The 56,796-nt window shown below is 73.0% G+C and carries 47 protein-coding genes and 5 pseudogenes (2 of these 52 cut by a window edge); 26 read left to right on the forward strand and 26 right to left on the reverse strand.

The window, feature by feature from the left end:
* Positions 1-576, reverse strand: partial view of a Gfo/Idh/MocA family oxidoreductase gene (locus AB0L74_RS01635; protein ID WP_365644314.1) — the 5' portion only. Its footprint begins 492 nt before the window's first position; 576 of the gene's 1,068 nt are visible here — the first part of the coding sequence; it begins with the start codon at positions 574-576; its stop codon lies beyond the left edge, outside the window.
* 108 nt (positions 577-684) lie between these two features.
* Between AB0L74_RS01635 and AB0L74_RS01640 the strand changes: the two genes are divergently transcribed.
* The 3 genes from AB0L74_RS01640 (at position 685) to AB0L74_RS01650 (ending at position 4,436) form a co-directional block, all read left to right on the forward strand.
* Positions 685-2,091, forward strand: coding sequence for a multidrug effflux MFS transporter (locus AB0L74_RS01640; protein WP_365644317.1), 1,407 nt, complete (start codon positions 685-687; stop codon positions 2,089-2,091).
* An 11-nt stretch (positions 2,092-2,102) separates the two neighbouring features.
* Entirely contained in the window at positions 2,103-3,218 is a 1,116-nt protein-coding gene (locus tag AB0L74_RS01645; protein ID WP_365644503.1) for a serine hydrolase domain-containing protein, read from the forward strand.
* A gap of 225 nt (positions 3,219-3,443) precedes the next feature.
* On the forward strand, positions 3,444-4,436 hold the full coding sequence (locus AB0L74_RS01650) for a small ribosomal subunit Rsm22 family protein (RefSeq protein ID WP_365644320.1): 993 nt from the start codon (positions 3,444-3,446) through the stop codon (positions 4,434-4,436).
* Here AB0L74_RS01650 and AB0L74_RS01655 read toward each other — a convergent pair.
* On the reverse strand, positions 4,433-4,711 hold the full coding sequence (locus AB0L74_RS01655; RefSeq protein ID WP_365644323.1) for a DUF6243 family protein: 279 nt from the start codon (positions 4,709-4,711) through the stop codon (positions 4,433-4,435). The two genes, AB0L74_RS01650 and AB0L74_RS01655, sit on opposite strands and share 4 nt — an antisense overlap.
* A gap of 145 nt (positions 4,712-4,856) precedes the next feature.
* Here AB0L74_RS01655 and AB0L74_RS01660 point away from each other — a divergent pair, with 145 nt between their 5' ends.
* Together AB0L74_RS01660 and AB0L74_RS01665 are read left to right on the forward strand one after the other, a co-directional pair.
* Complete coding sequence (locus AB0L74_RS01660) at positions 4,857-5,519, forward strand: TetR/AcrR family transcriptional regulator (protein WP_365644326.1); 663 nt, start codon at positions 4,857-4,859, stop codon at positions 5,517-5,519.
* Between the two features lie 188 nt (positions 5,520-5,707).
* Entirely contained in the window at positions 5,708-6,439 is a 732-nt protein-coding gene (locus AB0L74_RS01665) for a bifunctional DNA primase/polymerase (protein WP_365644329.1), read from the forward strand.
* A 125-nt stretch (positions 6,440-6,564) separates the two neighbouring features.
* On the opposite strand, the gene AB0L74_RS01670 is transcribed toward AB0L74_RS01665, so the two are convergent.
* Positions 6,565-7,566: a hypothetical protein gene (locus AB0L74_RS01670; RefSeq protein ID WP_365644332.1), complete on the reverse strand. Its 1,002-nt coding sequence runs from the start codon at positions 7,564-7,566 to the stop codon at positions 6,565-6,567.
* 158 nt (positions 7,567-7,724) lie between these two features.
* On the opposite strand from AB0L74_RS01670, the pseudogene AB0L74_RS01675 reads away from it, so the two are divergent.
* A pseudogene (locus AB0L74_RS01675) lies at positions 7,725-7,991 on the forward strand (PhzF family phenazine biosynthesis protein); the annotation flags it as partial.
* A 73-nt stretch (positions 7,992-8,064) separates the two neighbouring features.
* Here AB0L74_RS01675 and map read toward each other — a convergent pair.
* Positions 8,065-8,922, reverse strand: coding sequence for a type I methionyl aminopeptidase (gene map, locus AB0L74_RS01680; protein WP_365644335.1), 858 nt, complete (start codon positions 8,920-8,922; stop codon positions 8,065-8,067).
* Positions 8,923-8,980: 58 nt separating this feature from the next.
* On the opposite strand from map, the gene AB0L74_RS01685 reads away from it, so the two are divergent.
* Positions 8,981-9,211 carry a hypothetical protein gene (locus tag AB0L74_RS01685; RefSeq protein ID WP_365644338.1) on the forward strand — a complete coding sequence of 77 codons (231 nt, stop codon included), beginning with the start codon at positions 8,981-8,983 and terminating at the stop codon, positions 9,209-9,211.
* Between the two features lie 118 nt (positions 9,212-9,329).
* On the opposite strand, the gene AB0L74_RS01690 is transcribed toward AB0L74_RS01685, so the two are convergent.
* Positions 9,330-9,932 carry a hypothetical protein gene (locus tag AB0L74_RS01690; RefSeq protein WP_365644341.1) on the reverse strand — a complete coding sequence of 201 codons (603 nt, stop codon included), beginning with the start codon at positions 9,930-9,932 and terminating at the stop codon, positions 9,330-9,332.
* Positions 9,933-10,094: 162 nt separating this feature from the next.
* On the opposite strand from AB0L74_RS01690, the gene npdG reads away from it, so the two are divergent.
* Together npdG and AB0L74_RS01700 are read left to right on the forward strand one after the other, a co-directional pair.
* Positions 10,095-10,811: an NADPH-dependent F420 reductase gene (npdG, locus tag AB0L74_RS01695; protein WP_365644343.1), complete on the forward strand. Its 717-nt coding sequence runs from the start codon at positions 10,095-10,097 to the stop codon at positions 10,809-10,811.
* Positions 10,812-10,815: 4 nt separating this feature from the next.
* A complete protein-coding gene (locus tag AB0L74_RS01700; RefSeq protein WP_365644346.1) occupies positions 10,816-11,067 on the forward strand; it encodes a hypothetical protein in 252 nt (83 codons plus the stop codon).
* A 15-nt stretch (positions 11,068-11,082) separates the two neighbouring features.
* On the opposite strand, the gene AB0L74_RS01705 is transcribed toward AB0L74_RS01700, so the two are convergent.
* Entirely contained in the window at positions 11,083-11,880 is a 798-nt protein-coding gene (locus AB0L74_RS01705; protein ID WP_365644349.1) for a site-2 protease family protein, read from the reverse strand.
* A gap of 180 nt (positions 11,881-12,060) precedes the next feature.
* Here AB0L74_RS01705 and AB0L74_RS01710 point away from each other — a divergent pair, with 180 nt between their 5' ends.
* The gene (locus tag AB0L74_RS01710) at positions 12,061-15,363 is read left to right on the forward strand and encodes a BTAD domain-containing putative transcriptional regulator (protein ID WP_365644352.1); all 3,303 of its coding nucleotides are present in this window, start codon (positions 12,061-12,063) and stop codon (positions 15,361-15,363) included.
* Positions 15,364-15,386: 23 nt separating this feature from the next.
* Here AB0L74_RS01710 and AB0L74_RS01715 read toward each other — a convergent pair whose 3' ends face one another.
* Together AB0L74_RS01715 and AB0L74_RS01720 are read right to left on the reverse strand one after the other, a co-directional pair.
* Positions 15,387-16,193 carry an ABC transporter permease gene (locus AB0L74_RS01715; RefSeq protein ID WP_365644354.1) on the reverse strand — a complete coding sequence of 269 codons (807 nt, stop codon included), beginning with the start codon at positions 16,191-16,193 and terminating at the stop codon, positions 15,387-15,389.
* Complete coding sequence (locus tag AB0L74_RS01720) at positions 16,190-17,215, reverse strand: ATP-binding cassette domain-containing protein (RefSeq protein ID WP_365644360.1); 1,026 nt, start codon at positions 17,213-17,215, stop codon at positions 16,190-16,192. The genes AB0L74_RS01715 and AB0L74_RS01720 overlap by 4 nt, the downstream gene beginning before the upstream one ends.
* A 206-nt stretch (positions 17,216-17,421) precedes the next feature.
* On the opposite strand from AB0L74_RS01720, the pseudogene AB0L74_RS01725 reads away from it, so the two are divergent.
* Positions 17,422-17,826: pseudogene (locus AB0L74_RS01725) on the forward strand (ester cyclase); the annotation flags it as partial.
* A 158-nt stretch (positions 17,827-17,984) separates the two neighbouring features.
* On the opposite strand, the gene panB reads toward AB0L74_RS01725, so the two are convergent.
* On the reverse strand, positions 17,985-18,851 hold the full coding sequence (panB, locus tag AB0L74_RS01730; RefSeq protein ID WP_365644363.1) for a 3-methyl-2-oxobutanoate hydroxymethyltransferase: 867 nt from the start codon (positions 18,849-18,851) through the stop codon (positions 17,985-17,987).
* A gap of 306 nt (positions 18,852-19,157) precedes the next feature.
* On the opposite strand from panB, the gene AB0L74_RS01735 reads away from it, so the two are divergent.
* Together AB0L74_RS01735 and AB0L74_RS01740 are read left to right on the forward strand one after the other, a co-directional pair.
* Entirely contained in the window at positions 19,158-20,210 is a 1,053-nt protein-coding gene (locus AB0L74_RS01735; RefSeq protein ID WP_365644366.1) for an endonuclease/exonuclease/phosphatase family protein, read from the forward strand.
* Between the two features lie 135 nt (positions 20,211-20,345).
* A complete protein-coding gene (locus AB0L74_RS01740; RefSeq protein WP_365644369.1) occupies positions 20,346-21,560 on the forward strand; it encodes an MFS transporter in 1,215 nt (404 codons plus the stop codon).
* Positions 21,561-21,689: 129 nt separating this feature from the next.
* Here AB0L74_RS01740 and AB0L74_RS01745 read toward each other — a convergent pair whose 3' ends face one another.
* Complete coding sequence (locus AB0L74_RS01745; protein WP_365644372.1) at positions 21,690-23,051, reverse strand: glutamine synthetase family protein; 1,362 nt, start codon at positions 23,049-23,051, stop codon at positions 21,690-21,692.
* A 369-nt stretch (positions 23,052-23,420) separates the two neighbouring features.
* Here AB0L74_RS01745 and AB0L74_RS01750 point away from each other — a divergent pair, with 369 nt between their 5' ends.
* The 3 genes from AB0L74_RS01750 to AB0L74_RS01760 are packed head-to-tail and all read left to right on the forward strand — an operon-like array spanning position 23,421 to position 26,534.
* Positions 23,421-24,095 carry a DUF3105 domain-containing protein gene (locus AB0L74_RS01750; protein WP_365644375.1) on the forward strand — a complete coding sequence of 225 codons (675 nt, stop codon included), beginning with the start codon at positions 23,421-23,423 and terminating at the stop codon, positions 24,093-24,095.
* Positions 24,092-24,721 carry a DUF305 domain-containing protein gene (locus tag AB0L74_RS01755; RefSeq protein ID WP_365644377.1) on the forward strand — a complete coding sequence of 210 codons (630 nt, stop codon included), beginning with the start codon at positions 24,092-24,094 and terminating at the stop codon, positions 24,719-24,721. Before AB0L74_RS01750 ends, AB0L74_RS01755 begins: the two co-directional genes overlap by 4 nt.
* Positions 24,722-24,779: 58 nt before the next feature.
* The gene (locus AB0L74_RS01760; protein WP_365644380.1) at positions 24,780-26,534 is read left to right on the forward strand and encodes an NAD+ synthase; all 1,755 of its coding nucleotides are present in this window, start codon (positions 24,780-24,782) and stop codon (positions 26,532-26,534) included.
* Between the two features lie 39 nt (positions 26,535-26,573).
* Here the strand turns inward: AB0L74_RS01760 and AB0L74_RS01765 are convergent, their stop codons facing one another.
* Positions 26,574-27,023, reverse strand: coding sequence for a VOC family protein (locus tag AB0L74_RS01765; protein WP_365644382.1), 450 nt, complete (start codon positions 27,021-27,023; stop codon positions 26,574-26,576).
* A 321-nt stretch (positions 27,024-27,344) separates the two neighbouring features.
* On the opposite strand from AB0L74_RS01765, the gene AB0L74_RS01770 reads away from it, so the two are divergent.
* Positions 27,345-30,341 carry a bifunctional [glutamine synthetase] adenylyltransferase/[glutamine synthetase]-adenylyl-L-tyrosine phosphorylase gene (locus tag AB0L74_RS01770; protein ID WP_365644385.1) on the forward strand — a complete coding sequence of 999 codons (2,997 nt, stop codon included), beginning with the start codon at positions 27,345-27,347 and terminating at the stop codon, positions 30,339-30,341.
* Positions 30,342-30,446: 105 nt separating this feature from the next.
* On the opposite strand, the gene AB0L74_RS01775 is transcribed toward AB0L74_RS01770, so the two are convergent.
* Positions 30,447-31,307 carry a phosphatase PAP2 family protein gene (locus AB0L74_RS01775; protein WP_365644388.1) on the reverse strand — a complete coding sequence of 287 codons (861 nt, stop codon included), beginning with the start codon at positions 31,305-31,307 and terminating at the stop codon, positions 30,447-30,449.
* Positions 31,308-31,451: 144 nt separating this feature from the next.
* On the reverse strand, positions 31,452-32,480 hold the full coding sequence (locus tag AB0L74_RS01780; protein WP_365644391.1) for a LacI family DNA-binding transcriptional regulator: 1,029 nt from the start codon (positions 32,478-32,480) through the stop codon (positions 31,452-31,454).
* A 425-nt stretch (positions 32,481-32,905) separates the two neighbouring features.
* Here AB0L74_RS01780 and AB0L74_RS01785 point away from each other — a divergent pair, with 425 nt between their 5' ends.
* The 7 genes from AB0L74_RS01785 to AB0L74_RS01815 all read left to right on the forward strand — a co-directional run bounded on the left by AB0L74_RS01785 (position 32,906) and on the right by AB0L74_RS01815 (position 45,670).
* Complete coding sequence (locus tag AB0L74_RS01785; protein ID WP_365644394.1) at positions 32,906-34,177, forward strand: extracellular solute-binding protein; 1,272 nt, start codon at positions 32,906-32,908, stop codon at positions 34,175-34,177.
* A gap of 175 nt (positions 34,178-34,352) precedes the next feature.
* The gene (locus AB0L74_RS01790; RefSeq protein WP_365644397.1) at positions 34,353-35,357 is read left to right on the forward strand and encodes a sugar ABC transporter permease; all 1,005 of its coding nucleotides are present in this window, start codon (positions 34,353-34,355) and stop codon (positions 35,355-35,357) included.
* Positions 35,358-35,370: 13 nt separating this feature from the next.
* Positions 35,371-36,285, forward strand: coding sequence for an ABC transporter permease subunit (locus AB0L74_RS01795; RefSeq protein WP_365644400.1), 915 nt, complete (start codon positions 35,371-35,373; stop codon positions 36,283-36,285).
* A 159-nt stretch (positions 36,286-36,444) separates the two neighbouring features.
* Positions 36,445-38,154: a glycoside hydrolase family 13 protein gene (locus AB0L74_RS01800; RefSeq protein WP_365644403.1), complete on the forward strand. Its 1,710-nt coding sequence runs from the start codon at positions 36,445-36,447 to the stop codon at positions 38,152-38,154.
* A 171-nt stretch (positions 38,155-38,325) separates the two neighbouring features.
* Positions 38,326-39,702, forward strand: coding sequence for an alpha-amylase family protein (locus AB0L74_RS01805; protein ID WP_365644406.1), 1,377 nt, complete (start codon positions 38,326-38,328; stop codon positions 39,700-39,702).
* A gap of 147 nt (positions 39,703-39,849) precedes the next feature.
* Complete coding sequence (pulA, locus tag AB0L74_RS01810) at positions 39,850-45,252, forward strand: pullulanase-type alpha-1,6-glucosidase (protein ID WP_365644409.1); 5,403 nt, start codon at positions 39,850-39,852, stop codon at positions 45,250-45,252.
* 55 nt (positions 45,253-45,307) lie between these two features.
* Positions 45,308-45,670 carry a 5-carboxymethyl-2-hydroxymuconate Delta-isomerase gene (locus AB0L74_RS01815; RefSeq protein ID WP_365644412.1) on the forward strand — a complete coding sequence of 121 codons (363 nt, stop codon included), beginning with the start codon at positions 45,308-45,310 and terminating at the stop codon, positions 45,668-45,670.
* Here the strand turns inward: AB0L74_RS01815 and AB0L74_RS01820 are convergent.
* From AB0L74_RS01820 to AB0L74_RS01850, 7 genes are all read right to left on the reverse strand, one after another.
* Entirely contained in the window at positions 45,667-46,392 is a 726-nt protein-coding gene (locus AB0L74_RS01820) for a TetR/AcrR family transcriptional regulator (RefSeq protein ID WP_365644414.1), read from the reverse strand. The genes AB0L74_RS01815 and AB0L74_RS01820 overlap by 4 nt on opposite strands.
* 218 nt (positions 46,393-46,610) lie before the next feature.
* Positions 46,611-48,530: a hypothetical protein gene (locus AB0L74_RS01825; RefSeq protein WP_365644417.1), complete on the reverse strand. Its 1,920-nt coding sequence runs from the start codon at positions 48,528-48,530 to the stop codon at positions 46,611-46,613.
* A 30-nt stretch (positions 48,531-48,560) separates the two neighbouring features.
* Positions 48,561-49,100 carry a tetratricopeptide repeat protein gene (locus AB0L74_RS01830; protein ID WP_365644420.1) on the reverse strand — a complete coding sequence of 180 codons (540 nt, stop codon included), beginning with the start codon at positions 49,098-49,100 and terminating at the stop codon, positions 48,561-48,563.
* Positions 49,101-49,265: 165 nt separating this feature from the next.
* Positions 49,266-50,303, reverse strand: a complete 1,038-nt coding sequence (locus AB0L74_RS01835) for an NAD-dependent epimerase/dehydratase family protein (RefSeq protein WP_365644422.1) — start codon at positions 50,301-50,303, stop codon at positions 49,266-49,268.
* A 115-nt stretch (positions 50,304-50,418) separates the two neighbouring features.
* A complete protein-coding gene (locus AB0L74_RS01840) occupies positions 50,419-51,003 on the reverse strand; it encodes a winged helix-turn-helix domain-containing protein (protein WP_365644425.1) in 585 nt (194 codons plus the stop codon).
* A 404-nt stretch (positions 51,004-51,407) separates the two neighbouring features.
* A complete protein-coding gene (gene glnII, locus AB0L74_RS01845; RefSeq protein WP_365644428.1) occupies positions 51,408-52,439 on the reverse strand; it encodes a glutamine synthetase in 1,032 nt (343 codons plus the stop codon).
* A gap of 352 nt (positions 52,440-52,791) precedes the next feature.
* Positions 52,792-53,151, reverse strand: coding sequence for an arsenate reductase family protein (locus AB0L74_RS01850; RefSeq protein WP_365644431.1), 360 nt, complete (start codon positions 53,149-53,151; stop codon positions 52,792-52,794).
* A 177-nt stretch (positions 53,152-53,328) separates the two neighbouring features.
* Here AB0L74_RS01850 and AB0L74_RS01855 point away from each other — a divergent pair, with 177 nt between their 5' ends.
* Complete coding sequence (locus AB0L74_RS01855) at positions 53,329-53,643, forward strand: hypothetical protein (RefSeq protein WP_365644434.1); 315 nt, start codon at positions 53,329-53,331, stop codon at positions 53,641-53,643.
* Between the two features lie 226 nt (positions 53,644-53,869).
* On the opposite strand, the gene AB0L74_RS01860 is transcribed toward AB0L74_RS01855, so the two are convergent.
* From AB0L74_RS01860 to AB0L74_RS01875, 4 genes and pseudogenes are all read right to left on the reverse strand, one after another.
* Positions 53,870-54,403, reverse strand: coding sequence for a hypothetical protein (locus tag AB0L74_RS01860; RefSeq protein ID WP_365644437.1), 534 nt, complete (start codon positions 54,401-54,403; stop codon positions 53,870-53,872).
* Between the two features lie 33 nt (positions 54,404-54,436).
* Positions 54,437-54,554, reverse strand: a pseudogene (locus AB0L74_RS01865) (IS5/IS1182 family transposase); the annotation flags it as partial.
* Between the two features lie 55 nt (positions 54,555-54,609).
* Positions 54,610-54,700 (reverse strand): annotated as a pseudogene (locus AB0L74_RS01870) (transposase); the annotation flags it as partial.
* 40 nt (positions 54,701-54,740) lie between these two features.
* On the reverse strand, positions 54,741-54,998 hold the full coding sequence (locus AB0L74_RS01875) for a hypothetical protein (RefSeq protein WP_365644440.1): 258 nt from the start codon (positions 54,996-54,998) through the stop codon (positions 54,741-54,743).
* Between the two features lie 267 nt (positions 54,999-55,265).
* Between AB0L74_RS01875 and AB0L74_RS01880 the strand changes: the two are divergent.
* Positions 55,266-55,680: pseudogene (locus AB0L74_RS01880) on the forward strand (IS5/IS1182 family transposase); the annotation flags it as partial.
* Between the two features lie 16 nt (positions 55,681-55,696).
* On the opposite strand, the gene AB0L74_RS01885 reads toward AB0L74_RS01880, so the two are convergent.
* Positions 55,697-55,891: a hypothetical protein gene (locus tag AB0L74_RS01885; RefSeq protein WP_365644443.1), complete on the reverse strand. Its 195-nt coding sequence runs from the start codon at positions 55,889-55,891 to the stop codon at positions 55,697-55,699.
* Between the two features lie 261 nt (positions 55,892-56,152).
* Positions 56,153-56,796, reverse strand: partial view of a type I glutamate--ammonia ligase gene (gene glnA, locus AB0L74_RS01890; RefSeq protein WP_029382274.1) — the 3' portion only. 766 nt of this gene lie beyond the right edge of the window; the window shows 644 of its 1,410 coding nt (coding positions 767-1,410); the start codon falls outside the window, past its right edge — the gene reads right to left on this strand; it ends in the stop codon at positions 56,153-56,155.

Genomic DNA, 56,796 nt, shown 5'->3' on the forward strand with positions numbered 1-56,796 from the left:
GAGCAGCAGCTGCGCGAACGACACCGGGTACACGCCGAGGTCGAGCAGCGCGCCCCCGCCCTGCGCCGGATCCCGCAGCCGGTGCGAGGGCGGGAAGGGACCGGCCAGCCCGAAGTCCGCCTGCACGGTGCGCACCTCACCGATCGCACCGTCGTCCACCAGCTCCTTCAGCCGGCGGACCAGCGGATTGCAGTACATCCACATCGCCTCCATCAGGAAGCGGCCCCGCGCCCGCGCCAGCGCCACCAGTTCCCCGGCCTCGCGCGCGTTCAGCGTGAACGGCTTCTCGCACAGCACGTTCCGGCCCGCCTCCAGGCACAGGCCGGCCGCCGCCCGGTGCGCCGCGTGCGGGGTGGCCACGTACACGACGTCGATGTCCTCGTCCGCCGCCAGCCCTTCCCAGCCGCCGTACGCGCGCGGCACCCCGAACCGCTCGGCGAACGCCCGTGCCGACTCCTCCGTCCGCGAGGCCACCGCCACGACCTCCGCGTCCGGCAGGTCGACGAGATCCGCCGTGAACGCCGCCGCGATCCCTCCGGTCGCCAGAATCCCCCAGCGCACCTTACGTTCCGTCACCCTGCCCCACCCTCGCTCACGTTCGTACACATTCCCACAAGCGGTCCTGCGGGCCGTTCGCACGAGCTGAGAGCATAGGTGCCGGATCTGTCGAAAAGGGAGGGGCACATGCCCGAACGCAGGGCATCCATACCGAGCACGTCACCGGAAACCCCACACATAACCTCACCAAAGGCGGCACAGCGGACCCCGCGGCAGGAGACCGCGCCGGCGGCCGGACCGGCGACGGCACCGGCCGCCGACGCGCTGCGCGGCACCCGCCGCACCAGCCTGCTGGTCACGCTGATCCTCGGCGGCCTCACCGCCACACCGCCGCTGGCGATGGACATGTACCTGCCCGCGCTGCCGGAGGTCACCGAGTCCCTGCGCGCGCCCGCCGCGACCGTCCAGCTCACCCTCACCGCCTGCCTGGCCGGCATGGCCCTCGGACAGATGGTGGTCGGCCCGATGAGCGACCGGTGGGGGCGCCGCCGCCCGCTCCTCGCCGGCCTCGCCGTCTACGTCGTCGCCACCGTGCTGTGCGCCCTGGCGCCCACCGTCGAACTCCTCGTCGCCTTCCGGCTCGCGCAGGGCCTGGCGGGCGCCGCCGGGATCGTCATCGCGCGGGCCGTCGTCCGCGACCTGTACGACGGCGTGGCCATGGCCCGCTTCTTCTCCACCCTCATGCTGATCTCGGGCGTGGCCCCGGTGGTCGCGCCGCTCATCGGCGGGCAGATCCTGCGGGTGACGGACTGGCGGGGCGTGTTCGCCGTCCTCACCGTGGTCGGGGCCGTGCTGGCCGGGGTCGTCTGGACGAAGCTCCCCGAGACGCTGCCGCCCGGCGAACGGCACGGCGGCGGCGTCCGCGACACCCTCGGCTCCCTGCGGACCCTCCTCGCCGACCGCGCCTTCACCGGGTACATGCTCGCCGGCGGCTTCGCCTTCGCCTCCCTGTTCGCCTACATCTCCGCCTCGCCGTTCGTGATCCAGGAGATCCACGGCGCCTCCCCGCAGACGTTCAGCCTGCTGTTCGGCCTCAACTCCGTCGGCCTGGTCGTCGTCGGGCAGATCAACGGCAAGGTGCTGATCGGCCGGGCCGGACTGGACCGGGTGCTCGGCATCGGCCTCGCGGTCGTCATCGCCGCCGCCACCGCGCTGCTGCTGATGTCCCTGGGCGTCTTCGGCGACGTCGGCCTCGCACCGGTCGCCGCCGCGCTGTTCGTGCTGATGTCCGCCATGGGCGTCACCCTGCCCAACACCCAGACCCTCGCCCTGATGCGGGTCAGGCACGCGGCCGGCTCCGCCTCCGCCCTGCTGGGCACCTCCTCCTTCCTCATCGGCGCGGTCGCCTCCCCGCTCGTCGGCATCGCGGGGGAGGACACCGCCCTGCCGATGGCGGTCGTCCAACTGGCCGCGGCCCTGGTGGCACTGGCCTGCTTCCTGGGAATGTGCCGTCCCTGGAAGGAGCGGACCACCGCGCGGGGCGGGCAGTACGCGCCGGACAGGGACGCGGAGAGGAACGGGGAGGACAGCTGAGCGCGCCGAGACTGCGCAGCGACACACCGGAGCGGGCCGGACTCGACCCCGGGCAGCTGCGCCACCTCGTCGGGGAGGTCCACGCCCTCACCACCGGGGAACGCCCCTGGGCCGCGGGCGCCGTCGTGGTCGCCGGGCGCGGCCCGGTGCTGGCCGTGGAGGAGGCCGCGGGCTGGGCCGTGCGGTACGCCGCGTACGACCCGCAGACCGACGCGGGCGTGGAGCTGCCGGCCGCCGCCCGGGTCCCGATGACCGTCGGCACGCCCTTCGACCTGGCCTCGCTCACCAAGCTGTTCACGTCCGTCGCCGCCGTGCAGCAGATCGAGCGGGGCACGCTCGGCATCGACGCCCGGGTCGGCGCCTACCTGCCCGAGTTCCACGCCGCCGCCCGGCACGGCGTCACCGTACGGCAGCTGCTGACGCACACCTCCGGGCTGCGGCCCGAGCTCCCGCTGTACGCCTGCGCCGGCGAGGGGGAGCGGCTGGCCCGGCTGCGGGCGGAGCCGCCGGCGGAGGCGCCCGGCACGTACCGCTACTCGGACCTGAACATGCTGCTCCTCCAGCACGTCCTGGAACGCGTCACCGGCCGCTCCCTCGACGCCCTCGTCCGCGACGGGATCACCCGCCCCCTGGGCATGACGGCGACGCGCTTCGGGCCGTGCCCGGGCGCGGCGGCCACCGAGGACCAGCGGCGGCCGTGGGCCAAGGCGGACCGGGGGATGCTGCGCGGGGTCGTCCACGACGAGAACGCGTGGGCGCTGGGCGGCGTGGCGGGCCACGCGGGGCTGTTCTCCACCGGCCGGGACCTGGCCGTGTTCTGCCGGGCCCTGCTCGCGGGCGGCGCGTACGGGCCCGCCCGCATCCTCGGACCCGGCTTCGTGGACCTGCTGCTGGCCCCGCCGGGGCTGGGCTTCGCCCTCGACCAGCCCTGGTTCATGGGGGAACTGGCGGGGCGGGGAGCGGCCGGGCACACCGGGTTCACGGGGACGATGCTGGTCCTGGACCGGGCGACGGACACGTTCCTCGTCCTGCTGGCGAACACGGTGCATCCCCGCCGGAGGCAGGCGGACAACGGCCCCCGGGCGGCGGCGGGGACCCGGGTGGCGCGGGCGGTGCGGGGGAGGTGAGGCGGGCGCCGGGGCCCGGGGCTTGCGCGGGGGGAGGTGCGGGAGGCGCCGGGCACGTGAGTCCGGTGCGGGGGAGACGGGGCAGGCGCCGGGCACGTGAGTCCGGTGCGGGAGGCACCAGGGACGTGAGCGTGGCCCGGGGGAGGAGCGAGGCCGGTGCTGAGGGGGAGCCGTCCGGAAGCGAGAGCACCGCTCACACCCGCCCGTACCCCGTAGAATCACCGGGTGACCGCCCCCGTATCCCCAGCCGAAACCCTGCGCGCCGCCCTCGCCGGGCTGCTCGACGGGCTTCCGGCGCGGCAGGCCGCGCAGGCCGTGGAACGGCTGATCGCCAGCTACCGGGGCGCCACCCCCACCGACGCGCCGATCCTGCGGGACCGCGCGGACGTCGTCGCCTACGCCGCCTACCGCATGCCTGCCACCTTCGAGGCGGTGCGGTCGGCGCTGGCGGCGTTCGCGCGGAGCGCGCCCGCGTGGGCGCCCGGCAGCCATGTCGACGTCGGCGGCGGGACCGGCGCGGCGACCTGGGCGGCCGGCGCCGTCTGGGACGGCGTCCGCCCGGTGACCGTGCTCGACTGGGCCGAGCCGGCGCTCGCCCTCGGCCGGGAGATCGCCGCCGCCAACCCGGCCCTCGCGGACGTCACCTGGCAGCGCACCCGGATCGGAGCGGCGCTCACTCTGGAGAGCACTGATCTCGTCACCGTCTCCTACGTCCTCAACGAGCTGACCGCGCCCGACCGCGCCGCCCTCGTCGACGCCGCCGCGTCCGCCGCGCAGGCCGTCGTGATCGTCGAGCCGGGCACCCCCGACGGCTACGCCCGGGTCATCGAGGCCCGCGACCGCCTGGTCTCCGCGGGCTTCCACGTCGCCGCCCCCTGCCCGCACAGCGACTCCTGCCCCATCGCGCCCGGCACGGACTGGTGCCACTTCTCGGCCCGGGTCAGCCGCTCCTCACTGCACCGCCAGGTCAAGGGCGGCTCGCTCGCCTACGAGGACGAGAAGTTCAGCTACGTCGCCGCGGCCCGCTTCCCGGTCGCGCCGGCCCCGTCCCGCGTGGTCCGCAGGCCGCAGATCCGCAAGGGCCAGGTCCTGCTCGACCTCTGCGAGACGGAACCGGCGCTGCGCCGGGCCACGGTCACCAAGCGCCACGGCGACCTCTACAAGGCGGCCCGCGACGCGGAATGGGGCGACCCCTGGCCCCCGGCGGACCACCGCTAGGGCCTCGCCTCCGTCTCCCCCTTCGGCTCCTCCGCCCCGTCGGCCCCTTCCTGCCGCTCCTGCCGCTGCGACTCCTCGGGTCCCTCCGCCTTCCCGGCTCCCTCCCGTTTCTCCTGTTTCTCCTGCAACCTGCGCAGGAGTTCCCGCTTCTGGGCCTGGGGGTCGAGGCCGCCGCCGACGGGACGGCCCCGGCCGCCGCCGCGCAGGGCCTCGCGGCCGAGATGCCGACGGGTACCGCCGACGCCCAGCATGTTCCCGGCTCCGCCTCGGCTCATGACACCACTCCTTCCGGCCGGCCTCCACGGCCGGCACCCGGCCGGGCCGCCATCCGGCGCATGGACGACACGAGACGTTCCGTCTCGAATACCACTCCACTGTCTGACGAGACGGACCGTCTTGTCAACCTGATAGATTCGCCCCATGGCCGACCAGAAGCCCCCGCCCCGCCCCGCCGCCCCCCGCCGCCCCGACACCTCGCGCCGCAGCGAGAAGGCCCGCCGCGCCATCTACGAGGCCGCCCTCGCCCTCGTCGTGGAGCTCGGCTACCCGAAGACCACCATCGAGGGCATCGCCGCGCGCGCCGGCGTCGGCAAGCAGACGATCTACCGCTGGTGGTCGTCGAAGGCGGACGTCCTGCTGGAGGCGTTCCTCGACCTGGGCGACCGGGGGGCCGGCGCGACCGAGGAGGCGGGACGCGCCGGGGACCGGGACCCGTACGCCATCGCGGACACCGGCGACCTCGCCGCCGACCTCAAGGGCGTGCTGCGCGCGACCGTCGACGAACTGCTGGACCCGAAGTACGACGCCCCCTTCCGCGCCCTGGCCGCCGAGGGCGTGGTCGACGAGGAACTGGGCCGCGTCGTCGTCGCCAAGCTGCTGGAACCCTCGCTCCGGCTCTACACCGACCGGCTGCGCGCCGCGCAGGAGGCCGGCCAGGTCCGCCCGGACATCGATCCGCGTATCGCCCTGGAGCTCTTCGTCTCGCCGCTGGCCCAGCGCTGGCTCCAGCGCACGGCCCCCATCTCGTACGAATACACCGACACGCTCGTCGACTACGCCCTCAACGGCCTGATACCGCGCTGACCTGCGGTCGGGCTCCCCCGAAGCGCGCCTTCCGGCGGGACGCGCGCCGGTCGCCGGCCCGCGGGAGCGCCGCGCGTGCGGCGTAGGTCCCCGCCCCGTTGGGTACCCCGAGCCCCGGCCCCCCCAGCGCGCGGGATGGTGGGACCATAGGGCATGCTGTTCCGCACGACGGCGAGGCGAGGGGATAGATGAGCGCGGAGTTCGGCGGCCGAGGCGGCCTTCAGGGCAAAATCTCCCAGTGGCTGCGCGGACGCCGCCCGAAGGAGGCCGCCGGTGACGGCGGCCGGGAGGCCCTGCTGCTCGCCGCCGCCGGCGCGGGACTGCCGCTCGCGCCCGCCGCGCACCCGGTCGGCTACCGGTGCTCCTGCGACCGGGTCGGCTGTCCCACCCCGGCCCGCCATCCGATCTCCTTCGCCTGGCAGACGCAGTCCACGACCGACCGCGCGCAGATCGAGCGCTGGGCCCGGCACCAGCCGCAGGCCAACTTCATCACCGCGACCGGCATGGTGCACGACGTCCTCGACGTGCCGCTCCGGGCGGGCCGGGAGGCGCTGGAGCGGCTGCTCGGCGCGGACGTCGAGGTCGGCCCGGTCGCCGAGAGCGACGACGGCCGCATGCTGTTCTTCACCCTCACCCGGGGCACCCCCGAGGACGAGGACGAGTGGTGGCCGTGCGAGCTGGACTGCCACCCGGAGACGATGGACGAGCATCCGGGCCTGCGCTGGCACTGCCGCGGGTCCTACGTCCTCGTACCGCCCGCCCGGCTGCCCGGAGAGCACCAGGCGGTGCGCTGGGTCCGCGGCCCGGAGCACCCGCTGCCGGACCCGCTGACGCTGCTGGAGGCGCTGACCGACGCCTGCGCCCGGTACGCCGCCGAGGAATCCGACCACGCGGGCACGGCCTGGCCCCTGCGCCACTGACCCCGCGGCACGGCCCCCCGCCCCGCCACGGCCCCGGGAGCCGCCCGCCGACAGCCCCCGGAGTCCCCGGACCCTTCCCGCGCGCCCGGAGACCTTAGCCCGCGGCCCGGCCCGGACGGCAGCCCTCAGCCGCCCTGCGCCGACGTCAGGCCCTGGATCCGCCCCAGGACCGTCACCCGCGGCTCGTCCGAGCCCTTCGGCGGATCGAGGGCGACCTCGTTGGAGACGAACTCCAGGGTGAGGGACTGCTTGATCTCGCCCGTCGTCAGTGCCAGCACGTCCTTGTTCGGCCGGGGCACGGACGCGCCCTGCGCGGCGGTCTGCTTCTCGAAGTGGCGCGTGGTGAAGAACACCAGCGCGCCGCCGTCGGCGGTGCGCAGCGCCAGCGGCGCGTAGTCGCCGTGCGTCAGCGGCTCGTCGATGTACTGCCGCGCCAGGCCGGGCCGGATCGCCTGCTTCTTCCGCAGCTCCCGCCACCGACTGGTGTGGGCACCGGCCGCGAAGGTGTCCCCGCCGTCCTTCAGATAGGTCGTGTAGTCCTTGCTCAGATCGGCCGGGGGGACGGCGAGGTCGGTGGAGTCGGCGGGGACGGCCTCGGCCCACCCGTCCTTGTCCGTCTTGAACTCCGGTACGTCACCGGCGGCGGTCAGCGTCAGGTAGGCCACCTCCCAGGGCTGCTCCAGCCCGTCACGGGTGAACACCAGCAGCCAGCGCGCGTCACCGCCCTTGTTGCCGCGGGCGTCGGCCAGGAACCAGCGCGGCCAGCCCGCCTTCTTCGGGATCGTGAACTTCGCGTCCGTCAGCTTCAGCGGTGTGTGCGAGGGGTTGCCACCGGGGTTGTTGGCATGGCCCGCCTTCAGCCGGGCGGCGTCGATGTCGGCGAGGGCACCGGTGGTGTGGTCGGCGTCCAGTGAACTGTCGTATGCCTCGTCCGCCTTGTTGTACGCGGTCGTGAACTGCCGGAGCGCCTCGGTCGCTTCGGCGCGGGAGGCCGCCGGGAGCACCTCGCGCTCGCCGTGCACCACCACGCATCCGCTCGCCGTCAACGACAAAGCGGTCACGGAGGCCGCTATCAGTGCGCTCCGGACAGGCCTGCGGAGCCGTCGAGAGCCGCGATCCCTGCTCATCAGGTCCCTTCACCTTCCCCTTTCCGGAGGCGAACCCTACCGGTGCGCAGGCGGGTTCGGTCGCCCGGTCCGGGTACAGCGGCCACACCGTGACCTGGCGGCCCCCGGCCGTCGGCGGACCCAGCTCGCTCGCGCGGTGCTTGAATGCTCCCCCCCCCGTGAACGACTACGACGTCCTGCGCGTCTTCTGCGCGCCCCACGGCGGATACGGCAACGAGCTCGGCGTCGTACGCGACGGATCGGTGGTTCCGGAGCGCGCGGAGCGCCAGGCGCTGGCCGCCCGGCTCGGGTCCGGCGAGACGGTGTGCGTGGACGACCCCGAGCGCGGCGTCACCGGCATCTACACCCCCGCCCTGCGCCTGCCCTTCGCCGGTCACCCGTGCGCCGGTGCGGCCCGGCTGCTCGACGTGCCCGAACTCCTGACCGCGCCGCAGCCGGACGGCTGGGTGGAGATCGGCGGGCGGGCGCTGCTGGAGCGGTGACGGACCGGGCGGGCCGCTACGGCAGGGTGAGGATCTCCGCCCCGGTCTCCGTCACCACCAGCGTGTGCTCGAACTGGGCGGTCCGCTTGCGGTCCTTGGTCACGACGGTCCAGCCGTCGTCCCACATGTCGTACTCGTGCGTCCCGAGCGTCAGCATCGGCTCGATCGTGAACGTCATGCCGGGCCGGATGACCGTCGTGGCGTGCGGGCTGTCGTAGTGCGGGACGATCAGCCCCGAGTGGAACGAGCTGTTGATCCCGTGCCCGGTGAAGTCCCGCACGACCCCGTACCCGAAACGCTTGGCGTACGACTCGATGACCCGGCCGATGACGTTGATCTGGCGGCCCGGCTTGACCGCCTTGATCGCCCGGTTGAGCGCCTCGCGGGTGCGCTCGACCAGCAGGCGGCTCTCCTCGTCGACGTCCCCGACCAGGTAGGTGGCGTTGTTGTCGCCGTGCACGCCGCCGATGTACGCCGTCACGTCGAGGTTGACGATGTCGCCGTCGCGCAGCACCGTGGAGTCCGGGATGCCGTGGCAGATCACCTCGTTGACCGAGGTGCACAGCGACTTGGGGAAGCCGCGGTAGCCCAGCGTGGAGGGGTAGGCGCCGTGGTCGCACATGTACTCGTGCGCGACCCGGTCCAGTTCGTCCGTGGTCACGCCGGGCGCGATGTGCTTGGCGGCTTCCGCCATCGCCCGCGCCGCGATCCGCCCGGCCACGCGCATCGCCTCGATCGTCTCGGGCGTCTGCACCTCCGGGCCGGTGTACGGCGTGGGCGCCGGCTTGCCGACGTACTCGGGGCGGCGGATGTTTCCGGGTACGGAACGGGTGGGAGACAGCTCCCCTGGTACGAGCAGCGACTGGCCAGACATGTCAGCGAGTCTAACCAGCGGGCATACGAGACCATGTCCCCGGCGAAAGGAGCCGCTCATGGCCCTGTTCAAGAAGCGCACGGCCGGAAAGCCGGGCGAGTGGTACTACTGCCTGGAGCACAAGAAGGTCGAGGAGGGGCCCGAGTGCCCGGGCAAGGACCGCTTCGGACCCTACGCCTCCCGCACGGAGGCCGAGCACGCGATGGAGTCCGCGCGGGAGCGCAATCTCCAGTGGGAGAACGATCCCCGCTGGCACGACGCCCCCGCGGCCCGCTCGGACGACGACTGACCCTCCCGCCGGAGGGCCGGGCCCGCCAGGGGTGAGGCGGCGGGTGGACGCGCCGTCCCCGGACGGCGCCCGCCGGGGCCCGGCGCCCGCGGCGGCCCGCTTCCGCCGCCGCCCGCCCCTACCAGTGCCCCGGCGGCGGTGCCGTCAGCTGGTCCGCCAGCCGGGAGAGCCGGTCCCGCAGCCGCCGCCGGCCCCGGGGAGCGGGCAGCGCGTTCTCCCCCGCCGCGGCGCTGACCAGGTGCTGCACGGTGTCCAGGTCCAGCTCGGCGCCCTGCGGAACGGCCAGCTCCTCGTGGGCCAGGGCGGCCAGGTCGCCCTCCCCGGCACCGAGGGCCAGGACCGTCGCCCCGGCCCGCCGGGCATCGTGCACCCGTTCGAGAAGGGGCGGGTCCGGGTCGCGCGGTGCCACCACCAGCAGCGTCTCGCCCCGCCGGGCCGCCGCCAGCCGCCCCAGCCCGACCGCCAGATGCGGCGGGTCCGCCGGACGCGTGTCGTGGCGTACCAGGGTCGGGGCCAGCTCCGGCGTCCCCGACCAGGCCGCCTCGTCCACCAGGTGGGCGGCCAGGTGCCACGGCTCGTACTCCGGCGTGCCCACCAGCAGCAGCCCGCCCCCGTGCGACACGACCGACCCCCGCAGCGCCCCCGCGAACCTGCGGGTGGCCCCCAGCCACTCGGTCCCGGCGAGTACGTCGCGCAGCAGCGCGACCCGTACGGCGTCCATGGGCGCATCCTGCCGCAGCCGGCTCCGCGCGGCCCGGGGTTCGCCGCGGATTCGCCCGGTCCGGGCACGCGACCCGGCGCCCGCCGGGGGCAGGGGGCGCCGGGGAGGCGGGCGCCGGCACCTGATCCGGTGGGCGCGGCGGGGCGCACGTAGAGTCGGCCCATGACCTCTACCGACAGCGCAGCACAGGGCGGACAGAAGGCCCCCGCCAAGGACCCCTGGGACCTGCCCGACGTCTCCGGACTGGTCGTCGGCGTGCTCGGCGGCACCGGACCGCAGGGCAAGGGCCTGGCCTACCGGCTCGCCAAGGCCGGCCAGAAGGTGATCATCGGCTCCCGGGCCGCCGAGCGCGCGCGGGCCGCCGCCGCCGAGCTCGGCCACGGCGTCGAGGGCGCCGACAACGCCGAGACCGCCCGCCGCGGCGACATCGTGATCGTCGCCGTTCCCTGGGAGGGGCACGGCGAGACGCTTCGATCGCTGCGCGAGGAACTCGCCGGCAAGCTGGTCGTCGACTGCGTCAACCCGCTCGGCTTCGACAAGAAGGGCGCCTACGCCCTGAAGCCGCAGGAGGGCAGCGCCGCCGAGCAGGCCGCCGCCCTGCTGCCGGACAGCCGGGTCACCGCCGCCTTCCACCACCTGTCCGCCGTGCTGCTCCAGGACCCGGAGATCGAGGAGATCGACACCGACGTCATGGTGCTGGGCGAGGCGCGGGCCGACGTGGAGATCGTGCAGGCGCTCGCCGGGCGCGTCCCGGGCATGCGCGGCATCTTCGCCGGGCGGCTGCGCAACGCCCACCAGGTCGAGTCGCTGGTCGCCAACCTGATCTCCGTCAACCGCCGCTACAAGGCACACGCCGGGCTCCGCGTCACGGACGTATGAGGCGATGGGGGACACTGGTGGACGCAAACCAGTGCCACCGTGTCCCCCGACAGGAGCCGACCCCATGCCCCGCCTCGCCCTCTACGCCCTGGTCGTCTGCGTGCTCGCCCTCGCCGCCGCCGTCGTCTCGTTCGCGCGGGGCAGCGTGCTGATGGGCGTGGTGTGGGTACTGCTGATGGGCGTGTCGTCCAACATGTGCTGGTACTACCTCAAGCGCGGCCGGGACACCCGCCGCTCCACCTCGGCCGCGGGCTGACCGCCCGGCCGCCGGTCACCGGCCGGCCGAGCAGATCTCGTCGGTCTGCCAGAAGCGGTACAGCTCGAAGCCGCAGTACGAGTCGAAGTCGCTGATCCCGAGGGCGCGCAGCACGGTGTCGATCGCGTCGAAGAACGCGCCGTTCAGCGACGGCACCCACAGCAGCGCGAACACCAGCAGCAGCCCGAACGGCGCGAACGGCTCCAGCTGCCGCCGCACGGAGTGCGACAGCCAGGGCTCGATCACCCCGTAGCCGTCCAGGCCGGGCACCGGCAGGAAGTTCAAGACCGCCGCCGTGACCTGGAGCAGCGCCAGGAAGGCCAGCGCGAGCCGGAAGTCGTGCGGCACGCCGTCCAGCGCGTCCAGCCAGAACGGGGCGGTGCACACCACGGCGAACAGCACGTTCGTCAGCGGGCCCGCCGCGGAGATCAGGCTGTGCCGCCAGCGGCCCGGAACGCGCCCGCGCTCGATGAACACGGCACCGCCCGGCAGGCCGATGCCGCCCATGATCACGAAGATCACCGGCAGCACGATGCTCAGCAGCGCGTGCGTGTACTTCAGCGGGTTCAGCGTCAGGTAGCCCTTCGCGCCGACCGAGATGTCCCCGCCGTGCAGGGCGGTGCGCGCGTGCGCGTACTCGTGCAGGCACAGGGAGACGATCCACGCGGCCGTCACGAACAGGAACACCGCCAGGCCCGGCTGCTCGGCGAACCCGGTCCAGGCGGCCCAGCCGGTGACCGCCGCGACGGCCAGGATCCCGACGAAGACGGGGCTGATGCGCCGCTCGCCATGGCGGGTGGTGGCGGTGGTCATGGGGCTCCCTGGGCTCGACACGCGGTGGCCGCCCGACCGTACCGGGCGCGAGGGGGGAACGTCTCGCGCCCGGTCTCCGGTTCCTGGCGGACGGAACGGGACGGACCTCCCGCGGCGCGCGGGCCCCGCCGCGCCGCGCCGCGGAAACCCCCATGACCGGGTTTCGCGTCACCGGAGACAATGGACCCCGTGCGCTACCGCATTCTCGGCACCACTCAGGCAGCCGGCCCCGACGGCACCACCGTCCCGGTCGGCGGTGCGCGGCTGCGCGCCCTGCTGACCGTGCTCGCCCTGCGGCCCGGCCGCACCGTGCCCGCGGCCCGGCTGGTGGAGGAGGTGTGGGACGGCGCCCCGCCCGCCGACGCCGTGGGGGCGCTGCAAGCGCTGGTCGGGCGGCTGCGCCGGACGCTCGGCGCGGACGCGGTCGCCTCCGCCGACGGGGGCTACCGGCTCACCGCCTGCGCCGACGACGTCGACCTGCACCGCTTCGGCCGGCTGAGCGGCGAGGGCCTGCGCGCCCTGGCCGACGGCGACCCCGTCAAGGCGGCCGAACTGCTCGACGACGCCCTCGCCCTGTGGCGGGACCCCGTCCTCGCCGACCTGCCCGACCGCACCGCCGAGGCGGCCCGCTGGGAGACCCGGCGCCTGGACGCGCTGCGCGCCCGCCACACCGCCGCGCTCGCCCTCGGCCGCGCCGAGGACGCCCTGCCCGAGCTGACCGCCCTGTGCGACGCCCACCCCCTGGACGAGCCCCTCCAGGCGCTGCGGCTGCGCGCCCTGCGCGACACCGGCCGCACCGCCCAGGCGCTGGCCGCCTACGAGGACGTGCGGCGGCTGCTCGCCGACCGGCTCGGTGCCGACCCGGGGCCCGCGCTGCGCGCGCTCCACGGCGAGCTGCTCCAGCGGCCGGAGGCCCCGCCCCCGCCCCCGTCCCCGCCCGCGCCACCGGCCGCCCGGCCCGACCGTCCGCGCGGCAACCTCCGCGCCCGCCTGACCTCCTTCGTCGGCCGGGACGCCGACCTCGAGGTCATCCGGGGCGACCTGGCGACCGCCCGGCTCGTCACCCTGCTCGGACCGGGCGGAGCCGGCAAGACCCGGCTGTCGCAGGAGGCCGCCGAGGCCGCGGGGGAGGCGGCCCGGGACGGCGTGTGGCTGGCCGAGCTGGCGCCGCTCGACGACCCGGACGCCGTCCCCGAGGCGGTCCTGACCGCCGTGGGCGCCCGCGAGACCGTGCTGTACGGCGCCGGCGCCGAGGAGATACGGGCCGTCACCGACCGGACCGGGAACCCCGTGGACCGTCTCGTCGAGCACTGCGGCCGGCGCCGCATGCTGATCGTCCTGGACAACTGCGAGCACGTCGTCGAGGCGGCCGCCCGCCTCACCGAGGAACTGCTCGCCCGCTGCCCGCGCCTCACCGTCCTGGCCACCAGCCGCGAACCCCTCGGCGTCCCCGGCGAGTTGCTGCGGCCGGTGGAGCCGCTGCCCGAGCCGGCGGCGCTGCGGCTGCTCGCCGACCGGGGCGCCGCCGCCCGGCCCGGCTTCCGTGTGGAGGACGACCCCGGCGCCTGCGCCGAGATCTGCCGCCGCCTCGACGGCCTGCCCCTGGCCATCGAACTGGCCGCCGCCCGCCTCCGCATGCTGACGCCGCGCCAGATAGCCGACCGGCTCGACGACCGCTTCCGGCTGCTCACCTCCGGCAGCCGCACCGTCCTGCCCCGCCAGCAGACCCTGCGCGCCGTCGTCGACTGGTCCTGGGAGCTGCTCGACGAGGACGAGCGGGACGTCCTGCGCCGCCTGTCGGTGTTCGCGGGCGGCTGCGACCTCGCCGCCGCCGAGGCCGTGTGCGGACCGGCCGCCCTGGAGGTGCTCGGCTCCCTCGTCGACAAGTCGCTGGTCGTCGCCGCGCCCGCGGGGGACGGCGAGATGCGCTACCGGCTGCTGGAGACCGTCGCCGAGTACGCCGGCGAGCGGCTCGACGAGACCGGCGGGCGCCGCGAGGCGGAGCGCGCGCACCTGACGTACTACCGCGAACTGGCGCGTGCTAGCGACACCTCGCTGCGCGGCCCCGGCCAGCTCGCCGCCATCGAGCGGCTGGAGCGGGAGTACGAGAACATCCGCACCGCCCTGCGCCGCGCCGTCGCCGCGCGCGACGAGCAGGAGGCCCTGTGCCTGGCGCTGTCACTGGTCTGGTACTGGCAGATGCGCGACCTGAGGATCGAGGCCGGCACCTGGTGCGGCGAGGTGGCGGCGCTCGGGCCCGATCCGTTCACCGAGCCGGTCCGGCCCGCGGGCCCGGTGTGGGAGCGCTGCACGGCCGCCCCGCCCCCGATGACCGGTGAGGTCCTCGCCGAGGCCCGGCGCGGCGTGCACCTGGCCCATCTGGCCTGCCTGGACAGGAAGCCGGACGTCCTGAGCTCCCCGGCGCTGCGGGCGAAGCTGCGGGTCATCGCCGCCACCTACGAGCCCGGTCTGCCGCAGACCTGCCGCAGCCCCGGCCTGCTGTGGTTCGTCGCCGTGATGCTTACCGGCGACCTGGAGCGGCTGCGCCTCCTGCTGGACGCGGCCGTGCGCACCTGCCGCGAGACGGCGGGGTTCGACTGGGAGCTGGCCGGCAGCCTCCAGATGCGCGCCACCGTCCTGGCCCACCGGCCCGACTGGGCGGGCGACGCCGCGCGCGACGCCGACGAGTCGCTGGAGATCTTCCGGCGCCTGGGCGACGCCTGGGGCACGGCCGAGGCGCTGTCCGCGCGCGCCGAGGCCCTCGAACGCACGGGCGAGCACCTGCGGGCCGCCGCCGACTACGCCGCTGCCGCGGAGTACGCCGAACGCCTGGGCGCCCACGCCCAGATGGCGGTCCTCGGCGCCCGGCGCGGCAGCGCGCTGGTCGACTCCGGCGACCCGGACGAGGCCGAACGGGGCGAGCGCATCCTGCGCGAGGTGATCGAGGAGTCGGTCCGCACCGGCGACAGCGACGCCCTGCCCGCCGCCCGGCTCTTCCTCGCCGGCCGGCTGTCCATGACGGGCCGGACGCGGGAGGCGCGCGAGCAGCTGCGCCGGCTGCGCGAGGAGTCCCCCATCGCCCACTTCGCCGCCTTCGACGCGTTCGTCCTCGCCTCCGAGGCGTGGCTGGACACCCTGGAAGGCCGCCACGAGGAGTCCCTGCCGACGATCCGCAGGGCACTGGAACAGGCCGACGACCCCCTGTCCGCGGCCATCGCCCCGCACATGCGCGCCGCCTATCTGACGATCGCCGCGATGGCGCTGGCCCGCGTGGACGGCGGGCGCCGGGCCCGGGACGCCGCCCGCTGCCTGGGAGCCGCCGCCGCGATGACGCCCCCGGCCCATGTCACGACGGCCATGGAGCGCGAGGCCCGCGAACGGGCCGTCGCCCGGGTCCGGGAGGCGCTCGGCACCGAGGCGTACGAGGCCGCGTACGCCGAGGGCGGCGGCCTCTCCCCCGAGGAGGCCGCCGCCCTGGTCTGACGTGCCCGTGCCCGGCGGGCCGGTCAGCTCTTGGTGCGGAACTTGTGGACGGCCACCGGCGCCATCACCGCCGTGAGCGCGGCCGACCAGGCGAGGGTCAGCCACAGGTCGTGCGCGACCGGACCGCCGGTCATCAGCCCGCGCGAGGCGTCCGCGAGGGCCGAGACGGGGTTGTAGTCGGTGAAGGCCCGCAGCCAGCCCGGCATCGAGCTGGGCGGGGCGAAGACGGACGAGCCGAACTGGAGCGGCATCATCACCAGAAAGGCCATCGCCTGCACGGACTGGACGTTCTTCATGGTGACGCCGAGCGTGAGGAACACCCACATCAGGCCGGAGCCGAACGCCGCCGTCAGGGCCACGGCGGCCACCAGGCCGCCCCAGTTCGTGATGTCGAAACCGACCAGGACACCCACGGCCAGCAGGATCGCCGTCGCGACCAGCATCCGCGCCAGCTCCACCACGATCTTGGCGATCAGCACGGAGCCGCGCCCGATGGGCAGGGACCGGAAGCGGTCCATGACACCGGAGTTGAAGTCCTGGTTGAAGCCGGTGCCGACCCCCTGGGCCATGGTCAGGCTCATCATGGCCAGCAGGCCGGGCACCACGTACTGCACGTACTGGTCCTGGCCGCCGCCCAGGGCCTGCCCGATCGACCCGCCGAAGACGTACACGAACAGCAGCGTGAACACGACCGGCATCAGCACGGCGTCGAACAGCGACTCCGGGTCCTGCCGTATCCACAGCAGGTTGCGGCGCACCAGCGCGCCGGTGTGCCGCAGATGCCCGCGCAGCGGGATCCGGGCGTCGGGGGTGACGGTGGCGGCGCTCATACGGCGACCTCCTCGCGGGCGTCGGCGGGCACGGCGTCCTGCGGGGCACTGGCGCGGTGGCCGGTGAGGGACAGGAACACCTCGTCCAGGCTGGGCAGTTCGGTGGTGACGGCGGCGAGCGTGATGCCGCGCGCGGTCACCGCGCCGATCACGGCGGTCAGCTGCTCGTCGCTGAGGACGGGCACCAGCACGGAGCCGTTCTCGGCGTCCACGGTGGCGCCGGCCAGCCCGGTGACGCCCAGTTCGTCCAGGGAGGCGGCGAGCGGCCGCAGGCGCAGCGGGTCGGCCGGGCGGATCCGCAGCGTGCGCCCGCCCACCTTGGCCTTCAGATCCTCGATACGGCCGCCGGCGATGACCTTGCCCCGGTCCACGACGGTCAGCTCGGCGGCGAGCTGCTCGGCCTCCTCCATGTACTGGGTGGTCAGCAGGACGGTCACCCCGTCCCCGACCATCCGCTTCACCTCGTCCCACACCTCGTTGCGGGTGCGCGGGTCCAGGCCGGTGGTCGGCTCGTCCAGGAAGAGCACGGCGGGCCGTCCGATCATGGAGGCGGCGAGGTCCAGGCGCCGCCGCATGCCGCCGGAGTAGGTCCCCGCGGGCCGCCGGGCGGCCTCGGTCAGCGAGAACCGCTCCAGCATCTCGTCGGCCCGGGCCCGCGCCGCCTTGCGGGGCAGGTCCAGCAGCCGGCCGATCATGTAGAGGTTCTCCCAGCCCGGGATCTTCTCGTCCACCGAGGCGTACTGGCCGGTGAGCCCGATCACCCGGCGCAGTTGCCGCGGCTGCCGTACGGCGTCGTAGCCGGCGACGACGGCCTGCCCGGCGTCGGGGGCGATGAGGGTGGACAGGATGCGCACGAGGGTGGTCTTGCCGGCACCGTTCGGCCCGAGCACACCCATCACGGTGCCCTCGCGGACGTCCAGGTCGACGCCGTCCAGCGCCTTGGTCCGGCCGTAGTGCTTGACCAGCCCCCGCACGGTGACCGCGCTCTTCGCGGCCTCGGGGTAGTCATCGATTCGCGTCATACCGAAGACGGTGCCAGCCCCCGCCGACAGACCGCCGACAGACCGCCGACAGACCGCCGACAGACGGCCCGGCCCGCCGACGGACCGCCGACGACCACCGCCCTCCCCTCCGGAAAGCGCCGCCCCGTGTCACACCGGGGCGGCCCGCTCCGTCATAGGGACGCGAACGCATACGGACACCACCGACGAGCATGGAGGAGGAGCACATGCCGACAGCCCGGACAGCGCTCGGCCGAACGCCGCTGGACCGCCTGCACGCGGCGGTGAACAGCGGCGACGCCGGACGCGTCGCGAGGACCATCGACGACGTGGTCGCACCGGACGTGCTGTTCCACGCGCCGGTACCGACGGGGGCGACGGGAGCGCGCGCCCTGAAGCAGGTGTGGGCGGTACTGCTGCGCGCCTTCCCCGACCTCCGCGTCACCGTCGAGGACGTGATCGCCGAGGGGGACAAGGTGGTGTGCCGGAACACGGTGACCGGGACCCACCGGGGCGAGTACCGGGGGCTGCCCCCGACCGGAGCCTCCGTCCGCTACGGCGAGATCTTCGTCTTCCGCCTCGGCGGCGGCCGCATCACCGAGATCTGGGGTGTCGTCGACGTCCTGACGCAGCTTCGGCAGCTCGGCGCGGTCCCCGGCGGCTCCGTCTGCCCCTCCTGCCGCCCCTTTTCCCCGCCCGAAAGGGGCAGCCCGCCGACGGGGGAGGATCGGCGGGCTGCCGTGGTGCGGGCAGTGGCTCGGTGGGCCCGCGGGCCGGTGGCCCGGGGGCCTCAGTGGACGGAGTGCTCCTCCTGCGGGAACGTTCCGCCGACGACGTCCTCGGCGAACGCCTTCGCCGCGTCACCCATCACCTGGCGCAGGTCGGCGTACCGCTTGACGAACTTCGGCACCCGGCCGCCGGTCAGCCCGAGCATGTCGGTCCACACCAGCACCTGCGCGTCGGTCTCGGGACCGGCGCCGATGCCGACCGTCGGGATGTGCAGGGTCCGCGTCACCTCGGCCGCGAGCTCGGCCGGCACCAGCTCAAGCACCACGGCGAAGGCGCCGGCGTCCTGGACCGCCTTGGCGTCCCGCAGCAGCTGCTGGGCCGCCTCCTCGCCGCGCCCCTGCACGCGGTAGCCCATGGCGTGGACGGACTGCGGGGTGAGCCCGATGTGCGCCATCACCGGGATGCCGGACTCCACCAGCAGCTCGATCTGCCGGTGCGACCGCTCGCCGCCCTCCAGCTTCACGGCGCCCGCGCCCGCCTCCTTCACCAGCCGGGTCGCCGAGCGCAGCGCCTGCACCGGCCCCTCCTGGTACGAGCCGAAGGGCAGGTCGGCGACGATCAGGGCGCGGTTGGTGCCCCGCACGACCGCGGCCGACAGCATGGTCATCTCGTCGAGGGTGACGGGCACGGTGGTGTCGTACCCGAGGTGGCAGTTGCCCGCGGAGTCGCCGACCAGCATGACCGGGATACCGGCCTCGTCGAACACGGACGCGGTCATCGCGTCGTACGCGGTGAGCATCGGCCACTTCTCGCCGCGCTCCTTGGCGGCGGCGATGTCGCGGACGGTGATGCGGCGGGTGCCCTTGCCGCCGTACAGCGCCTTGCTGCCGTCGGCGGACTTGTTCCGGGCAGCCGAAAGCTGCGTCATTGCAACGGCTCCTTCGTGTCATCTCGAGGCGCCCTGACGGCGTCCCCGGATCCCCTCCATGGTGGCACCTCGGGTCGGCGAGGGCCAGAGCACCCCCCGCCCGCCGGACCGGCGTCCCGCGATGCGAATGTGCGCGTTTCGTCACAAGCCCCACGCGTCCCGCGTCCGGGTGCAACTGGCCGCCCCGGCATCCACGTCCTCGTGCCCGTACGGCCGTCATGGGACGGCGGGAACGGAGCCGATCATCCCCTAGGGTCTTGTGGCACGGGGGGCGACGGTGTGCACGGCAGGCAGTGAGGCGACGGTATGGCGCAGCAGGCGTACATGACGGAGACGGACAACGGCGGCCCGGGGCCCGGGCGCCGCGGCACCCGGCTTCGACGCCTGATCGAGCGGCTGGCCGCGGGCCGGCGCGGCGACCGGCGGATCTGGCGCCGCGGCCTGGTCACCGCCCTCGTGGCCCTCCTCCTCTCGGCCGTCATGGCGGCGCACGCCCACATTCCCAACGCCGTAGGCAATCTCGGCAGCCTGACCGAGACCTTCCTGCCGTGGCTGGGCCTGTTCGTCCCCGTCCTGCTGGCCGTGGCCCTGGTGCGGCGGTCGGCGACGGCGCTGATCGCGGTCCTGGTCCCGGCGATCGTGTGGCTGAACCTCTTCGGCGGCCTGCTCACCGACAAGGCCGGCGCCGGCGGCGACCTGACGGTGGCCACGCACAACGTCAACGCCGGCAACGCGGACCCGGCCGGCACGGCCCGGTCCGTGGCCGCCTCCGGCGCGGACGTGCTCGCCCTGGAGGAGCTGAAGGCGTCCGCGGTCGCCACCTACGAGGACGCGCTGGCGCCGACGTACAAGTACCACGCGGTGGTCGGCACCGTCGGGCTGTGGAGCAAGTACCCGATGAGCGACGTCGACGCGGTGGACATCCGCCTGGGCTGGAAGCGCGCGATGCGCGCCACGGTGACCACGCCCGAGGGGCCCATCGCCGTGTACGTCGCCCATCTGCCGTCGGTCCGGGTGAAGCTGGAGGCCGGGTTCACCGCCCGGCAGCGGGACAAGAGCGCCGACGCGCTGGGCGAGGCCATCGCCGACGAGCCACTGGAGCGGAAGATCCTCCTCGGCGACCTCAACGGGACCATGAACGACCGCGCGCTGAACGCGATCACCTCCCAGCTGCGCTCCACGCAGGGCGCGGCGGGCGACGGCTTCGGCTTCAGCTGGCCGGCGTCGTTCCCGATGGCCCGGATCGACCAGATCCTCGTCACGGGCGTCGAGCCGGAGACCAGCTGGACCCTGCCGGCCACCGGCAGCGATCACCTCCCGGTCGCCGCCCGTGTGAACGTCGCCACATCCGGTTCCTGAAACCCCAGGTCACCCCCTATGCGGCGGCCCCCGGCCACCGCCCCGTAACCTGGCGGAATACTCGCCCTGAGAGGCTTTGTTCCGTACTGGAACATACGAAGTACGGACCTCCGCTCTCGAAAGGCACCCCCCTTCATGCCCCTGGCCCTGCTCGCCCTTGCCGTGGGCGCCTTCGGCATCGGTACCACCGAGTTCGTGATGATGGGCCTGCTGCCCGACGTCGCGGACGATCTGCGCATCTCGATCCCCACCGCCGGCCACCTGGTCTCGGCGTACGCGCTGGGCGTCGTCATCGGCGCCCCGCTGCTCGCGGCGGCCACCGCCCGGCTGTCCCGGCGGACGGTCCTGATCGGCCTGATGGTCCTGTTCGTGGCGGGCAACGCCCTGTCCGCCCTCGCCCCCGGCCACCACTCGCTGCTCGCCGCCCGCTTCCTCAGCGGCCTGCCGCACGGCGCCTTCTTCGGCGTCGGCGCCGTCGTCGCCACGAACATGGTCGCGCCGGAACGCAAGGCCCGCTCCGTCTCCCTGATGTTCCTCGGCCTGACGGTCGCCAACATCGCGGGCGTTCCGGTCGCCACGCTCATGGGCCAGCACCTCGGCTGGCGGGCGACGTTCCTCGGCGTCAGCGCGATCGGCCTGGTGGCGATCGCGTCCCTGGCGCTCCTCGTCCCGCGCGACCGGGCGCACGCCTCCGCGACGGGCGTGCGCGGCGAACTGGCCGCCCTGCGCTCCCTCCCCGTCTGGCTGGCCCTCGCCACCACCGTCGCGGGCTTCGGCGCGCTGTTCTCGGCGTACAGCTACATCACGCCGATGCTCACGGACACCGCCGGGTACGCCGACGCCAGCGTGACCCTGCTGCTGGCCCTGTTCGGCGTGGGCGCCACCGCGGGCAACCTGCTGGGCGGCCGCCTCGCCGACCACTCCCTGCGGGCCACGCTCTTCGGCGGCCTGGTGTCGCTGCTCGTCGTCCTGGCCCTCTTCCCCCTCCTCATGCGCACGGAGGCCGGCGCGGCCGTCGCGGTGGCCCTCCTCGGCATGGCGGCCTTCGTCACCGGCTCGCCGCTCCAGCTCATGGTGATGGAGAAGGCGGCCGCGGCGCCCTCCCTGGCCTCCTCGGCCAACCAGGCCGCGTTCAACCTGGCCAACGCGGGCGGCGCCTGGATCGGCGGCGTCGCGCTGGCGGCCGGCTTCGGCGTCACGTCCCCCGCCGTCGCCGGCGCCGCCCTCGCGGCCCTCGGCCTCGCGGTGGCCGCCGTGGCGTACGCCGTCGACCGCCGCACCCCGCGCCCCGCGCGGGAACGCGTGGTGACCGGACACGTACCGGAGGTCTCGCGGACCGTACGCCGCTGAGACATCACCCTCCGGGGGTACCGGACCGGGCCATCCCGCCACTCGGGGTGGCCCGTCCTGCCGCCGGGTTCCGGGTCGAGGGCGGCTGCGGCACGGGGGACGCCGGCCCCCGCCCGGCGGGCGGAAGCGTTACAGCACCGGCAGGCTCTTGCGGAGCTCGAACGCGGTGACCTCGGAGCGGTACTCGTGCCACTCGGCGCGCTTGTTGCGCAGGAAGAAGTCGAACACGTGCTCGCCGAGGGTCTCGGCGACCAGGTCGCTGCGCTCCATCAGGGTCAGGGCCTCGCCCAGGTTCTGCGGCAGCGGCTCGATGCCCATCGCGCGGCGCTCAGCGTCGGACAGGGCCCACACGTCGTCCTCGGCGCCCGGCGGCAGCTCGTAGCCCTCCTCGATGCCCTTCAGGCCGGCGGCGAGGAGGACGGCGTAGGCCAGGTAGGGGTTGGCCCCGGAGTCCAGGGAGCGGACCTCGACGCGGGCGGACCCCGTCTTGCCCGGCTTGTACATGGGGACGCGGACCAGGGCCGAACGGTTGTTGTGACCCCAGCAGATGTACGACGGGGCCTCGCCGCCGGCGCCCGCGGTGCGCTCCGAGCCGCCCCAGATGCGCTTGTAGGAGTTCACCCACTGGTTGGTGACCGCCGAGATCTCCGCGGCGTGCTTGAGCAGGCCCGCGATGAAGGAGCGGCCGACCTTGGAGAGCTGGTACTCGGCGCCGGACTCGTAGAAGGCGTTGCGGTCGCCCTCGAAGAGGGACAGGTGGGTGTGCATGCCGCTGCCCGGGTGCTCGGAGAACGGTTTCGGCATAAAGGTGGCCTGAACGCCCTGTTCCAGCGCGACCTGCTTCATCACCAGGCGGAACGTCATGACGTTGTCGGCCGTGGAGAGCGCGTCCGCGTAGCGCAGGTCGATCTCCTGCTGGCCGGGGGCGCCCTCGTGGTGGGAGAACTCCACCGAGATGCCCATCGACTCCAGCATGGTGATGGCCTGGCGGCGGAAGTCCATGCCGATGTTCTGCGGGGTGTGGTCGAAGTACCCGGAGTTGTCGGCGGGGGTGGGCACCGAGCCGTCGACCGGCTTGTCCTTCAGCAGGAAGAACTCGATCTCGGGGTGGGTGTAGAAGGTGAAGCCCTGGTCGGAGGCGCGGGCGAGGGCCCGCTTGAGGACATAGCGCGGGTCGGCGAAGGACGGGGAGCCGTCCGGCATCAGGATGTCGCAGAACATCCGGGCCGTGCCGGGGGCCTCGGCCCGCCACGGCAGGACCTGGAAGGTGGACGGGTCCGGCTTGGCGATCATGTCGGACTCGTACACGCGCGCGAAACCCTCGATGGCGGAGCCGTCGAAGCCGATTCCCTCGTCGAACGCCTGCTCAAGCTCGGCGGGGGCCACGGCGACGGACTTGAGGAAGCCCAGCACGTCCGTGAACCACAGGCGTACGAACCGGATGTCGCGCTCCTCCAGTGTCCGGAGCACGAACTCCTGCTGCTTGTCCATCTTCCGCTTCCCCATCCTTGCTGGTCAGGCCGCCTGTTCCGGTACCGCGGGAGGCGGTCGGGCACGTGAGCATCCCACCACAGGACCGTTTCGTGCGCGTTGCGGACCCGGATCGGCCGGCCGACCCCGGTCTGAACGCCGCGCCCACGGCCGCGCACGCGGGTGTGCTGCTCTGTCGCCATCTTGCCGGTCAGGACCGGCGTCCGTAACGGCCCTGTCTCTTCCGGCAGCGTAGAGGGCAGGTGTTCGATCGGGCCATTCCTGGGCGCCGCTCGGGACAGATCCTTTCCGGCCCCCTACGCCAGTCCCTTCTCCCCCATTACGATCAGCCCACTCCACCGGCCCTCGTTTCCCCGAAGGGAACACCCCATGGGTTCCGCCAAGAACAGCAGCAGCGCCTCGCGTACCGCACGGATAGAGGAGATGCGGCGTGCCGAGCAGGCACGCGAGCGCCGCGTCCGGGCGTTCACCGTCGTCGGTGCCGTGGTGGCCGTCGGCGCACTCGTCACCGGCGGTGTCTTCCTCGTCCGGTCGCAGTCCGACGGGTCCGGCGGTTCGGGCGGCGCGGCGGCCGACGGCGGGAAGGCGGGGCGCTTCGTCACGGGTGAGGACGGGGTGCGGACCTGGCAGGGGACGCTGTCGCGGACGCATGTCGCCAAGGACGTGACCTACCCGGTCGAGCCGCCGGTCGGCGGCGATCACCACCAGGTCTGGATGAACTGCGACGGCGACGTCTACGGCAAGCCGGTGAGGAACGTCAACGCCGTCCACTCGCTGGAGCACGGCGCGGTCTGGGTGACGTACACCGGCAAGGCCCCGAAGGCCGACGTCGAGGCGCTGGCGGAGAAGGTGCGCAAGACGCCGTACTCGCTGATGAGCCCCGACGACCGGCAGAAGGACCCGATCGTGCTGACCGCCTGGGGCCACCAGCGCACCGTGACCGGCGCGGACGACCCGGCCGTCGACGCGTTCTTCGAGAAGTTCGTCCAGGGCGAGCAGACGCCCGAGCCGGGCGCCCCCTGCACCGGGGGACTGTCCCAGTGAGGCGCGCCGGGTGGGTCGCGGGGGCCGCGGCGGCGGTGCTCCTGGCCGCCGCCGCGGTGACCTCCGCCGTCGCGGGGGACGCCGGGGACGACGGGGCCGCGCGGCCGCCCGCCGCCGGCTCGGCCGACGCCGGGTTCGCGCGGGACATGGCGGTCCACCACCAGCAGGCCGTGGAGATGTCGTACCTCGTACGCGACCGCACACGGGACGAGGAGGTGCGGCGGCTCGCCTACGACATCGCGCAGACCCAGGCCAACCAGCGCGGCATGCTGCTGGGCTGGCTCGATCTGTGGGAGCTGCCCAAGGTGTCGTCCGATCCGCCGATGACCTGGATGGGCATGCGCGCGGACACGAGCCGGGGGGACGGGGCGCTGATGCCAGGGATGGCCACCGACGCCGAGATGGACCGGCTGGCGGCGCTCAGGGGGAAGGCCGCGGAGGTCTTCTACCTCCAGCTGATGACCGACCATCACCGCGGCGGTGTGCACATGGCCGAGGGCTGCGCCGCCCAGTGCGCCGTGGCGGCGGAGAAGCGGCTCGCGCAGGGGATGGTGGACGGGCAGCGGGCGGAGATCGCTCTCATGGCGGAGCTGCTGGCCGAGCGGGGGGCCCGGCCGCGGCGATAGGACGCCGCCCGGGCGCGAGAACAGGACATTGCGTCGCTTTGACGATTAGACTGGGCGGGTGCCTCAACTACGCCTCGCCCTGAACCAGATCGACTCCCGCGTCGGCGACCTCGCGGGCAACGCCGAGTCGATCGTCCGCTGGACCCGGCACTGCGCCGGGCAGGGAGCGCATCTGGTGGCGTTCCCGGAGATGGCGCTGACCGGGTACCCCGTCGAGGACCTGGCCCTCAGGTCGTCCTTCGTGGAGGCGTCCCGGGCGGCCCTGAGAGAGCTCGCCGCGCGCCTCGCCGAGGAGGGCTTCGGGGAGCTGCCGGTGATCGTCGGCTACCTCGACCGCTGCGAGACCGCGCAGCCGAAGTACGGTCAGCCGGCCGGGGCGCCGCAGAACGCCGGGGCGGTGCTGTACGGGGGCGAGGTGGTGCTGGGCTACGCCAAACACCACCTGCCGAACTACGGCGTCTTCGACGAGTTCCGCTACTTCGTCCCCGGCGACACGATGCCCGTGCTGCGGGTGCACGGGATCGACGTGGCGCTCGCCATCTGCGAGGACCTCTGGCAGGACGGGGGGCGGGTGCCGGCGGCGCGGTCCGCGCGGGCCGGGCTGCTCGTCTCCGTCAACGCCTCGCCGTACGAGCGGAACAAGGACGACACCCGGCTGGAGCTCGTGCGCAAGCGGGCCCAGGAGGCCGGGTGCACGACCGCGTACCTCGCGATGACCGGCGGGCAGGACGAGCTCGTCTTCGACGGGGACTCGATCGTCGTCGACCGGGACGGGGAGGTCCTCGCCCGCGCGCCCCAGTTCTCCGAAGGGTGCCTGGTGCTGGACCTGGAGCTGCCGGCCGCGGCGGCGGACGCGCCGGACGGCGTGGTGGACGACGGGCTGCGCGTCGACCGGGTGGTGCTGTCGCCAGAGCCGCTGCCCGCCTACGAGCCGGAGCTGACCGGGGGGCACGCGGAGCGGCTCGACGACGACGAGGAGGTCTACTCGGCGCTCGTCGTGGGCCTGCGGGCGTACGTCGCGAAGAACGGCTTCCGGTCGGTGCTGGTCGGGCTCTCCGGAGGGATCGACTCGGCGCTCGTCGCGGCGATCGCCTGCGACGCGGTGGGCGCGGAGAACGTGTACGGCGTGTCGATGCCGTCGAAGTACTCCTCCGAGCACTCCAAGGACGACGCGGCGGAGCTGGCGCGGCGGACCGGACTGAACTACCGGACCGTGCCGATCGAGCCGATGTTCGACGCGTACATGGGGTCGCTGGGGCTGACGGGGCTGGCGGAGGAGAACCTCCAGTCGCGGCTGCGGGGCACGCTGCTGATGGCGATCTCCAACCAGGAGGGCCACATCGTGCTGGCGCCCGGCAACAAGTCGGAGCTGGCGGTCGGGTACTCGACGCTGTACGGGGACTCGGTGGGGGCCTACGGGCCCATCAAGGACGTGTACAAGACGTCGGTCTTCCGGCTGGCCGAGTGGCGCAACCGGGCGGCGCGGGAGCGGGGGCGGACACCGCCGATCCCCGAGAACTCGATCACCAAGCCGCCGAGCGCGGAGCTGCGGCCGGGGCAGGTCGACACCGACTCGCTGCCGGACTATCCGGTGCTGGACGCGATCCTGGAGCTGTACGTCGACCGGGACCGCGGCGCGGACGAGATCGTCGCGGCCGGGTTCGATCCGGAGACGGTGGCGAGGACGCTGCGCATGGTCGACACCGCGGAGTACAAGCGGCGGCAGTACCCGCCGGGGACGAAGATCTCGCCCAAGGGCTTCGGCAAGGACCGGCGACTGCCGATCACGAACGGGTGGCGGGAGACGGTCTGACCGGTGGGGCGGGGGCTTTCGGCCGGCGGGCGGCGGGTTTCAGCCTTCCCGCCCTCCCTTCAGCCGGGCCAGCACCTCGTGCAGCGGCTCCGTCGCCCGGCGCCGGTACTCCTGGATCGACCAGCCGTTGCCGTCGGGGTCGGTGAAGTACACGAACGTGGCGCCGTCGTCCGGGGAGTAGCGCACCGGCTCGGAGAGCTCCAGGCCCCGTCCGGCGAGCTCGGCGCGGGCCGCCTCGATGTCGGCGACGCACAACTGGAGGCCCTGGTAGGAGCCGGGCGCCGGCTGCGGGCCCCGGGCCAGCTCCCAGACGGAGTCGCCCAGCGCGATCGAGCAGCCGGACCCCGGGGGAGTCAGCTGCACGATCCGCATGCCCGGCATGACCTCCGTGTCGATGTCGACGTGAAAGCCGACCTTGTCCCGGTAGAAGTCGCGGGCCCGGTCGATGTCGCTGACGGGCAGAGGGATCACTTCGAGGGTCATGTCCATGGTGTGGCTCCTTGGTCGGCCCCGGGGCCGCCGGCTGCGGCTGGACGGGTCTCCCTCACCGAAACCGAAAACGGTGCGCGGCGCCACCGAGTGGACGGCGGCAGGGCCGAAAACCCGCCCGCCCGCCGCTGTACCGCGGGTCCGGTTTCCGCCACGGGCGTTACGGCCATGGCGTGCGTCCCTCCGGTCCTCTCGGGCGTCACCGGCGCGGACCCCGCCCCGCCCGCCCCCGCGACTCACCGCCCCCCGCGCGGGCGCCCCTGCCCGCCGCTGCCGTTAGGCTCGAAGACGCGTACGACCTTGATCCGACAGGAGGCCGGGATGACGGCGCCGGGGCGCAGGAGCAGCACCTTCACGCGACTGCTGCGGCACGGTTTCACCGATCCGTCCGCCGCCGAGCGGCTGCTGGACGGCGCGGAGCCGGCGTCGCTGCGCAACGACCCGGTGCTGCTCGAAGCGCTCGGCGCCACCGCCGACCCGGACCTCGCGCTGCGCGGCCTGGTGCGGTTGCTCGAGGCACAGCCCGGCCCCACCGACCGCCGCGTCCTGCTCGACACCCTGACCTCCGCCAAGCCGCTGCGGGACCGGCTGCTGGGTGTCCTCGGCGCCTCCGAGGCCCTCGCCGACCACCTCGCCCGGCACCCCGGCGACTGGCGGGCCCTCGTCACCTACGAGCCGCGCGACCTGCACCCCGGCGTGGCGGAGTTCGAACGCGGCCTCGCCGGGGCCGGCGACCCCGTCGCGCTGCGCGTCGCCTACCGGCGCTGCCTGCTGTCCATCGCCGCCCGCGACGTGTGCGGCACCATCGACGTCGCCGAGACCGCCGCCGAACTGGCCGACCTCGCCACCGCCACCCTGCGCGCCGCCCTCGCCCTGGCCCGGGCCGCCGCGCCCGACGACGCCGCGCTGTGCCGGCTCGCGGTGATCGCGATGGGCAAGTGCGGTGGTCACGAGCTGAACTACGTGTCCGACGTCGACGTCGTCTTCGTCGGCGAGGCCGCCGACGGCGCCGACGAGGACAAGGCGCTGCGCGCCGCGACCCGGCTCGCCTCCCACATGATGCGGATCTGCTCCGAGACGACCGTGGAGGGCTCCATCTGGCCGGTGGACGCCAACCTCCGCCCCGAGGGCCGGAACGGCCCGCTGGTGCGCACCCTCAGCAGCCACGTCGCCTACTACCAGCGCTGGGCCAAGACCTGGGAGTTCCAGGCGCTGCTCAAGGCCCGCCCGGTGGCCGGCGACCGGGAACTCGGCGACGCCTACCTCGCCGCCGTCGAGCCGCTGGTGTGGCAGGCCGCCGAGCGGGAGAACTTCGTCGCCGACGTGCAGAAGATGCGCCGCCGGGTGGTGGAGAACATCCCCGCCGCCGAAGTCGACCGCCAGCTCAAACTGGGGCCGGGGGGCCTGCGGGACGTCGAGTTCGCCGTACAGCTGCTGCAACTGGTGCACGGCCGCGCCGACGCCTCGCTCCGGAGCCGTACGACCCTGGACGCGCTGAAGGCCCTCGCGGCCGGCGGCTACGTGGGCCGCGCGGACGCCGCCCTGCTGGATGAGGCGTATCGTTTCCTGCGCTCCATGGAGCACCGCATCCAGCTCCACCGGCTGCGCCGCACCCATCTCGTCCCCGAGGACGAGGCCGACCTGCGCCGGCTCGGCCGCTCCCTCGGCCTGCGCACCGACCCGGTCGCCACGCTGCTGCGCGCGTGGAGGCGGCACGCCGCCGCCGTACGCCGCCTGCACGAGAAGCTGTTCTACCGGCCGCTGCTCGACGCCGTCGCCCAGCTCGCGCCCGGCGAGGCCCGGCTGAGCCCCGAGGCGGCCCGGGAGCGGCTGGTCGCCCTCGGGTACGCCGACCCGGCCGCCGCCCTGCGGCACCTGGAGGCGCTGGCCTCCGGCGTGTCCCGCAAGGCGGCCATCCAGCGGACCCTGCTGCCGGTCCTGCTCGGCTGGTTCGCCGACTCCGCCGACCCGGACGCCGGCCTGCTCAACTTCCGCAAGGTGTCGGACGCGCTCGGCAAGACACCCTGGTACCTGCGGCTGCTGCGCGACGAGGGCGCCGCCGCCGAGAACCTCGCCCGCGTCCTGTCCGCCGGGCGGCTCGCCCCCGACCTGCTGATGCGGGCCCCCGAGGCGGTGGCGCTGCTCGGCGACGGCGACGGCGGGGGGCTCGCGCCGCGCGGGCGGGCCCAGCTGGAACAGGAGATACTCGCGGCCGTCCGCCGCGCCGACGGAGCGGTGCAGGCGGTCACCGCCGCGCGCGGGGTGCGGCGGCGGGAGCTGTTCCGCACGGCCGCCGCCGACATCGTCGGCTCCTACGGCACCGAGGCGCGGCCCGCCGAGGCCGACCAGGGGGCGCTGGTGGACCGGGTCGGGGCGGCGGTGTCGGACCTGACGGCGGCGACGCTGGCGGGGACGCTGCGGGCGGTGGTGCGGGACGGCTGGGGGGACACCCTGCCGACCCGGTTCGCGATCATCGGCATGGGGCGGTTCGGCGGGCACGAGCTGGGCTACGGCTCGGACGCGGACGTGCTGTTCGTACACGAGCCGCGGGACGGGGCCGACGAGCGGGAGGCCGGGGAGGCCGCCGGCAAGGTCGTCGCCGAGATGCGGCGGCTGCTCCAGCAGCCGAGCGCCGACCCGCCGCTGCTCATCGACGCCGATCTGCGGCCCGAGGGGAAGTCGGGGCCGCTGGTGCGGACCCTGAAGTCGTACGCGGCGTACTACCGGCGCTGGTCGCTGGTGTGGGAGTCGCACGCCCTGCTGCGGGCGGAGTTCGTGGCGGGCGACGAGGACCTGGGGCGGCGGTTCATCGAGCTCGTCGACCCGCTGCGGTATCCGGCGAGCGGGCTGGGCGAGGAGGCCGTACGCGAGATCCGGCGGCTGAAGGCCCGGATGGAGTCCGAGCGGCTGCCGCGCGGGGTCGACCCCAAACTGCACGCCAAGCTGGGGCCGGGCGGGCTGTCCGACGTCGAGTGGACCGTGCAGCTGCTCCAGCTGCGGTACGGCAGCGCCGAGGCGGGGCTGCGCACGACACGCACCCGTCAGGCGCTGGCCGCGGCGTGCGGGGCGGGGCTGGTCTCGGAGGAGCACGCGGCGGTGCTGGACGAGGCGTGGGTGCTGGCGACGCGGGTGCGCAACGCGGTGATGCTGGTGCGGGGGCGGGCGGGCGACACGTTTCCCACCGAGAGCCGGGAGCTGGCCGCGGTGGGGCGGTATCTGGGGTACGGGCCGGGGCACGCGGGCGACATGCTCGACGCCTATCGGCGGACCGCGCGGCGGGCTCGGGGGGTCGTCGAGGAGCTGTTCTACGGGGGATAGGGGCCCACGGGATCCCACACGCCCCGCTCCCGCCGTCTCGCGGCCGCGGGGCGTGGTACCCAGGCCCAGGGGGCGGCTTCCGCCGCCCCGCGGCTCGGTTCCCGGCTAGGCGCGGGTCGGCAGCAGGGGGGCCGTGCGGCCTTGTGACGGGACCAGGCGGGGGAGGGCGTGGGGCAGGGTGCCGTACCAGACGCGGGCCACCGTGTAGCCGAAGGCCAGGCAGAGCATGCCGCCGACCGCGTCCAGCCAGAAGTGGTTGGCCGTGGCGACGATCACCACCAGGGTGAGCGCGGGATAGAGCAGGCCGAGCACGCGTACCCACGGGATCGCCGCCAGGGCGAAGATCGTCAGGCCGCACCACAGGGACCAGCCGATGTGCATCGACGGCATCGCGGCGTACTGGTTGGACATGTTCTTCAGGTCGCCGGACGCCATCGAGCCCCAGGTCTGGTGGACCATGACGGTGTCGATGAAGCGGCCGCCGTTCATCAGCCGGGGCGGGGCCAGCGGAAACAGGTAGTAGCCGACCAGGGCCACACCCGTGGTGGAGAACAGGACCAGACGGGTCGCCGCGTAGCGGCCGGGATGCCGGCGGTACAGCCACACCAGCACACCGAGTGTCACGATGAAGTGCAGTGTCGCGTAGTAGTAGTTCATGCCGACGATGAGCCAAGTCACCGAATTGGCGGCGTGGTTGACGGTTTGCTCGACGGCGATGCCGAGCTGGTGCTCGACCTTCCAGATCCAGTCGGCGTTGCGCAGTGCCTGCGCCCGCTGTTCCGGTACGGCGTTGCGGACGAGCGAGTACGTCCAGTAACTCACCGCGATCAGCAGGATCTCGAACCAGAGACGGGGCCGGCGCGGGGTGCGGAGCCGGTGCCATACACTCTGCCCCGTTTCGTCCGTGACGGGGTGCGGAAGGGCCTCTTCCTGGCCTTCCGGAGTCGTCACGGTCGTCTCACCCATAGGCACAGAGTCTGCCAGAAAAGCCTTCGTCCACCGATCATCCCCCGGTCGGGTTCCGGTCGCATGTTCTACGCCCGCCGGAGGTCCGCGGTTTCCTCCCGGAGTACGGGGAGGGCGCCGGCGTCTCCGCCCCGGGGACGAGCGTCAGGAGCGGTTGCCGGGGGCCGACGCCGTGGAACCGCGCACCACCAGCTCCGGCATGAACACGAACTCGCTGTGCGGCGCGGGCGTCCCGCCGATCTCCTCCAGCAGCGTGCGCACCGCCGCCTGGCCCATCGCCGGGACCGGCTTGCGGACGGTGGTCAGCGGCGGGTCGGTGAAGGCGATCAGGGGGGAGTCGTCGAAGCCCACCACCGAGACGTCCGTCGGGACCTCCAGGCCGCGCTGGCGTGCCGCCCGTATCGCGCCCAGCGCCATCATGTCGCTGGCGCACACCACCGCCGTGCAGTCCCGCTCGATGAGCGCCGTGGCGGCGGCCTGGCCGCCCTCCAGGGTGTAGAGGGAGTGCTGGATCAGGTCCGACTCGATCGTGGCGGCGTCCAGGCCCAGCTGGTCCTGCATGGTCCGGACGAAGCCGTCGATCTTGCGCTGCACGGGCACGAACCGCTTGGGGCCCAGCGCCAGGCCGATGCGGGTGTGCCCGAGGGAGATCAGGTGGGTGACCGCCAGGGTCATCGCCGCCCGGTCGTCGGGGGAGATGAACGGCGCCTGCACCTTCGGCGAGAAGCCGTCGACGAGGACGAACGGCACGCCCTGCGCGCGCAGCCGTTCGTAGCGCTGCATGTCGGCGGTGGTGTCGGCGTGCAGGCCGGAGACGTAGATGATGCCGGCGACGCCGCGGTCGACCAGCATCTCCGTCAGCTCGTCCTCCGTCGACCCGCCCGGGGTCTGGGTGGCCAGGACGGGGGTGTATCCCTGCCGGGTCAGCGCCTGCCCGATGACCTGGGCCAGGGCCGGGAATATGGGGTTCTCCAGCTCCGGGGTGATCAGGCCCACCAGGCCCTCGCTGCGTTGCCGCAGCCGCACCGGGCGCTCGTAGCCCAGGACGTCGAGGGCGGCCAGCACGGACTGGCGGGTGGTGGCGGCGACGCCCGGCTTCCCGTTGAGGACGCGGCTGACGGTCGCTTCACTCACCCCCGCCTGCGCAGCGATGTCGGAAAGCCGTGTGGTCACAGCACTGGACTGTAGCGGCCGTGTCTGCGCTTGCACACCGATCGGACGCCTGGTGCGCGCCCTGGAACGGCCCGCTGCGGGCTGCTGCGTCATGGCGATCCCTCATGTCGTGGTCGAGGTGTCCAGCCGCAACGGATGATCATCCGCCGCTGAAAGGAATGGCAAGTGCTTGCAGAGTCTTGCACATACGTCCGAGTCCGCGCCCTCCGGCGAAAACAGCGGTCTCGACACGGTCGAGGGCGGGTCACGAGGGCATAACTCTCGGCGGTCCTTGCATTTTTTTTCTGCAAGGCCTTTCGGAAATCTTGCAGCGCTGTTACGTTCACGTCGCCCGGCGGCCGCAATGGCGCAGTCGGCAAGTCGGCAGGAACGGCGACGGGACCGTCCCCTGCACCACTCGGGCTTTTCACCCTCAAGGAGAACTCATGCGGCGTGGCATAGCGGCCACCGCGCTGGTGGCGTCCCTGGCTCTCGCGGCGACGGCCTGCGGCGGCGACGGCGGCGGAGACAGCGAGTCGGGCGGACCGGTCACGATCACCTGGTGGGACACCTCCAACGCCACCAACGAGGCGCCGACGTACCGCGCCCTGGTCGAGGAGTTCGAGGCCGCCCACAAGGACATCAAGGTCAAGTACGTCAACGTCCCCTTCGACCAGGCGCAGAACAAGTTCGACACCGCCGCCGGCTCCAAGGGCGCCCCGGACGTGCTGCGCTCCGAGGTCGGCTGGACCCCCGCCTTCGCCAAGAAGGGCTTCTTCGCGCCGCTGGACGGCACCGAGGCCCTGGCCGAGCAGGACAAGTTCCAGCCCAGCCTGATCGAGCAGGCGAAGTACGAGGGCAAGACGTACGGGGTGCCGCTGGTCACCGACACCCTCGCCCTCGTCTACAACAAGGAGCTGTTCGAGAAGGCCGGCGTCGAGGTCCCCAAGACCTGGGACGACCTGAAGAAGGCCGCCGCCGCCATCAAGGACAAGACCGGCGTCGACGGCTACTGGGGCTCCACCCAGGGGTACTACGCGCAGCCCTTCTTGTACGGCGAGGGCACCGACACGGTCGACGCCGAGGCCAAGAAGATCACCGTCAGGTCGCCCGAGGCGGAGAAGGCGTACGGCACCTGGCTGAGCCTGTTCGACGGCAAGGGCCTGCACAAGGCCGACACCACCGCCGACGCCTACGCCCACATCCAGGACGCGTTCGTCAGCGGCAAGGTCGCCGCCATCATCCAGGGCCCGTGGGAGATCACCAACTTCTACAAGGGCTCCGCCTTCAAGGACAGGGACAACCTCGGCATCGCCACCGTCCCGGCGGGCTCCACCGGCGAGGCGGGCGCCCCGACCGGCGGCCACAACCTCTCCGTGTACGCCGGCTCCGACGAGGCGCACCGGAAGGCCGCGCTGAAGTTCGTGAAGTTCATGACCTCTGCGAAGGCCCAGGAGACCATCGCCCTGAAGAACTCCACCCTGCCGACGCGTGAGGACGCCTACACCGCGAAGGTCAAGGCCGACCCGGGCATCGCCGGCTACCAGACCGTGCTGTCCGCCGCCCGGCCGCGCCCGGCCCTGCCCGAGTACAGCTCGCTGTGGGGTCCGCTCGACGACGAGCTGCCCAACATCGCCGGCGGCAAGGAGTCCCTGGACAAGGGGCTGGGCAACGTCGAGACCGCGATGACCAAGCTGGTGCCGGACTTCGGCAAGTGAGCCCGCGTGGCCGCCGGATCCTCCGGGAGGGGGAGGGGATGCGGCGGTCACCGGCCTGCCCCCGGCCGCGGGCGGCCCGCGCTCCCGCTCCCCGGTCTCCTCGCTCCCCGGTCCCCGTCCGCGTGACCCGGCCCGTGATCCCCGGTCCTCTTGATCCTCCAGAAGGTGTCGCACCATGACAGTCGCCATCGACCGCGCGACCGGCAAGCGCCGCGGTGACCGCGCGCCACGTCCCGGCCTGGGCCGGCGTCTGAAGCACGGCTATCAGAAGCACTGGTACGCCTACGCCATGATCGCGCCGGTGGCCGTCGTGCTCGGCGTCCTCGTGCTGTATCCGCTGGCGTACGGCTTCTACCTCACCCTCACCGACGCCGACAGCCTCAACAGCGCCCGCACCATCGGCGTCAACGAGATCGAGGCCACCTACAAGTTCATCGGCTTCGACAACTACGCCGACATCCTGTGGGGCGAGACGGCCTACGAGCGGTTCTGGTCGCACTTCATCTGGACGGTGGTGTGGACGGCCGCCTGTGTCGCCCTGCACTACGGCATCGGCCTGGGCCTGGCCCTGCTGCTCAATCAGAAGCTGCGCGGGCGCACCTTCTACCGGCTCGTCCTGGTCCTGCCGTGGGCGGTGCCGACCTTCGTCACCGTCTTCGGCTGGCGGTTCATGCTCGCCGACGCCGGCATCATCAACTCCGGCCTCGACTTCCTCGGCCTGCCGACGCCGCAGTGGCTGGAGGACACCTTCTGGCAGCGCTTCGCCGCGATCATGGTCAACACCTGGTGCGGTGTGCCGTTCATGATGGTCTCGCTCCTCGGCGGCCTGCAATCGATCGACGCCTCGCTGTACGAGGCGGCCGAGATGGACGGCGCGAGCGCCTGGCAGCGGTTCCGGCACGTCACCCTGCCCGGGCTGCGGTCCGTCAGCTCCACCGTCGTGCTGCTGGGCGTCATCTGGACCTTCAACCAGTTCGCCATCATCTTCCTGCTGTTCGGCAACACCGCCCCCGACGCGCAGATCCTCGTCACCTGGGCCTACCAGCTCGGCTTCGGACAGCAGCCGCGCGAGTTCGCGCAGTCCGCGGCCTACGGCATGCTGCTGCTGGCCGTCCTGATCGTCTTCACCTCCTTCTACCGCCGCTGGCTGAACCGCGATGAGCGGCAGCTCGCGATCTGAGGCAGGAGCCCCCATGAGCACCACGACCCTCGGCGAGGCCACCGCTGCGGCGGACCCGGCCTCCGCGCCCCCCGCCGCCCCCCGCAGGACGCGCCGCCGCGGCGAACAGGGCCCGGCCGCCGCCCTCGCCTCCCACGGCGTCCTGGCCGGCGCCTGCCTGATCGCGCTCTTCCCCATCGCGTGGCTGGTCTTCCTCTCCCTCGGCCCGGACAAGGACGACTACCTGCACCCCGAGCGCATCTGGGGGAAGATGACGTTCGACAACTACGCGTACGTGCTCCAGCACACCAACTTCTTCGAGTGGCTGAAGAGCTCGCTGATCGTCTCGCTCGGCACCACCGTCATCGGCGTCCTGGTGGCCGCCACCACCGGCTACGCCGTCTCCCGCATGCGGTTCCCGGGCTACCGCAAGCTGATGTGGGTCCTGCTGCTGACGCAGATGTTCCCCATCGCCGTGCTCATCGTGCCGATGTACCAGATCCTGTCCGAGCTCCAGCTCATCGACAGCTACCTCGGCCTGATCCTCGTCTACTGCTCGACCGCGGTGCCGTACTGCGCCTGGCTGCTCAAGGGCTACTTCGACACCATCCCGTTCGAGATCGACGAGGCGGGCCGGGTCGACGGGCTGACGCCCTTCGGCACCTTCTTCCGGCTGATCCTGCCACTCGCCCGGCCCGGCCTCGCGGTCGCCGCCTTCTACAGCTTCATCACGGCCTTCGGCGAGGTGGCGTTCGCGTCCACGTTCATGCTGTCCGACACGAAGTACACCTTCGCCGTGGGATTGCAGAGCTTCGTCAGCGAGCACGACGCGCAGCGCAACCTGATGGCCGCCACCGCCGTGCTGATCGCCATTCCCGTGTCCGCTTTCTTCTACCTTGTACAGAAGAACCTGGTCACCGGCCTGACGGCGGGCGGCACCAAGGGCTGACGCCCGGCCGGGCGGACTCCCGCGCGCCTGACCGCGCGGGCGGCGGCCGCGGTGCACCATCCGACCCCGCTGTCACCGCGGCCGCCACGTCGCCCTCCGTCGCCCGAAGACCCCAAGCCGCGAAGACCGATGTCACATCCGTTACGCATCAAGGACGCCATGAGCCAGCACTCCGCCGCCCCGGCACCCTCCTCCGAGCTGTTCGCGCAGGGGGGATCCCCCGCCCTGGCCACCGTCGCCAAGCGCCGCGACTGGTGGCGGGACGCGGTGATCTACCAGGTCTACCCGCGCAGCTTCGCCGACAGCGACGGCGACGGCATGGGCGATCTGGAAGGCGTGCGCACCCGCCTGCCGTACCTGCGCGATCTCGGCGTGGACGCCGTGTGGCTCAGCCCCTTCTACGCCTCGCCGCAGGCCGACGCCGGCTACGACGTCGCCGACTACCGGGCCGTCGATCCCATGTTCGGCACCCTGCACGACGCCGACGCCCTCATCCGCGACGCCCACGCGCTGGGCCTGCGGATCATCGTCGACCTCGTCCCCAACCACTCCTCCGACCAGCACGAGTGGTTCAAGCGGGCGCTCGCCGAGGGCCCGGGCTCGCCGCTGCGGGAGCGGTACCACTTCCGCCCCGGCAAGGGGAAGAACGGGGAACTGCCGCCCAACGACTGGGAGTCCATCTTCGGCGGGCCCGCCTGGACCCGGGTCACCGAGCCCGACGGCACGCCGGGCGAGTGGTACCTGCACCTGTTCGCCCCCGAGCAGCCCGACTTCAACTGGGACCACCCGGCCGTCGGCGACGAGTTCCGCTCCATCCTGCGCTTCTGGCTGGACATGGGCGTCGACGGCTTCCGCATCGACGTCGCCCACGGCCTGGTCAAGGCCGAGGGCCTGCCGGACCTGGGCGCCCACGACCAGGTGAAGCTGCTGGGCAACGACGTCATGCCGTTCTTCGACCAGGACGGCGTGCACGAGATCTACCGCCAGTGGCGCCGCATCCTCGACGAGTACTCGGGCGAGCGCATCTTCGTCGCCGAGGCGTGGACCCCGACCGTCGAGCGCACCGCGCACTACGTCCGCCCCGACGAACTGCACCAGGCGTTCAACTTCCAGTACCTGAGCACGCACTGGGACGCCGAGGAACTGCGCGGCGTCATCGACCGCACCCTGGAGGCGATGCGCCCGGTCGGCGCCCCCGCCACCTGGGTGCTGTCCAACCACGACGTCACCCGGCACGCCACCCGCTTCGCCAACCCGCCCGGCCTCGGCACCCAGATCCGCCTGGCCGGCGACCGGGAGCTGGGGCTGCGGCGGGCGCGCGCGGCGACGCTGCTGATGCTGGCGCTGCCCGGATCGGCGTACATCTACCAGGGCGAGGAGCTCGGCCTGCCGGACGTCGTCGACCTGCCGGACGAGGTGCGCCAGGACCCGGCGTACTTCCGCGGCGCCGGCCAGGACGGCTTCCGCGACGGCTGCCGGGTGCCGCTCCCGTGGACGCGCGCCGGATCGTCGTACGGCTTCGGTGACGGGGGCAGCTGGCTGCCGCAGCCGGAGGGCTGGGGCGAGCTGAGCGTCGAGGCGCAGACCGGCGTGCCCGGCTCCACGCTGGAGCTGTACCGCAGCGCGCTGACAGTACGCCGGGTTCAGCCCGACCTGGGCGCGGGCGAGGCGGTGGAGTGGCTGCGGGCCCCCCAGGGCGTACTGGCCTTCCGGCGCGGGCGCTTCGTGTGCGTGGCGAACACCACCGGCGAGTCGGTGGCGACGCCCGCCTACGGGACGGTGCTGCTCGCCAGCGGCGAGGTGACCGAGGCCGGCGGCGAGGCCAAGGTGCCCGCCGACACGACCGTGTGGTGGACGACGGCGGACTGACGTCCCGGTCCGCCGGAAATTTCTCTTCAATGTTGTACGGCCCGCTGCCCTTTCGGGCGGCGGGCCTTTACCATCTGCGTCACCGAAACCTTGCTGAAGCTTTCAGCAAGAGTATTCAACGTGTCGGCAACGCGCCGGCAACGAGCCTTCGACGCAGAAGGAACCCCACACATGGCACGCAGAACCCTCCTCTCCGGGGCCCTCGCCCTCGCGACCGCCGCCCTTGTCATGAACCCGCCCGCCGCGCAGGCGTCCCCGCCCGGGTCCAAGGACGTCACAGCCGTCCTCTTCGAGTGGAACTTCGCCTCCGTCGCCCGGGAGTGCGCGAACACCCTGGGCCCCGCCGGCTACGGCTACGTCCAGGTCTCCCCGCCCGCCGAGCACATCCAGGGCGCCCAGTGGTGGACGTCGTACCAGCCCGTCAGCTACAAGATCGCCGGCCGCCTCGGCGACCGGGCCGCCTTCCGGAACATGGTGAACACCTGCCACGCGGCCGGGGTGAAGGTGGTCGTCGACGCGGTGGTCAACCACATGTCGGCGGGCGGCGGCACCGGCACCGGCGGCTCGTCGTACACGAAGTACGACTATCCCGGGCTGTACTCCCCCTACGACTTCGACGACTGCACCGCGCAGATCACGAACTACCGGGACCGCGGCAACGTCCAGAACTGCGAGCTGCTCGGCCTCGCCGACCTCGACACCGGCGAGGAGTACGTCCGCAAGACCGTCGCCGGGTACCTGAACGACCTGCTCTCCCTCGGCGTCGACGGCTTCCGTGTCGACGCCGCCAAGCACGTCCCGGCCGCCGACCTCGCGAACATCAAGTCCCGGCTGGCCGACCCGAACGTCTACTGGAAGCAGGAGGTCATCCACGGCGCCGGGGAGGCCGTCCAGCCGGCCGAGTACACCGGCAACGGCGACGTGCAGGAGTTCCGCTACGCCTACGACCTCAAGCGCGTCTTCCGCAGCGAGAACCTCGCCTACCTCAAGAACTACGGTGAGGGCTGGGGCTATCTGGGCAGCGGCTCCGCCGGTGTCTTCGTCGACAACCACGACACCGAGCGCAACGGCTCCACGCTCAGCTACAAGGACAACGCGACCTACACCCTGGCCAACGTCTTCATGCTGGCCTGGCCGTACGGGTCACCCGACCTCCACTCCGGCTACGAGTTCTCCGACCACGACGCGGGACCGCCCAACGGCGGCCGGGTGAACGCCTGCTGGCAGGACGGCTGGAAGTGCCAGCACGCCTGGCCGGAGATCAAGTCGATGGTCGCCTTCCGCAACGCCACCCGGGGCGAGGCGGTCACGAACTGGTGGGACAACGGCGGTGACGCCATCGCCTTCGGGCGCGGCGGCAGGGGCTTCGTGGCCATCAACCACGAGTCCGGCCCGCTGACCCGCACCTACCAGACGTCGCTGCCCGCCGGGACGTACTGCGACGTGCAGAGCGACAGGACGGTGACCGTGAACGGCTCCGGACAGCTCACGGCGGCGCTGGGCCCGAACACCGCACTCGCCGTCCACGCGGGCAAGTCCTCCTGTTAGGGGCTCGGTTGCGGGAGGCCGGACGCGCAAGGGTCGTGAAATTCCTTTCCGTTACTTTCACGACCCTTGCTGTAAGTCTTGCGTCGGCGATACCGTCGCGCGCGGGGTCGGACCCGAATGAGCCGCAAGCGCAAGGAGTTCACGCCTGTGAGACCGAGATGGCCGGTGCCCGCCACGCGCCGCACCCCCTACGCCGGACGGGTCGCGGCCGTCACCGCCGCCGCCCTCGCGGCGACGCTCGCCCAGCCCCTGGCCGCCCGCGCCGAGTCCCCGCCCGCGCCGCCGTCCGACGCGCGGCTGGCGAAGACGGCGGCCCGTCACGACCTGACCCGCGAGCAGTTCTACTTCGTCCTGCCGGACCGTTTCGCCAACGGCGACACCGGCAACGACACCGGCGGCCTGACCGGTTCCCGCCTCACCACCGGCTTCGACCCGGCCGACAAGGGCTTCTACCAGGGCGGTGACCTCAAGGGCCTGACGAAGAGGCTCGACTACATCAAGGGCCTGGGCACCACCGCCCTCTGGCTGGCCCCGATCTTCAAGAACCAGCCCGTACAGGGCACCGGGGAGAACGCCTCCGCCGGCTACCACGGCTACTGGATCACCGACTTCACCCAGGTCGACCCGCACTTCGGCACCAACGAGGACCTGGAGACCCTCATCGACAAGGCCCACGCCAAGGGCATGAAGGTCTTCTTCGACGTCATCACCAATCACACCGCCGACGTCGTCGACTACGAGGAGAAGTCCTACGGCTACCTCTCCAAGGGCGCCTTCCCCTACCTCACCAGGGACGGCGAGCCCTTCGACGACGCCGACCACGCCGACGGCGAGAAGCGGTTCCCGGCCGTCGACGCGGACTCCTTCCCGCGCACCCCGACCGTGCCCGCCGCGAAGCGGAACCTGAAGGTCCCGTCGTGGCTCAACGACCCGGCGATGTACCACAACCGGGGCGACTCCACCTGGGCCGGCGAGTCGGCGACCTACGGCGACTTCAACGGCCTGGACGACCTGTGGACCGAACGGCCCGAGGTCGTCAAGGGCATGGAGCGCATCTACCAGCGCTGGGTGCGGGACTTCGGCATCGACGGCTTCCGCGTCGACACCGTCAAGCACGTCAACATGGAGTTCTGGACCCAGTGGGCGACGGCCCTGGACGCCTACGCGGCGAAGCGGGGCCGGGAGGACTTCTTCATGTTCGGCGAGGTCTACTCCGCCGACACCTCCGTCACCGCCCCGTACGTCACCGAGGGCCGCCTGGACGCCACACTGGACTTCCCCTTCCAGGAGGCGGCCCGCGCCTACGCCTCCCAGGGCGGCAGCGCGAAGAAACTGGCGTCGGTCTTCGCTGACGACTACAAGTACACGACCGACAAGGCCAACGCCTACGAGCAGGTCACCTTCCTCGGCAACCACGACATGGGCCGCATCGGCTCCTTCCTGAAGCAGGACGACCCGGACGCCACCGACGCCGAGCTGCTGAGAAAGGCGAAGCTCGCCAACGAGCTGATGTTCCTCAGCCGGGGCAACCCGGTGGTCTACTACGGCGACGAGCAGGGCTTCACCGGCGCGGGCGGCGACAAGGACGCCCGGCAGCCGATGTTCGCCTCCCGCACGGCCGACTACCTGGACGACGACCAGCTCGGCACCGACCGCACCCACGCCCGGGACGCCTACGACACGCGAGCACCGCTCTACGAGCAGATCAGTGCTCTCGCCAAGCTCCGCGAGGCCCACCCGGCGCTCACCGACGGAGTCCAGACCGAGCGCTACGCCGCCGACGGCCCCGGCGTCTACGCCTTCTCCCGCACCGACGCGAAGACCGGCGCGGAGTACGTCGTCGCCTTCAACAACGCGGGCGAGGCGAAGACGGCGACCTTCGCGACCGAGTCGGCGGGCATGACCTTCCGGGGCCTGTACGGCACCGGCGCCACGGCACGCACCGACGCCGGCAAGAAGATCACCGTCACCGTCCCGGCGGACTCGGCGATCGTCCTCAAGGCGACCGGCCGCCCCGCACAGCCCGCCACCGTGCCGACGATCACCCTGAAGGCCCCCGCCCCCGGCGCCACCGGCACTATCGAGGTCACCGCCGAGGTCGACGGCGGCCGGCTCAACCGGGTCGTCTTCGCCGCCCAGACCGGCGACGGCACCTGGCGGACCCTCGGCTCCGCCGACCACGCCCCCTACAAGGTCACCCACACCCCCGGCGCGGACGTACCCGCCGGGACCGCCCTGCGCTACAAGGCGGTCGTCATCGACTCGGCGGGCCGCACCGCGAGCGCCACCGCCGCCTCCACCACCGGCACCCCGCCCGCCGAGCGGCCCCCCGCGGCCTCCTCCCGCGACTACGCGATCGTCCACTACAAGCGCGCCGACGGGAACTACGACGACTGGGGCCTGTACGCCTGGGGCGACCTCGCCGACGGGGAGGCCACCGAGTGGCCGCGGAGCCACCCCTTCACCGGCCGGGACGCCTACGGCGCCTTCGCCTACGTCAAGCTCGGGCCCGGTGCCTCGAACGTCGGCTTCCTGGTGATCGACAAGGACGGGAACAAGGACGTCGCCGCCGACCGCGCCATCGACGTGACGAAGACCGGCGAGGTGTGGATCGAGCAGGGCGAGGAGACCGTGACGACCGAGCGGCCCGAGTACCCGGCGCCCGACACCACCAAGGCCGTCCTGCACTACCACCGCGCCGACGGCGCCTACGACGGCTGGGGCCTGCACGTGTGGGGCGGCGCCGCCGAGCCCACCGACTGGTCGAAGCCCCTGATGCCGGTGGAGACTGACTCCTATGGCGCGGTCTTCGAGGTGCCGCTCACCGAGGGTGCCACCAGTCTCGGCTACATCGTCCACAAGGGCGACCAGAAGGACCTGCCCACCGACCAGTCGCTCGACCTCAGGGCGAACGGCCACGAGGTGTGGCTGGTGAGCGGCGAGGAGAAGTACCTGCTGCCGCAGCCGGCGGGCTCGGCCGCGGCCGTCGACCTCACCACCTCCAAGGCGGTCTGGATCGACCGGGACACCCTCGCCTGGAACGGCTCCGAGGGCGCCGCCTCCACCCAGCTCCGCTACTCCCGCACCGGCTCCATCAAGGCCGAGAACGGCGTGCTGACCAGTACGGACGAGCGCCGGCTGCGGCTGGCGAAAACCTCCCTGACCGACGCCCAGAAGGCGAAGTACCCCCACCTGAGGGAGTACGCCGCCTTCTTGGTCGACCCGCGCGACCGCGACCGGGTCCGCGAGGCCCTGCGCGGCCAGGTCGTCGCCACCCAGCACAGGGCCGACGGGGCGGTGCTCGCGGCGACGGGCGTGCAGATCGCCGGCGTACTGGACGACCTGTACGACGCGACCGGCGCCGACCTCGGTCCCACCTTCCGCGACGGCCGCCCCACCCTCGCGGTCTGGGCCCCCACCGCCCAGAGCGTCTCCCTGGAGCTGGACGGTGCGCTGAAGCCGATGCGCCGGGACGCCGCCACCGGCGTCTGGTCCGTCACCGGCCCGGTGTCCTGGAAGGGCAAGCCGTACCGGTACGTGGTGAAGGTCTGGGCGCCCAGCGTCCGCCAGGTCGTCACCAACGAGGTCACCGACCCGTACGCCCTCGCCCTCACCGCCGACTCCGAGCGGAGCCTCGTGGCCGACCTCGCCGACCGGTCCCTCGCGCCGGCCGGCTGGACGACGTACGACAAGCCGAAGGCCGTGCCCCTGCGGGACGCCCAGATCCAGGAGCTGCACATCCGCGACTTCTCCGTCGAGGACCGCACGGCGAAGCACCGGGGCACCTACCTCGCCTTCACCGACAAGGACAGCGACGGCTCCAGGCACCTGCGGAAGCTGGCCGAGGCGGGCACCTCGTACGTGCATCTCCTCCCGGCCTTCGACATCGCCACCATCCCCGAGAAGAAGTCCGGCCAGGCCACCGTCGACTGCGACCTGGCCGCGCTGCCCGCCGACTCCGGCCGGCAGCAGGAGTGCGTCGGGAAGACCGCCGCGAAGGACGCCTACAACTGGGGCTACGACCCGTACCACTACACGGTCCCCGAGGGCTCCTACGCCACCGACCCGGACGGCACCGCCCGCACCGTCGAGTTCCGGAAGATGGTCCAGGCGCTCAACGAGGCCGGGCTGCGGGTCGTCATGGACGTCGTCTACAACCACACCGCCGCCAGCGGCCAGGCGGCCACCTCCGTCCTGGACCGGATCGTGCCCGGCTACTACCAGCGGCTGCTGGCCGACGGCTCGGTGGCGAACAGCACCTGCTGCGCCAACACGGCCACCGAGAACGCCATGATGGGCAAGCTGGTCGTCGACTCCGTCGTCACCTGGGCCAGGCAGTACAAGGTCGACGGCTTCCGCTTCGACCTGATGGGCCATCACCCCAAGGCCAACATCCTCGCCGTCCGCGAGGCGCTGGACGCGCTCACGGCCGAGAAGGACGGCGTCGACGGCAAGAAGATCATCCTGTACGGCGAGGGCTGGAACTTCGGCGAGGTCGCCGACGACGCCCGCTTCGAGCAGGCCACCCAGCGGAACATGGCCGGCACGGGCATCGCCACCTTCTCCGACCGGGCCCGCGACGCGGTGCGCGGCGGCGGGCCCTTCGACGCCGATCCCGGCGTCCAGGGCTTCGCCTCCGGCCTGTACACCGACCCCAACGCCGCACCGGCCAACGGCACCCCGGCCGAGCAGAAGGCCCGCCTCCTGCACTACCAGGACCTGATCAAGGTGGGCCTGACCGGCAACCTGGCCGGCTACCGCTTCACCGCCACCGGCGGCCGGGAGGTCACCGGCTCCGAGGTCGACTACAACGGCGCCCCGGCCGGCTACGCCAAGGCACCCGGCGACGCCCTCGCCTACGCCGACGCGCACGACAACGAGACCCTGTTCGACGCGCTCGCCTTCAAACTGCCGAAGGACACCCTTGCCGGTGACCGGGCCCGGATGCAGGTCCTCGCCATGGCGACCGCCGCGCTCTCGCAGGGCCCGGCCCTGAGCCAGGCCGGCACCGACCTGCTGCGCTCCAAGTCCCTGGACCGCAACTCCTACGACAGCGGCGACTGGTTCAACGCCATCCACTGGGACTGCCGGGACGGCAACGGCTTCGGCCGGGGCCTGCCGATGGCCGCCGACAACGCCGACAAATGGCCGTACGCCAAGCCCTTGCTCAGCACGGTGCGGGTCGGCTGCCCGCAGATCGAGGGCGCCTCGGCGGCCTACCGTGACCTGCTGCGGATCCGGACGAGCGAGAAGGACTTCTCCCTCGCCACCGCCGCGCAGGTCCAGTCCCGCCTCTCCTTCCCGCTGTCCGGCCCGGACGAGACACCCGGTGTGATCACCATGCGCCTCGGTGACCTGGTCGTCGTCTTCAACGCGACACCGCGGCGGCAGAAGCAGACGGTCGGGGACCTCGCCGGGGCCGGCTACCGGCTGCACCCGGTGCAGGCGGCCGGCGCGGACCCGGTGGTGAAGGAGTCGTCGTACGCGGCACCGACGGGCACGTTCACCGTCCCGGCCCGCACGGTGGCGGTGTTCTCCCGGGCCGGCTGAGCACGACGGCACACACGGTTAGGGTGAGCCCTGCCGTTCACGAACAGGAGGGCTCATGCCGCAGATCACCGTCGACTACTCCGCCGAGCTGGCGGACGACTTCGACCGGCCCGCCTTCGCGCGGGCCCTGCACACCGCCGTGGTCGACATCGCGGCCGCCAAGCCGCCCGCGTGCAAGACCCAGTTCCGCCGCACCGAGCACACCACGGTCGGCCCGGACACCGAGGGGCACGCCGTCGTGCACGTCACCCTGGGGCTGCTCGCCGGCCGCACCGAGGAGACCAAGGCACGGCTCACCGAGGCCGTGCTGGAACTGCTGCGGCAGTACGTCAAACCGGCCGGCGGCATCGCCCTGCACGCCTCCGCGGAGGTGCGCGAACTCGACCCGTCCTACCGGAAGTACGAGCAGGAAGGCTAGACGTCCTGGGGGACCAGCGCGGCGAGCCGGGCGGCCAGCCCCCGGAAGGGGCCGTCGGCCGGCTCGTCCGCCAGGACGCGGCGCAGCAGCGCGCCCATCTCCTTGTCGTGGGCGGCGCTCACCGCCATCAGCGCGGCGAAGTCCTGCACGAGCTGGGTCTGAAGCTCCGCGCGCGGGACGCGCCGGCCGTCCAGCCAGATCAGCGCCGTCGACTCGGCGAGCGAGATCCAGGTGCGGACGACCAGTTCCAGGCGCGCGGGCGGGTCCGTCACCCCCAGGTGCGACAGCACCTGGTCGTACGCCGCCTGCCGGACGGAGTCGATGAGCGCGCACGTCGCCGAGGCCGTGCTCATGGCGCAGGCGCCGCCCGCGGGAACCGCCGGGCCGCCGCGCATCAGCGCCGAGAACCCGGGCCCGTGCTCGTCGACGAAGTCGAAGAAGCGGCCCATCACCCGCAGCAGCCGCGCCCCCACCGGTCCGTCGTTCGGCTCCGCGAACCGGGCCGCGAGATCCTCCGCCGCCTTCTTCAACGCCGCCTCGTAGAGGCTGAGTTTGCCGGGGAAGTAGTGGTAGACGAGCGGGCGGGAGATGCCCGCGGCGGAGGCTATCTCGTCGATGGAGACCTCGTCGGGCGAGCGGCGGCTGAACAGTTCGAGAGCGACGCCGATCAGCTGCTGCCGCCGCTCCTCGACGCCCATGCGGCGGCGTACCCCGGTAGTCATACGAACACCTTACCGATCGAATCCGGCCGCGGAACGGGCAGATCGGGCACCGATGTTCACAAGTCCGGCAGCAGCCGCTCACCTCACGCCCATATGACGGGCGGGCGTCACGCGTCCGCGCCCCGCGCCGGCCGCGTCCCGTCACGGTGGCCGGCCTCCTTCGGCCGCCGCCCGGGCCGGGGCGGCGGTGTCCGCCGTCTCGTCCCCGGGGCCCGGCGTCACCGCAGCGCGCCGACCTTCCGCCCGTCCTCCAGCGTGCCCTTCACCTCTGCCCGCGCCCCCCGCTTCGCCCGTGCCGTCAGCAGGTTGCCGTCCGCGGACGCGCTGACCCCGCCCGTCACCCGGACCGACGCCGTGTCGTCGCTCCCGGCGGCCAGCAGATACCAGTCGTCCGCCTCCGACTTCCACAGCACCCCGGCCAGCACATGCGGATCGCGCGCCCCGCACGCCGTCACGCCCGTGCCCTTGGCCGCCACGGCTCCGTACCTGCCGCCCGGCGCGCGGAACTGGGCCAGCGCCCGGGCCCCTCGTCCCCGCCAGGTCTCGGCCCGGGTGCACACCCACGCGGCCGACCCGCTGGCGTCGGGCAGCGGCTGCTCGGCGAACTCCCAGGCGTTCACCGACCGGACGCCCTGCCCGCGCACCGCGCCGAGCGAGCAGGCGTACGGTGCCCAGGTGCGCAGCGCCTCGGCACCGGACGCCTCCCGGACCGACCCCGGCCGTCCGGTGGTGAGGCGGGCGGGCACCAGCTCCCCGAGGTCGGTCAGCAGACGCGTGGTGGAACCGTCGGTCAGCTGGAGCACGTTCCACGACGCGCACGCCCCGTCGTGCCGGACGGGGCTGGCCAGCGGCGAGGTCATCCCGTCGGTCAGGGTCAGGTCCATGGCGCCGGAGCCCGGCTCGGTCAGGTCCCGCTCGGCGGCCCTGGTCACCCAGGGAGCGGTCAGGTAGCGGACGTTGCCGTCGGCCCGGCCGAGGACCACCGCGCCCGCCTCGGCCCGGCGCGCGTTGTCGGTCCGCGCGAAGTCCAGGGCCGCGCCCCGCGCGCCGTCCAGCGGTTCGGCGTACCGGACCAGGCGCAGACCGTCGTAGAGGATCACCACGCGCGCGTTGTCGACGTTCCCCGCGTACAGCAGCTGCGGCGGGCCGGGCGGGCCACCGGCCGGGGTGCCCGGCGTCGCCGAGACGCGCACGGTCTCGCCGGGGCGGGCCCACACGGCGAGGGCGCGGCGCAGCAGTGCCCGGTCGCCGGTGAGGTCGCCGCGGGCCGGCCACACGGAGAAGTCGGTGCGGGGCGAGGTCCGCCAGGCGGCGGGGGAGACTCTGACCAGTCTTCCGGGGTCGAGGGCGGCCTGCGCCGACGCGTTGCGCGCGTAGGGCGGGGCGGCGGGGCCGTCGGGGCCCCGGCCGGCCGCGGGCAGGGCGGCCAGCACCCCGCACACGACCAGGGCCGCGCCCGCGGCCAGCGCGGCCTTGCCGTGCTGCCGGCGCCGCATCAGGTCGGTCGGCCGGGCCACCAGCGAACAGGGGTCGAACTCGGGGGAGTCCAGCAGGGCGTACTGCCCGGGGACCGTGTCGGCCTCGCGCAGCGCGGCGTCCACGTCGGTGACGCCCGCGGCGGCGAGCACCTCCCGCACATCGCCGTCGGGCAGCTTCTCCAGGCCGCGCAGCGCGTACGCGGCCCGGCCGGGCCCGGACAGGGCGGACAGCCGCTGGTCCAGGCCCAGCTCGTCGGCACCGCCGGAGCGGGGGAACAGCCTCAGGCCCCACACCTGGGGCAGCACCGGCGGCAGCGGGGGCCGCCCGAGCCGCATCCGGCGCCAGAGCGGCACACCCGCCACCAGCGCCGCGCGCAGTACCCGGAGACGGAGGCAGGCGTAGCCCGGGTCGGTCTCGCGCCCGGCCGGCTGGGCCGGGATGACGGGCGCCTCGGTAGTGCCGCGGGGCAGCGCCCGCTGGGTGAGGGCGTGCGCGGTCAGGACGCGGCGGCTGCGGCCCGGGCCCGGCGGCAGGACCAGATAGGCGAGCCGGGCCAGCCGCGGGTAATGCTCGACGAGCGCGGCCTCGGCCTGTTCGACGCCGACGACCGGGGAGTCGGCGGACGGTGCGGGGCGCGGGGCGACATCCTGTGGCTGCACGCCCAGCAGAACGAGCGACGCGTCCGATGGTCACCTGGCGGCGGGGCGGTGCTCCTCCCGCTCCACGAGCAGCCGGGCGTAGTTCGCCATCGACCTCTGGTAGCGCGGCAGGTGGCCGGCGAGGGCGCCCAGCACCAGGGACAGCCCCTCGCGGTCGCGCCCGAGGCTCGACAGGCACAGGGCGAGCGTGGCCCGTACGGCGTCGTCCAGTTCGTCGGAAGGGGCGTTAAGTTCCGGGGTGAGCAGCTCGACGCCCTCCTGGGGGCGGCCGGTGTTCCGCAGCGAGCTGGACAGCTGGATCTTCGCCCGGCGGCCCTGGTAGCCGCTGACGTCGCTCAGCCCGTGCGCCAGCGCCCGGCGGTACAGGGGGACGGCCTTGTCCGAGTGGCCCGTCGAGTCCCAGGCGCAGGCCCGCTCGAACAGGCCGAGCGGGCTGTCCGGCGGCAGCTCACCGGCCAGGGCGTCGATCACCGCGCGGAACTCCGCCGCGCGCTCCTCGCCGTAGGCGTCGAAGGCGGCCCAGGCGGCGGCCACGCGGTCTGCCCAGCTCTGGTCGGCATGCTCGCTCACCGGGACACCTTCGCACGGGCGGGTGCCTCACGGCACCCGGATTTCGCCGCCGTGCGGTGCCGGTCGGCGGCCGCGGCCGCGAGGGGCCGGGACCGCGAGGACCCGCCGGCCGTCGTCGCCGGAGACCGCCGGGCCCCCGGCCCGGGGGACCGGGCGGCCCGGGGCTTACCGGGCCTGTCCCCCGGTCCGGGAGTGGTGCCGGGCATACCCCCCGGCGGCGAGCACCCCGGCCTCCGTCTCCGGGGCGAGCCCGACCGGCGGCCGGTCCGGGCGCCGGGGTGCCTTGCCGCCGATGCCCTCCAGCCACTCCCAGGTGGCGGCGACGGTCTCGGCGGCGGGGCGGCAGCGCAGGCCGGTGGCCAGGGCGCGGGAGACGTCCACGCGGTAGAGCCCGTCGTGCAGGACGCTGCCCGGCGGCACCCACACCGGCAGCTGCGTCCACGGCTCGACACCGGCCCCGAGCACCGCCTCGGGAGCCGTCCAGCACAGCTCGGCAGTCCCGCCCGTGACCCGTACGCACTCCCGCAGGAGCTCCTCCGTCGTGGTGTGCCCCTGCGGCCCGGTCACGTTGCAGGGGCCGCCCAGCCCTTGCTCCACGGCCCCCAGGAGCCACTCGGCGAGGTCGCGTACGTCGATGAACTGGAGGGGCAGGCCGCGCGGGCCCGGGGCGAGCACCGGGCCGCCGCGCGCCGCCCGGGTCAGCCACCACGGCAGCCGGCCCACGTTCTCGTAGGGCCCGAGGATCAGCCCGGCCCGCACCAGCAGCGACGCCTCCTCGCCGAAGGCGTCGAGGACGGCCAGTTCCCCGCCCCGCTTGTCCCGGGCGTAGCCGCCCGGCCCGGCGTCGGGCGAGGCATCCGTCACCAGCGGGGCGTCCTCGGTGTACCCGGGGGCGGGCGGCCAGGCGTACACCGAGCAGCTGGAGACGTACGCGTACCGGCGGGCGCGGCCCCGCAGCAGCCGCGCCGCGTCCCGTACCGCCCGGGGCGCCGCCGACCAGGTGTCGACGACGGCGTCCCAGGTGCCCTCGGCGAGGGCGGCGAGCCCGCCGGGGGCGGTGCGGTCGCCGTGCAGCGACCGTGCGCCGGGCGGGGCGGCGTGCCGTCCCCGGTGGAAGACGGTCACGTCCCAGCCGCGCCGCAGCGCGGCCTCCACGACGGCGCGGCCCACGAACTCGGTGCCGCCCAGTGTCAGCAGTCTCATACCGCTGATCCTGACGGGCGCGGCCCCCGAGCGGAACGGCCGTCTGCCGACGGCAGAGACCGGCGGCAGAGATCGACGGCGGAGACCGGCGGCGGAGACCGGAGGTCAGCGGCCCTCAGCGACCCGACGGCGGCACGTACTTGTACCCGACCCGCCGCACGGTCTGGATCGCGCCCCGGTACTCGGCGCCCATCTTGCGGCGCAGGCGGGCGATGTGGACGTCGACGGTGCGGCCGTCGCCCACATGGCCGTACCCCCACACGGTGGTGACGAGCTGGTCCCGCGTGTGCACCCGGTGCGGGTGGGCGACGAGATGGGCGAGCAGCTCGAACTCCAGATACGTCAGGTCCAGCTGCCGGCCCGCGACCGCGGCGACGCGGCGCACGGTGTCGACGCGGATCAGCGGGTCGTCGCCGGATACGGCCGCGGCCGGCGGTTCCGGTTCCGGCACCGCCACCGGGAAGGGCGGCTGCTGGTCGGCGGGGACCAGCACCAGATAGCCGACCATCGGCGGCTGTCCGGGCAGCGCGGGCAGGGTGTGCTGGGGCGCGGGCAGCCAGGTGGCGCCGGGCGGCAGGAGGTCGGTGACGGTGACGGCCTCGTCCCGGCCGACGGAACGCAGCCGGTGCCGCGCGCCGTTCGCCGCCGGGGCGGCCGGGGAGGTGAGCGTGGCGGTGGTCAGAGAACGGGTGGTCGCCATGAGAGGTCAGCTCTTTCGCGCGAGGGGTTCGTCGGAGAGCTCGGCGGGCGCCGGATCGTGCCGGGCCGGCCGAGGGAGGGACGTACGCGGTGCGCGCGGACCGAAAGCCGTTGTACGGCGGGTGCCGGGTGTACGGCTGTCAGAGGGCCGGCGCGTTCGTCGCGCGGCAACACACCCGGTCGAAGTCGTGGTGCTGACGGGAAGGCCAGAAGGGCTCGAGGTCGTGGCGACCCGGCATGCTGAGCTTCTGGAGGCTGGCCATGGCCCCATTGAAGCAGACACCGGGGCCCGGCAGGACCCTTCTCTCACTGCGTGGACGCCTGCCTGTCCGGAAACCGACGTCCCACGCGCGTGAGGGGCGCCCGCCTCGACGGCGGACGCCCCTCACACGGAAGCGGAACGGATCAGACCTGGCCGGCCTTCTCCAGCGCCGTGCAGCAGGTGTCGACGAGCAGGCGGGTCACCACGTACGGGTCGACGTTGGCGTTGGGACGCCGGTCCTCGATGTAGCCCTTGCCGTCCTTCTCGACCTGCCACGGGATGCGGACGGAGGCGCCGCGGTCGGAGACGCCGTAGGAGTACTGGTCCCACGGGGCGGTCTCGTGCAGGCCCGTCAGACGGTCGTCGATGCCGGCGCCGTAGTTCTTGACGTGATCCAGCGGCTTGGAGCCCTCGCCGAGCGCCTCGCACGCGGTGATGATGGCGTCGTAGCCCTCGCGCATGGCCTTGGTGGAGAAGTTGGTGTGCGCGCCGGCGCCGTTCCAGTCGCCCTTGACCGGCTTGGGGTCGAGGGTGGCGGTGATGCCGAAGTCCTCGGCGGTGCGGTAGAGCAGCCAGCGGGCCACCCACAGCTGGTCGGAGACCTCCAGCGGGGCGAGGGGGCCGACCTGGAACTCCCACTGGCCGGGCATGACCTCGGCGTTGATGCCGGAGATGCCCAGGCCCGCCTTCAGGCAGTTGTCGAGGTGGGCCTCGACCACGTCACGGCCGAAGATCTCGTCGGAGCCGACACCGCAGTAGTAACCGCCCTGCGGGGCCGGGAAGCCTCCCTTGGGGAAGCCCAGCGGGTAGCCGTCCTTGAAGAAGGTGTACTCCTGCTCGATGCCGAAGATCGGCTCCTGCGCCGCGAACCGCCCGGCGACCTCGGCCAGTTCGGCGCGGGTGTTGCTGGGGTGCGGGGTCAGGTCCGTGTCGAGGACCTCGCACAGCACCAGGATGTCGTCGCCGCCGCGGATCGGGTCGGGGCAGGAGAAGACCGGCTTCAGCACGCAGTCCGAGGAGTTGCCCTCGGCCTGGTTGGTGGAGGACCCGTCGAAGCCCCAGATCGGCAGTGCGTCCAGACCGGCGGGGGCACCCGCGATGATCTTCGTCTTGGAACGAAGTTTGGCGGTGGGCGCGGTGCCGTCGATCCAGATGTACTCGGCCTTGAAGGTCACGGGTGCCACTTCCTTCGGGTGGGTCTTGGCGCACTCGCGGATGCTGCGGCGCTGCGGCACCGGGGCGCCGCCTCAACTGCCCGGCAGCCTGTCAACAGGGGGTTTCCCGGCCATTGCCCGTATGTGAACCCCGTGTTACCTGGCGCTGGTGTGGCACACCTCACCGTGTGAGGGCGGAGAGCCCGGAGTGGGGCCGGGGGAGCCGCCGCCCGGTGGGGGACCGCGTGCCCGGCCCGGCCGGTCGTATGCGAGGCCGGGGCGCGGCAGACGGCGGAGGAGGGGTGGCGGCCGGCAGGCGGCTCGGCCGTCGCCCCGCCCGCGCCGGGTGTCCTTCCCCGGCTCCCGCCGCCCGTCAGCGGGACAGCGCCTCGCGCACCGCCTCGTCGGTCCGGGCCACGAGCGCGGTGCCGTCGTCCGCCGTGATGATCGGGCGCTGGATCAGCTTCGGGTGCTCGGCGAGGGCCGTGATCCAGCGGTCGCGCGACGCCTCGTCACGGGGCCAGTCCCGCAGTCCCAGTTCCTTGGCGGCGGCCTCCTGCGTGCGGGTGATCTCCCACGGTTCGAGACCCAGCCGGGCGAGGACGTCGCGGATCTCGTCCTCGCCCGGGACGTCCTCCAGGTAGCGGCGGACGGTGTAGTCGGCGCCCTCGGCGTCGAGCAGGGTGAGCGCGCTGCGGCACTTGGAACAGGCCGGGTTGATCCAGATCTCCATGGGCCCACGGTACGCCGGGAGGGTGCTCAAAACCCGTTCGCCCCTCTCGTCACCGCACCCCCGAAAGCGCTTGTGGCCAGGGGCGATTGTCAGTGCCGGGCCGTAAAATTGAAGCAGTGTTCGAGGGTGTCGCCGGGGCCCGCCCGGCGGTGCCCCGACCGCGACAGGAGGATGCCCGTGCCCGCTGCCGCAGTGAAGCCGAAGCCGTTGCCCACCCAGTCGACCGCCCAGCGCCCCGTCCTGCTCGACCTGCCGTACGCGCCCGTGGAGAAGCGGCCGCTGCCGGCGGGCCGCCCCCGCGAGTGGTACATCACGCACAACCGCCGCCTGAAGGCGATGCGGCTCGCCATCGCCCTGCTCGACTCGGGCGTCTACCTGCCGAACCAGGCCCGTGACGAGACCATACGCGACACGGCGGAGCTCATCGGCGTCCACCCGCCGTCCGACACCACCTGCCACATGGTGCGGGCGCTGATGCGCTACAGCCGCTGACGTTCGTCCCGCACCGCCGGACGGCCGGTCCGGGTCCCCGAAGCCACGGGGGCCCGGCATCCCCCATCCCGGTGCCGCCACGGCCCCCGGCCCGGCTCCGGGCCGGTGCGGTACTGGGTCTGCCGTCCGGGGAGGGCGGCTGGCCGCCGCGCCGGACGGCCGAGCGGTCACAGGTCAGCCACATCACCGCAGCGCGATGGACACCTGGTAGGGCCTGTCCGGCGGATCAGGGACGGACCGGGAAACGGTGGGCCGGGGGCGGGCCATCGGTGGGCACGTCACGGCTGATGACGAGGGCCTCTCCTGTGTCGGCGAACTCCCAGCGAGTCGCGCTCGCCTTGGACGCGGAGAGCCATTCGGCACGAACGACAGGACGGCGCAACAGCCTCTCGAACCAGTCGGCGCACCGTAGTGCGAGCTCGACGGCCGTGCCTGAGGCCTTGAAATACCCGCGCTCGGGCGACTCGTGGAGGTTGAAGAGCTGGTCGGAGACTTTCCCTGCCCGCACCCGCGCGCCATAGAAGTGCACGGCCCACTCGCCGAGTATCAGTGAGCGTTCCTCGTCGAGGAGGGAGACCCAGACGAGAAGCGACGAGTCGTCCTCGGGCCGTGAGACGCCGCTGGGAGCCCACGGCATCCGCCAGGTGGCAGCCCGGGTGCGCAGGGCTGCGAGGAAGGTGAGTTCAGCCTCGTCGAAGTCCAAGGGGTCCTCGCCGTACTCCTCCGGGTCTTCAACCTTGAACCAGGCGTTGTCGTCCACAGAGGCACCTTAAATCTTGGCGTGCCCCGTGGATCAGCGGCGGAGCCATAGCCGGATCGCCGCGGTCGTGACGGTGCCGTGGAACACGTAGGCTCGTTTGCCGCAGCGGGTAACGACGGCTCGGGAGTTCTTGAGTCTGCTCCAGTCGATCCGGCCGGCCGGCTCGGCGTCCGCTCGGACGGCCCGCAGGATCTGGTCCGTGCCGTCCGCGACCAACGCCGGTGACGTTCATGAAACGGGCTTCCATCTGCCGAAGCGCTCGGGCACGTCACGCCACGGTATGCCGGTCCGGATCCGAACAGGTTCCGATGATCACCGTGCGGTGGCCAGTAAGCGCCTAGTAGGGCGCCCGGAAGTTGATGTAGCCCAGCAACAGGATGACGGCGGCCACGCACCCGAGGACCACCGTCGTCGACACCCACGACGACCGGCGGCCCCGCACCGGCTCCGGGTCGGCGCGGAACGGCACCGGTCCGGGCGGGTTGTCCTTCCAGCGTGCGGCGAGCATCCGGGCCCGCGCGGACGGCTCCTTGTGCTCCGCGCCCTCCGCCCACGCGTGATCGAACTCCCGCTCCCAGTCGTCCCGTTCGGACATGTCGAACCCTTCCCCCATCCCCCTGGAAACCTCCGGATCGAACAACCGTGCCAGTAAACCAGGAAGCCGGTTTCCATGCACACGACAGCGCCCCCGCTCCCGGAGAGGGGGGGCGGGTGGGCGAGCTGTGGCTACCGCCTGGTCGAGCGCGGCCGGGGCCCGCACCGATCCGCCGCCAAAGCGGGCCGAAACGGCAGAACACCAGGCCGAGAGGCCATGGCAGAGCCTCGTCGCCCGGCTGCTGGAGGTGGTGCAGGAGCTGAGGGCCTTGGCCGCTCGCGCGGCGGATGCACCACAAAGCTCCACCTGAGCGCAGACGGTCACTGCCGCCCGCTGTCCCTGATCGTCACGCCAGGTCAGCGGGCAGACTGCACACAGAAGCCAGACAGCCTCGCGGCAAGGCGTACAGCAACGGGCCGGGCCGCGAGTACCTGCGGTGCCGGGGCATCCGGCACATCAACCGGAGAAGACCGACAGCCGGGCCGCCCGCCTGCGCAAAGGCTCACGTGGCGGACGGCCACCCGGCTTCGACGAAGAGCGTTACAAGGAACGCAACACCATCGAACGAGCGATCAACAAGCTCAAGCAGTCCCGCGCTGTAGCCACCCGCTACGACAAACGCGGCTACGTCTACCTCGGAACCGCCACCGCAGCAGCCCTGGTCATCTGGCTCCGCACATGATGGGTCTGGACAGGTCCTAGTAATTCATCGACACCACGACGTAAAGGCACGCGAGAACCGCGACTGCACAGATAACGGCCAGGGTGATCAGCAAACAGCCGAGCACTCCTGTAGTCCCGGCGATCGCTGCCCAGCCGAACCGTGTTGCTCGTTCGGCCTGCTGGACCGCGTCGTGGTAGTCACTGTCGTCATACCAACCGCGATCAGCCATGATCACCTCCTTTTGAGACCCTATAACTCGCCCACCTCGCCCAGAAACCGACGGCACCGGCCCGTAGGTGATGGCAGGATCGCCCGGACACCCCCTGGTGGCGGCCCTCGTTCATGCCGCTGTCGTCGCGCGAGCGCATCGGTCAGGCGGTGCACGCTCGGTGCGCAAGGTGACGGAAAGCAAGCCGGTTTCGTGCACACGACAGCGGCCCCCGCCCCCGGAGAACGGGAACGGGGGCCGCCCGGGCGGCTCAGGCGTCGATCACACGTCGAAGTACAGCTCGAACTCGTGCGGGTGCGGGCGCAGCTGGAGCGGGGCGATCTCGTTGGCGCGCTTGAAGTCGATCCAGGTCTCGATCAGGTCCGGCGTGAACACGTCGCCCTGGAGGAGGAACTCGTGGTCGGCCTCCAGGCGGTCGAGGACGGCGCCGAGGGAGGTCGGGACCTGCGCGACGTTGGCGTGCTCCTCGGGAGCCAGCTCGTAGAGGTCCTTGTCGATCGGCTCGGCCGGCTCGATCTTGTTCTTGATGCCGTCCAGGCCGGCCAGCAACAGCGCCGAGAAGGCCAGGTACGGGTTGCCGGAGGCGTCCGGGGCGCGGAACTCGACGCGCTTGGCCTTCGGGTTCGAGCCGGTGATCGGGATGCGCATCGCGGCGGAGCGGTTGCGCTGCGAGTACACCAGGTTCACCGGCGCCTCGAAGCCCGGCACCAGGCGGTGGTAGGAGTTCACCGTCGGGTTGGTGAAGGCCAGCAGCGACGGGGCGTGCTTGAGGATGCCGCCGATGTAGTAGCGGGCGGTGTCCGACAGGCCGGCGTAGCCCTGCTCGTCGTAGAAGAGCGGCTCGCCGTTGCTCCACAGCGACTGGTGGACGTGCATGCCCGAGCCGTTGTCGCCGAAGATCGGCT

It is taken from the genome of Streptomyces sp. NPDC052020, assembly GCF_040680575.1.
GTDB lineage: Bacteria > Actinomycetota > Actinomycetes > Streptomycetales > Streptomycetaceae > Streptomyces.

Bases quoted from the DNA above. Each gene is read 5' to 3' on its own strand.
- AB0L74_RS01640 (WP_365644317.1), top strand. From the start codon at position 685: ATGCCCGAACGCAGGGCATCCATACCGAGCACGTCACCGGAAACCCCA.
- AB0L74_RS01655 (WP_365644323.1), bottom strand. From the start codon at position 4,711: ATGAGCCGAGGCGGAGCCGGGAACATGCTGGGCGTCGGCGGTACCCGT.
- AB0L74_RS01660 (WP_365644326.1), top strand. From the start codon at position 4,857: ATGGCCGACCAGAAGCCCCCGCCCCGCCCCGCCGCCCCCCGCCGCCCC.
- AB0L74_RS01665 (WP_365644329.1), top strand. From the start codon at position 5,708: ATGAGCGCGGAGTTCGGCGGCCGAGGCGGCCTTCAGGGCAAAATCTCC.
- AB0L74_RS01670 (WP_365644332.1), bottom strand. From the start codon at position 7,566: ATGAGCAGGGATCGCGGCTCTCGACGGCTCCGCAGGCCTGTCCGGAGC.
- map (WP_365644335.1), bottom strand. From the start codon at position 8,922: ATGTCTGGCCAGTCGCTGCTCGTACCAGGGGAGCTGTCTCCCACCCGT.
- AB0L74_RS01685 (WP_365644338.1), top strand. From the start codon at position 8,981: ATGGCCCTGTTCAAGAAGCGCACGGCCGGAAAGCCGGGCGAGTGGTAC.
- AB0L74_RS01690 (WP_365644341.1), bottom strand. From the start codon at position 9,932: ATGGACGCCGTACGGGTCGCGCTGCTGCGCGACGTACTCGCCGGGACC.
- npdG (WP_365644343.1), top strand. From the start codon at position 10,095: ATGACCTCTACCGACAGCGCAGCACAGGGCGGACAGAAGGCCCCCGCC.
- AB0L74_RS01700 (WP_365644346.1), top strand. From the start codon at position 10,816: ATGGGGGACACTGGTGGACGCAAACCAGTGCCACCGTGTCCCCCGACA.
- AB0L74_RS01705 (WP_365644349.1), bottom strand. From the start codon at position 11,880: ATGACCACCGCCACCACCCGCCATGGCGAGCGGCGCATCAGCCCCGTC.
- AB0L74_RS01710 (WP_365644352.1), top strand. From the start codon at position 12,061: ATGGACCCCGTGCGCTACCGCATTCTCGGCACCACTCAGGCAGCCGGC.
- AB0L74_RS01715 (WP_365644354.1), bottom strand. From the start codon at position 16,193: ATGAGCGCCGCCACCGTCACCCCCGACGCCCGGATCCCGCTGCGCGGG.
- AB0L74_RS01720 (WP_365644360.1), bottom strand. From the start codon at position 17,215: ATGACGCGAATCGATGACTACCCCGAGGCCGCGAAGAGCGCGGTCACC.
- panB (WP_365644363.1), bottom strand. From the start codon at position 18,851: ATGACGCAGCTTTCGGCTGCCCGGAACAAGTCCGCCGACGGCAGCAAG.
- AB0L74_RS01735 (WP_365644366.1), top strand. From the start codon at position 19,158: ATGGCGCAGCAGGCGTACATGACGGAGACGGACAACGGCGGCCCGGGG.
- AB0L74_RS01740 (WP_365644369.1), top strand. From the start codon at position 20,346: ATGCCCCTGGCCCTGCTCGCCCTTGCCGTGGGCGCCTTCGGCATCGGT.
- AB0L74_RS01745 (WP_365644372.1), bottom strand. From the start codon at position 23,051: ATGGACAAGCAGCAGGAGTTCGTGCTCCGGACACTGGAGGAGCGCGAC.
- AB0L74_RS01750 (WP_365644375.1), top strand. From the start codon at position 23,421: ATGGGTTCCGCCAAGAACAGCAGCAGCGCCTCGCGTACCGCACGGATA.
- AB0L74_RS01765 (WP_365644382.1), bottom strand. From the start codon at position 27,023: ATGGACATGACCCTCGAAGTGATCCCTCTGCCCGTCAGCGACATCGAC.
- AB0L74_RS01770 (WP_365644385.1), top strand. From the start codon at position 27,345: ATGACGGCGCCGGGGCGCAGGAGCAGCACCTTCACGCGACTGCTGCGG.
- AB0L74_RS01775 (WP_365644388.1), bottom strand. From the start codon at position 31,307: ATGGGTGAGACGACCGTGACGACTCCGGAAGGCCAGGAAGAGGCCCTT.
- AB0L74_RS01785 (WP_365644394.1), top strand. From the start codon at position 32,906: ATGCGGCGTGGCATAGCGGCCACCGCGCTGGTGGCGTCCCTGGCTCTC.
- AB0L74_RS01790 (WP_365644397.1), top strand. From the start codon at position 34,353: ATGACAGTCGCCATCGACCGCGCGACCGGCAAGCGCCGCGGTGACCGC.
- AB0L74_RS01795 (WP_365644400.1), top strand. From the start codon at position 35,371: ATGAGCACCACGACCCTCGGCGAGGCCACCGCTGCGGCGGACCCGGCC.
- AB0L74_RS01800 (WP_365644403.1), top strand. From the start codon at position 36,445: ATGAGCCAGCACTCCGCCGCCCCGGCACCCTCCTCCGAGCTGTTCGCG.
- AB0L74_RS01805 (WP_365644406.1), top strand. From the start codon at position 38,326: ATGGCACGCAGAACCCTCCTCTCCGGGGCCCTCGCCCTCGCGACCGCC.
- AB0L74_RS01815 (WP_365644412.1), top strand. From the start codon at position 45,308: ATGCCGCAGATCACCGTCGACTACTCCGCCGAGCTGGCGGACGACTTC.
- AB0L74_RS01820 (WP_365644414.1), bottom strand. From the start codon at position 46,392: ATGACTACCGGGGTACGCCGCCGCATGGGCGTCGAGGAGCGGCGGCAG.
- AB0L74_RS01835 (WP_365644422.1), bottom strand. From the start codon at position 50,303: ATGAGACTGCTGACACTGGGCGGCACCGAGTTCGTGGGCCGCGCCGTC.
- AB0L74_RS01840 (WP_365644425.1), bottom strand. From the start codon at position 51,003: ATGGCGACCACCCGTTCTCTGACCACCGCCACGCTCACCTCCCCGGCC.
- AB0L74_RS01850 (WP_365644431.1), bottom strand. From the start codon at position 53,151: ATGGAGATCTGGATCAACCCGGCCTGTTCCAAGTGCCGCAGCGCGCTC.
- AB0L74_RS01875 (WP_365644440.1), bottom strand. From the start codon at position 54,998: ATGTCCGAACGGGACGACTGGGAGCGGGAGTTCGATCACGCGTGGGCG.
- AB0L74_RS01885 (WP_365644443.1), bottom strand. From the start codon at position 55,891: ATGGCTGATCGCGGTTGGTATGACGACAGTGACTACCACGACGCGGTC.